The organism is Pseudomonas sp. NMI760_13, assembly GCF_021283245.1.
Lineage (GTDB): Bacteria > Pseudomonadota > Gammaproteobacteria > Pseudomonadales > Pseudomonadaceae > Aquipseudomonas > Aquipseudomonas peradeniyensis.
In genome coordinates, this window is the sequence record NZ_JAJSRC010000011.1 from 1 (window position 1) to 55,518 (window position 55,518).

53 protein-coding genes (1 of these 53 only partly in view) are annotated in these 55,518 nt (G+C 66.4%); 19 read left to right on the forward strand and 34 right to left on the reverse strand.

Annotated features, from left to right (window positions below; genetic code table 11):
• Positions 1-834: 834 nt before the first annotated feature.
• Both recJ and LU671_RS13565 read right to left on the reverse strand, forming a co-directional pair.
• A complete protein-coding gene (recJ, locus tag LU671_RS13560) occupies positions 835-2,544 on the reverse strand; it encodes a single-stranded-DNA-specific exonuclease RecJ (RefSeq protein WP_232855921.1) in 1,710 nt (569 codons plus the stop codon).
• Positions 2,545-2,574: 30 nt separating this feature from the next.
• A complete protein-coding gene (locus tag LU671_RS13565; protein WP_203651035.1) occupies positions 2,575-3,117 on the reverse strand; it encodes a YaeQ family protein in 543 nt (180 codons plus the stop codon).
• 142 nt (positions 3,118-3,259) lie between these two features.
• Between LU671_RS13565 and LU671_RS13570 the strand changes: the two genes are divergently transcribed.
• On the forward strand, positions 3,260-4,459 hold the full coding sequence (locus tag LU671_RS13570) for a CaiB/BaiF CoA transferase family protein (RefSeq protein ID WP_232855922.1): 1,200 nt from the start codon (positions 3,260-3,262) through the stop codon (positions 4,457-4,459).
• Positions 4,460-4,469: 10 nt separating this feature from the next.
• Positions 4,470-5,348, forward strand: a complete 879-nt coding sequence (locus tag LU671_RS13575) for a TIGR02285 family protein (RefSeq protein WP_203651033.1) — start codon at positions 4,470-4,472, stop codon at positions 5,346-5,348.
• Between the two features lie 173 nt (positions 5,349-5,521).
• On the opposite strand, the gene LU671_RS13580 is transcribed toward LU671_RS13575, so the two are convergent.
• From LU671_RS13580 to xerD, 6 genes are all read right to left on the reverse strand, one after another.
• Positions 5,522-5,803 (reverse strand): DUF3509 domain-containing protein, encoded by a 282-nt coding sequence (locus LU671_RS13580; RefSeq protein WP_203651032.1) that lies wholly within the window; start codon positions 5,801-5,803, stop codon positions 5,522-5,524.
• Between the two features lie 127 nt (positions 5,804-5,930).
• Positions 5,931-6,296: a hypothetical protein gene (locus LU671_RS13585; protein ID WP_050704208.1), complete on the reverse strand. Its 366-nt coding sequence runs from the start codon at positions 6,294-6,296 to the stop codon at positions 5,931-5,933.
• A 155-nt stretch (positions 6,297-6,451) separates the two neighbouring features.
• Positions 6,452-7,861 (reverse strand): threonine synthase, encoded by a 1,410-nt coding sequence (thrC, locus tag LU671_RS13590; protein WP_203651031.1) that lies wholly within the window; start codon positions 7,859-7,861, stop codon positions 6,452-6,454.
• 54 nt (positions 7,862-7,915) lie between these two features.
• Positions 7,916-9,220 (reverse strand): homoserine dehydrogenase, encoded by a 1,305-nt coding sequence (locus LU671_RS13595; RefSeq protein ID WP_023630110.1) that lies wholly within the window; start codon positions 9,218-9,220, stop codon positions 7,916-7,918.
• Between the two features lie 82 nt (positions 9,221-9,302).
• On the reverse strand, positions 9,303-10,052 hold the full coding sequence (locus LU671_RS13600) for a thioredoxin fold domain-containing protein (RefSeq protein WP_232855923.1): 750 nt from the start codon (positions 10,050-10,052) through the stop codon (positions 9,303-9,305).
• Positions 10,053-10,206: 154 nt separating this feature from the next.
• Positions 10,207-11,103 (reverse strand): site-specific tyrosine recombinase XerD, encoded by an 897-nt coding sequence (gene xerD / locus LU671_RS13605; protein WP_232855924.1) that lies wholly within the window; start codon positions 11,101-11,103, stop codon positions 10,207-10,209.
• A gap of 68 nt (positions 11,104-11,171) precedes the next feature.
• On the opposite strand from xerD, the gene LU671_RS13610 reads away from it, so the two are divergent.
• A complete protein-coding gene (locus LU671_RS13610) occupies positions 11,172-12,992 on the forward strand; it encodes a cation:proton antiporter (RefSeq protein ID WP_203651026.1) in 1,821 nt (606 codons plus the stop codon).
• Positions 12,993-13,011: 19 nt separating this feature from the next.
• Here LU671_RS13610 and LU671_RS13615 read toward each other — a convergent pair whose 3' ends face one another.
• The 6 genes from LU671_RS13615 to ffh form a co-directional block, all read right to left on the reverse strand.
• Positions 13,012-13,419, reverse strand: a complete 408-nt coding sequence (locus tag LU671_RS13615) for an acyl-CoA thioesterase (protein WP_023629813.1) — start codon at positions 13,417-13,419, stop codon at positions 13,012-13,014.
• A 100-nt stretch (positions 13,420-13,519) separates the two neighbouring features.
• A complete protein-coding gene (gene rplS / locus LU671_RS13620; RefSeq protein WP_011535315.1) occupies positions 13,520-13,870 on the reverse strand; it encodes a 50S ribosomal protein L19 in 351 nt (116 codons plus the stop codon).
• A gap of 42 nt (positions 13,871-13,912) precedes the next feature.
• Positions 13,913-14,665 carry a tRNA (guanosine(37)-N1)-methyltransferase TrmD gene (gene trmD / locus LU671_RS13625; RefSeq protein WP_028691588.1) on the reverse strand — a complete coding sequence of 251 codons (753 nt, stop codon included), beginning with the start codon at positions 14,663-14,665 and terminating at the stop codon, positions 13,913-13,915.
• A 3-nt stretch (positions 14,666-14,668) separates the two neighbouring features.
• Positions 14,669-15,205, reverse strand: coding sequence for a ribosome maturation factor RimM (gene rimM / locus LU671_RS13630; protein ID WP_232855925.1), 537 nt, complete (start codon positions 15,203-15,205; stop codon positions 14,669-14,671).
• A gap of 5 nt (positions 15,206-15,210) precedes the next feature.
• Positions 15,211-15,462, reverse strand: a complete 252-nt coding sequence (gene rpsP, locus LU671_RS13635; RefSeq protein ID WP_011535318.1) for a 30S ribosomal protein S16 — start codon at positions 15,460-15,462, stop codon at positions 15,211-15,213.
• 232 nt (positions 15,463-15,694) lie between these two features.
• The gene (gene ffh, locus LU671_RS13640; RefSeq protein WP_050704199.1) at positions 15,695-17,071 is read right to left on the reverse strand and encodes a signal recognition particle protein; all 1,377 of its coding nucleotides are present in this window, start codon (positions 17,069-17,071) and stop codon (positions 15,695-15,697) included.
• Between the two features lie 296 nt (positions 17,072-17,367).
• Between ffh and LU671_RS13645 the strand changes: the two genes are divergently transcribed.
• The 3 genes from LU671_RS13645 to LU671_RS13655 all read left to right on the forward strand — a co-directional run bounded on the left by LU671_RS13645 (position 17,368) and on the right by LU671_RS13655 (position 20,921).
• Positions 17,368-18,177 (forward strand): cytochrome C assembly family protein, encoded by an 810-nt coding sequence (locus LU671_RS13645; protein ID WP_232855926.1) that lies wholly within the window; start codon positions 17,368-17,370, stop codon positions 18,175-18,177.
• Between the two features lie 9 nt (positions 18,178-18,186).
• On the forward strand, positions 18,187-19,374 hold the full coding sequence (locus tag LU671_RS13650) for a transporter associated domain-containing protein (RefSeq protein ID WP_203651022.1): 1,188 nt from the start codon (positions 18,187-18,189) through the stop codon (positions 19,372-19,374).
• Positions 19,375-19,616: 242 nt separating this feature from the next.
• On the forward strand, positions 19,617-20,921 hold the full coding sequence (locus tag LU671_RS13655) for an MFS transporter (protein WP_062574980.1): 1,305 nt from the start codon (positions 19,617-19,619) through the stop codon (positions 20,919-20,921).
• A gap of 78 nt (positions 20,922-20,999) precedes the next feature.
• Here the strand turns inward: LU671_RS13655 and purT are convergent, their stop codons facing one another.
• From purT to LU671_RS13680, 5 genes are all read right to left on the reverse strand, one after another.
• Positions 21,000-22,181: a formate-dependent phosphoribosylglycinamide formyltransferase gene (purT, locus tag LU671_RS13660; protein WP_232855927.1), complete on the reverse strand. Its 1,182-nt coding sequence runs from the start codon at positions 22,179-22,181 to the stop codon at positions 21,000-21,002.
• Between the two features lie 119 nt (positions 22,182-22,300).
• The gene (locus LU671_RS13665; protein WP_050704194.1) at positions 22,301-22,768 is read right to left on the reverse strand and encodes a VUT family protein; all 468 of its coding nucleotides are present in this window, start codon (positions 22,766-22,768) and stop codon (positions 22,301-22,303) included.
• Between the two features lie 142 nt (positions 22,769-22,910).
• The gene (locus LU671_RS13670; RefSeq protein WP_110738362.1) at positions 22,911-23,108 is read right to left on the reverse strand and encodes a DUF1289 domain-containing protein; all 198 of its coding nucleotides are present in this window, start codon (positions 23,106-23,108) and stop codon (positions 22,911-22,913) included.
• Positions 23,098-23,622: a gamma carbonic anhydrase family protein gene (locus tag LU671_RS13675; RefSeq protein ID WP_203651020.1), complete on the reverse strand. Its 525-nt coding sequence runs from the start codon at positions 23,620-23,622 to the stop codon at positions 23,098-23,100. Before LU671_RS13675 ends, LU671_RS13670 begins: the two co-directional genes overlap by 11 nt.
• Positions 23,623-23,664: 42 nt before the next feature.
• Positions 23,665-24,264 (reverse strand): CoA pyrophosphatase, encoded by a 600-nt coding sequence (locus LU671_RS13680; RefSeq protein WP_203651018.1) that lies wholly within the window; start codon positions 24,262-24,264, stop codon positions 23,665-23,667.
• A 137-nt stretch (positions 24,265-24,401) separates the two neighbouring features.
• Between LU671_RS13680 and LU671_RS13685 the strand changes: the two genes are divergently transcribed.
• The 4 genes from LU671_RS13685 to LU671_RS13700 all read left to right on the forward strand — a co-directional run bounded on the left by LU671_RS13685 (position 24,402) and on the right by LU671_RS13700 (position 31,759).
• Complete coding sequence (locus tag LU671_RS13685) at positions 24,402-24,956, forward strand: NUDIX hydrolase (RefSeq protein ID WP_050704191.1); 555 nt, start codon at positions 24,402-24,404, stop codon at positions 24,954-24,956.
• 20 nt (positions 24,957-24,976) lie between these two features.
• A complete protein-coding gene (locus tag LU671_RS13690; protein ID WP_232855928.1) occupies positions 24,977-25,540 on the forward strand; it encodes a L,D-transpeptidase family protein in 564 nt (187 codons plus the stop codon).
• Between the two features lie 234 nt (positions 25,541-25,774).
• The gene (locus tag LU671_RS13695) at positions 25,775-29,824 is read left to right on the forward strand and encodes a hemagglutinin repeat-containing protein (RefSeq protein ID WP_232855929.1); all 4,050 of its coding nucleotides are present in this window, start codon (positions 25,775-25,777) and stop codon (positions 29,822-29,824) included.
• Positions 29,825-30,076: 252 nt separating this feature from the next.
• Positions 30,077-31,759, forward strand: coding sequence for a ShlB/FhaC/HecB family hemolysin secretion/activation protein (locus LU671_RS13700; protein ID WP_442964128.1), 1,683 nt, complete (start codon positions 30,077-30,079; stop codon positions 31,757-31,759).
• A 1-nt stretch (position 31,760) separates the two neighbouring features.
• Here the strand turns inward: LU671_RS13700 and LU671_RS13705 are convergent, their stop codons facing one another.
• The 12 genes from LU671_RS13705 to LU671_RS13760 are packed head-to-tail and all read right to left on the reverse strand — an operon-like array spanning position 31,761 to position 42,465.
• Entirely contained in the window at positions 31,761-32,420 is a 660-nt protein-coding gene (locus LU671_RS13705) for a type II secretion system protein N (protein ID WP_232855930.1), read from the reverse strand.
• On the reverse strand, positions 32,417-32,803 hold the full coding sequence (gene gspM, locus LU671_RS13710) for a type II secretion system protein GspM (RefSeq protein ID WP_232855931.1): 387 nt from the start codon (positions 32,801-32,803) through the stop codon (positions 32,417-32,419). The genes LU671_RS13705 and gspM overlap by 4 nt, the downstream gene beginning before the upstream one ends.
• On the reverse strand, positions 32,800-33,861 hold the full coding sequence (locus tag LU671_RS13715) for a GspL/Epsl periplasmic domain-containing protein (RefSeq protein WP_232855932.1): 1,062 nt from the start codon (positions 33,859-33,861) through the stop codon (positions 32,800-32,802). The genes gspM and LU671_RS13715 overlap by 4 nt, the downstream gene beginning before the upstream one ends.
• Positions 33,858-34,448 (reverse strand): prepilin-type N-terminal cleavage/methylation domain-containing protein, encoded by a 591-nt coding sequence (locus LU671_RS13720; protein WP_232855933.1) that lies wholly within the window; start codon positions 34,446-34,448, stop codon positions 33,858-33,860. The genes LU671_RS13715 and LU671_RS13720 overlap by 4 nt, the downstream gene beginning before the upstream one ends.
• Complete coding sequence (locus tag LU671_RS13725; RefSeq protein ID WP_203651006.1) at positions 34,445-34,813, reverse strand: type II secretion system protein; 369 nt, start codon at positions 34,811-34,813, stop codon at positions 34,445-34,447. Before LU671_RS13725 ends, LU671_RS13720 begins: the two co-directional genes overlap by 4 nt.
• The gene (gene gspH, locus LU671_RS13730) at positions 34,810-35,352 is read right to left on the reverse strand and encodes a type II secretion system minor pseudopilin GspH (RefSeq protein WP_232855934.1); all 543 of its coding nucleotides are present in this window, start codon (positions 35,350-35,352) and stop codon (positions 34,810-34,812) included. Before gspH ends, LU671_RS13725 begins: the two co-directional genes overlap by 4 nt.
• Before the next feature lies 1 nt (position 35,353).
• On the reverse strand, positions 35,354-35,788 hold the full coding sequence (gene gspG / locus LU671_RS13735; protein WP_028691608.1) for a type II secretion system major pseudopilin GspG: 435 nt from the start codon (positions 35,786-35,788) through the stop codon (positions 35,354-35,356).
• Between the two features lie 14 nt (positions 35,789-35,802).
• The gene (gene gspF, locus LU671_RS13740; RefSeq protein ID WP_232855935.1) at positions 35,803-36,999 is read right to left on the reverse strand and encodes a type II secretion system inner membrane protein GspF; all 1,197 of its coding nucleotides are present in this window, start codon (positions 36,997-36,999) and stop codon (positions 35,803-35,805) included.
• Positions 37,000-37,001: 2 nt separating this feature from the next.
• Complete coding sequence (locus LU671_RS13745) at positions 37,002-38,450, reverse strand: GspE/PulE family protein (protein ID WP_232855995.1); 1,449 nt, start codon at positions 38,448-38,450, stop codon at positions 37,002-37,004.
• Complete coding sequence (gene gspD / locus LU671_RS13750; RefSeq protein ID WP_203650996.1) at positions 38,450-40,402, reverse strand: type II secretion system secretin GspD; 1,953 nt, start codon at positions 40,400-40,402, stop codon at positions 38,450-38,452. The genes LU671_RS13745 and gspD overlap by 1 nt, the downstream gene beginning before the upstream one ends.
• A 3-nt stretch (positions 40,403-40,405) precedes the next feature.
• The gene (locus tag LU671_RS13755; RefSeq protein WP_203650992.1) at positions 40,406-40,825 is read right to left on the reverse strand and encodes a pilus assembly protein PilZ; all 420 of its coding nucleotides are present in this window, start codon (positions 40,823-40,825) and stop codon (positions 40,406-40,408) included.
• A complete protein-coding gene (locus LU671_RS13760; protein WP_232855936.1) occupies positions 40,822-42,465 on the reverse strand; it encodes a lipoprotein UxpA in 1,644 nt (547 codons plus the stop codon). Before LU671_RS13760 ends, LU671_RS13755 begins: the two co-directional genes overlap by 4 nt.
• Positions 42,466-42,684: 219 nt before the next feature.
• Between LU671_RS13760 and LU671_RS13765 the strand changes: the two genes are divergently transcribed.
• A complete protein-coding gene (locus tag LU671_RS13765) occupies positions 42,685-44,730 on the forward strand; it encodes a PhoX family protein (RefSeq protein WP_203650988.1) in 2,046 nt (681 codons plus the stop codon).
• 364 nt (positions 44,731-45,094) lie between these two features.
• Here LU671_RS13765 and gspK read toward each other — a convergent pair whose 3' ends face one another.
• Positions 45,095-46,060 carry a type II secretion system minor pseudopilin GspK gene (gene gspK / locus LU671_RS13770; protein WP_232855937.1) on the reverse strand — a complete coding sequence of 322 codons (966 nt, stop codon included), beginning with the start codon at positions 46,058-46,060 and terminating at the stop codon, positions 45,095-45,097.
• A 136-nt stretch (positions 46,061-46,196) separates the two neighbouring features.
• Between gspK and tatA the strand changes: the two genes are divergently transcribed.
• Genes tatA through tatC form a run of 3 tightly spaced genes read left to right on the forward strand, consistent with a single transcriptional unit; the run spans position 46,197 to position 47,436 of the window.
• Positions 46,197-46,415: a twin-arginine translocase TatA/TatE family subunit gene (gene tatA / locus LU671_RS13775; RefSeq protein WP_062574996.1), complete on the forward strand. Its 219-nt coding sequence runs from the start codon at positions 46,197-46,199 to the stop codon at positions 46,413-46,415.
• Positions 46,415-46,702, forward strand: a complete 288-nt coding sequence (gene tatB / locus LU671_RS13780) for a Sec-independent protein translocase protein TatB (RefSeq protein WP_232855938.1) — start codon at positions 46,415-46,417, stop codon at positions 46,700-46,702. The genes tatA and tatB overlap by 1 nt, the downstream gene beginning before the upstream one ends.
• On the forward strand, positions 46,702-47,436 hold the full coding sequence (tatC, locus tag LU671_RS13785; protein WP_232855939.1) for a twin-arginine translocase subunit TatC: 735 nt from the start codon (positions 46,702-46,704) through the stop codon (positions 47,434-47,436). The genes tatB and tatC overlap by 1 nt, the downstream gene beginning before the upstream one ends.
• 101 nt (positions 47,437-47,537) lie before the next feature.
• On the opposite strand, the gene LU671_RS13790 is transcribed toward tatC, so the two are convergent.
• Together LU671_RS13790 and LU671_RS13795 are read right to left on the reverse strand one after the other, a co-directional pair.
• Complete coding sequence (locus LU671_RS13790) at positions 47,538-47,777, reverse strand: DUF3077 domain-containing protein (protein ID WP_050704173.1); 240 nt, start codon at positions 47,775-47,777, stop codon at positions 47,538-47,540.
• Positions 47,774-48,013 (reverse strand): hypothetical protein, encoded by a 240-nt coding sequence (locus tag LU671_RS13795; protein ID WP_232855940.1) that lies wholly within the window; start codon positions 48,011-48,013, stop codon positions 47,774-47,776. The genes LU671_RS13790 and LU671_RS13795 overlap by 4 nt, the downstream gene beginning before the upstream one ends.
• Positions 48,014-48,549: 536 nt before the next feature.
• On the opposite strand from LU671_RS13795, the gene LU671_RS13800 reads away from it, so the two are divergent.
• The 5 genes in view from LU671_RS13800 to nagE are tightly spaced (at most 18 nt apart) and all read left to right on the forward strand, a layout consistent with a single transcriptional unit that may run on beyond the window.
• Entirely contained in the window at positions 48,550-49,281 is a 732-nt protein-coding gene (locus LU671_RS13800; protein ID WP_232855941.1) for a GntR family transcriptional regulator, read from the forward strand.
• Between the two features lie 11 nt (positions 49,282-49,292).
• Positions 49,293-50,381: an N-acetylglucosamine-6-phosphate deacetylase gene (gene nagA, locus LU671_RS13805; RefSeq protein WP_232855942.1), complete on the forward strand. Its 1,089-nt coding sequence runs from the start codon at positions 49,293-49,295 to the stop codon at positions 50,379-50,381.
• Positions 50,378-51,400 (forward strand): SIS domain-containing protein, encoded by a 1,023-nt coding sequence (locus LU671_RS13810; protein WP_232855943.1) that lies wholly within the window; start codon positions 50,378-50,380, stop codon positions 51,398-51,400. Before nagA ends, LU671_RS13810 begins: the two co-directional genes overlap by 4 nt.
• Positions 51,401-51,418: 18 nt before the next feature.
• Positions 51,419-53,962 (forward strand): phosphoenolpyruvate--protein phosphotransferase, encoded by a 2,544-nt coding sequence (gene ptsP, locus LU671_RS13815; protein WP_232855944.1) that lies wholly within the window; start codon positions 51,419-51,421, stop codon positions 53,960-53,962.
• Between the two features lie 12 nt (positions 53,963-53,974).
• Positions 53,975-55,518, forward strand: partial view of an N-acetylglucosamine-specific PTS transporter subunit IIBC gene (nagE, locus tag LU671_RS13820; RefSeq protein ID WP_232855945.1) — the 5' portion only. 118 nt of this gene lie beyond the right edge of the window; the window shows 1,544 of its 1,662 coding nt (coding positions 1-1,544); the start codon lies at positions 53,975-53,977; its stop codon lies off the right edge, out of view.

The following is a 55,518-nucleotide window of genomic DNA, read 5'->3' on the forward strand; positions in this document are numbered from 1 at the left end:
AATCCTGGCAAAGGGGGCTGCCAGGAAGTGTCAACCATGTCTCCGTACACGTGTCCACCATGTGTCCGGTCTCTACAGAAGGATCAAAAAGGAACCAAAAAATCCTCGCTCCATCATCCGGCCCCTACGCTTCGCTTCGGGGTTCCCTCGCTCCGTTCTTGCTCCCGGGAGGACCGCGCTGAACGCCCCATCCTGGGGCGCAGCGCTTGACGGGCATCCATGCCCGTCACCTCCCTCCGCAAGAACTCCGCTCGGCCTCCTGAAGTCGCAATTGGCGGCGCCTGGACTATTGCGCGCTTAGAAGCAAGAGCAAGAGCAAGAGCAAGAGCAAGAGCAAGAGCAAGAAATTCGAATTTAGTTGTTTGACAGCTATTTATGAATTGGCTGTTCCGGCCCTTTCGCGGGGCAAGCCCGCTCCTACAGGGTTATATATAACGGCGACTATTGCGTGGGAGCGGGCTTGCCCCGCGATACAGTCGAGAGATCAATTAATTTCCAACTAGCGACAGCTGCGCCAGTCCAGGCGCCGCTCGTAACTTCGCGACTTCAGGAGGCCGAACGGAGGTCTTGCGAAGGGAGGTGACGGGCATGGATGCCCGTCAAGCGCTGGGGCCCAGGATGGGCCCTGCAGCGCGGTCCTCCCGGGAGCAAGGCCGGAGTGAGGGGACCCGGAGCGAAGCGTAGGGCCGGATGAATGGAGCGAGGATTTTTTGGTGACTTTTTGATCCTTCAAAAAGTTACCCGCCGTAAGGGCGGAAAGGTGAATAAGCGTCGACATCACAAATGAATGCGCATACAACCCTCAAAACAACCAGTTAACCAATCAAAACAAAATCACCGAGCTTCCATGTGAGCAATCATCAACTGCACACTCTCATTCCCCCGAAACTCATTCACATCCAGCTTGTAAGCCAACTCCACCCACCGCACAGTAGGATTCGGCCAAACCTCCCGATCAACCCCAAAGGCAATCCCATCCAACCGCACCACCCCACACTCGCTCTTGAGCACCACTTTCAGATGCCGCTCCCCGACCACCCGCTGTTCGACCAGCTGAAATACCCCATGGAACAACGGCTCGGGAAAATGCTGCCCCCACGGCCCGGCATTGCGTAATGCCCGCGCCAGGTCCAGGTGAAACTCCTCGACCGCCAGGGTGCCATCGGACAACAGCCGACCGGTCAGGTCATCCTCACGCAGTTGCCGCCGCACCTCTTCATCGAACGCCTCGGCAAACGCCGGGAAGTGCTCGGCCGGCAGCGACAACCCCGCCGCCATCGCATGCCCGCCAAACTTGCTGATCAAAGCCGGATGCCGCGCCGCCACGGCATCCAGCGCATCGCGGATATGAAACCCCGCTACCGAACGCGCCGACCCCTTGAGCATCCCCTCCCCCGCATCAGCGAAAGCAATGGTCGGACGGTGGTAACGCTCCTTCAACCGTGAGGCGAGGATACCGATCACCCCCTGGTGCCAGTCGGCGTCGAACAGGCACAGGCCATAGGGCATGGACTCGACCGGCAGGTCCTTGAGCTGGGCCAGCGCCTCACGCTGCATGCCCTGCTCGATGGACTTGCGATCCTGGTTCAGGCCATCGAGCTGCTGGGCCATGTCCAGCGCCAGCGCCGCGTCATCGCACAACAGGCACTCGATGCCCAGGCTCATGTCGTCCAGACGCCCGGCGGCATTGAGCCGAGGGCCGAGGATGAAGCCCAGGTCGGTGGAGGTGATGCGTCGATGATCGCGCCGCGCCACCTCGAGGATGGCCTTGAGCCCGGGGCGGGCGCGGCCGGCGCGGATGCGCTCCAGCCCCTGGTGCACCAGGATGCGGTTGTTGGCATCCAGCGGCACCACGTCGGCGACGCTGCCCAGCGCCACCAGGTCGAGCAGCTCGCCGATGTTCGGCTGCGGCTGCGTCTCGTAGCGTCCCAGGCTGCGCAGGCGCGCGCGCAGGGCCATCAGCACGTAGAAGATCACCCCCACGCCGGCCAGGGACTTGCTCGGGAACCCGCAGCCCGGCTGGTTCGGGTTGACGATGGCATCGGCGGCGGGCAACTGTTCGCCAGGCAAGTGGTGGTCGGTGACCAGCACCTTGAGTCCGGCAGCCTTGGCCGCTGCGACGCCGTCGACGCTGGAGATACCGTTGTCCACGGTGATCAGCAACTGCGGCTGGCGCTGCAGGGCGACCTCGACAATCTCCGGGGTCAGGCCATAGCCATACTCGAAGCGATTGGGCACAAGGTAGTCGACATGCGCCGCGCCCAGCAGGCGCAGACCAAGCACACCGACAGTACTGGCGGTGGCGCCGTCGGCGTCGAAGTCGCCGACGATGAGAATGCGCTGGCGCTGGTCGAGCGCCTCGACCAGCAGGTCCACCGCCACTTCGATGCCCTTGAGCTGCTGGAACGGCAGCAGGCGCGCCAGGCTCTTGTCCAGTTCAGCCTCGGACTGCACGCCACGGGCGGCGTACAGGCGGGTCAACAGGGGTGGCAGGTTGCCCAGCAATGGCAGGGGCGACGGCAGGGGACGAGGTTCGATACGCATGGGGTCTTCGATAATCCAGTGTGAATCGGGTCAGCCGCGCTCGCCGAGCAGCCACTCCAGTTGCACTTCGTGCTGGCCACGGTCGTCGGTGACGAATACGGTACCTTCGCTGATCATCACGTCCCACTTGATGGCACGGGGCATATCGGTGGCCAGGGTTTCCAGCACTTCTTGCGGCACGGCGGCGACGTTCAGGTTCTTCAGCCCCTTCACCGCGCCCAGCACCTTGGTCGTCCAGACCCGCAGGCTGCCATAGGCCAGCAGGCTGGTGCGCTCGGTACGACGCGAGCACCAGGTCAAGCGATCGGCATCGGGCTGGCCAACCTCGATCCAATGCAGGATGCGGTCATCCAGGCTCTTTTCCCACACCGCCGCTTCATCGACATCCGACAGGCCCCGGCCGAAGGACAGGTTTTCGTTGTACCAGAGGGCATAGGCCAGCAGGCGCACGGCCATCCGCTCTTCGGTTTCCGAAGGGTGGCGGGCGATCGTCTGCTTGACGCTCTCGTACACGCCGCGGTCGAGGTCGGTCAGATTCAGTTCGAACTTGTAGGTGGTGGACGGCTGGGCCATGGGCGCTGGGCTTCTTGCGGGGGAAAAGTCGCACAGTCTAACCGATCCAGGCCATCTGCGCCGGATCAGACAACGCCGATATACCTGCCACCGCCGAGCTGTGATACAACCTGCGCTCACGCCCAGCCGCCACGGATGCCCCATGCCTACGCCCAGCAAACCCCTCGCCGGCCTGAAAGTCATCGAGCTCGGCACCCTGATCGCCGGCCCGTTTGCCTCGCGGATCTGCGCCGAGTTCGGCGCCGAGGTGATCAAGGTCGAATCCCCCGATGGCGGCGACCCGCTGCGCAAGTGGCGCAAGCTCTATGAAGGCACGTCGCTGTGGTGGTTCGTCCAGGCGCGAAACAAGCAGTCGCTGACCCTCAACCTCAAGCACCCGGAAGGCCGCGACGTGCTCAAGCGCCTGCTGGCCGACGCCGACATCCTCATCGAGAATTTCCGCCCCGGCGTGCTGGAGAAACTGGGGCTGGGCTGGGACGTGCTCCACGCCCTCAACCCGCGCCTGGTCATGGTGCGCCTGTCAGGCTTTGGTCAGACCGGGCCGATGAAGGACCAACCTGGCTTCGGCGCGGTCGGCGAGTCCATGGGCGGACTGCGCTATATCACCGGTTTCGAGGACCGTCCGCCGGTACGCACCGGGATCTCCATCGGCGACTCCATTGCCGCCCTGTGGGGCGTGATCGGCGCACTGATGGCCCTGCGTCACCGCGAGGTCAACGGTGGCGCGGGCCAGGTGGTGGACGTGGCACTGTATGAAGCGATCTTCGCCATGATGGAGAGCATGGTCCCGGAGTTCGACGTGTTCGGGTTCATCCGCGAACGCACCGGCAACATCATGCCGGGCATCACCCCCTCCTCCATCCACACCACCGCCGATGGCCGTCACGTGCAGATCGGCGCCAATGGCGACGCGATCTTCAAGCGTTTCATGCAGGCCATTGGCCGCGACGACCTGGCCAACGATGCGACCCTGGCCACCAACGACGGCCGCGATGCGCGCCGCGACGAGCTGTACGGGGTCATCGACCGCTGGGCCAACAGCCTGCCACTGGCCGAGGTAATGCAGGCGCTGAACGATGCCGAGGTGCCGGCCAGCCGGATCTACTCCGCCGAGGACATGCTGGGCGATCCGCAGTTCCTCGCCCGCGAGATGTTCCTCCAGGCCCGGCTGCCGGACGGCAAGCCATTCAAGATGCCGGGCATCGTGCCCAAGTTGTCCGACACACCGGGCTCCGCCGAGTGGGTCGGCCCCGCCCTGGGCGAACACACGGCCACGGTGCTGGCCAGCCTGGGCTACGACGCAACCACCATAGCCCGCCTGCGCGCGGCCGGTACGGTCTGACCCAGGCCCCATGCGTATCCGCCATCTGCCCATCGTGCTCTGCCTGTTGCTGACCGCACTCGCGGGGCAGGCGGTCGAGGCCAGGGAGCGCCTGCTATGGCTGGTGCGCGACCTGCCGCCGTTCACCATCTTCGAAGGGCCGGCCAAGGGCCAGGGGGTGATCGACCAGCTGTTGCCGATGCTGATCGCCCGGATGCCCGAGTACGACCACAGCATCGTCCGGGTCAACCGGGCCCGGGGTATCCAGATGCTCCAGGAGCCCAGTTTCACCTGCGACCCGACCCTGCTGTGGACCCCCGACCGCGCCAGATACGTGCATTTCTCCCAACCATCGCTCGGCGTACTGAGCAGTGGCCTGATCGTACGCAAGCAAGACCAGGCGCTGCTGGCGCCCTACCTGGAGGGCCAGCAGGTCGACCTGCAGCGCTTGCTGGCCGAGACCCGCCTGAAGCTGGGCATCGTCGCCGAGCGCAGCTACAGCGTGCAGGTCGATGAGGTCCTCAGGCAACTGCCTGATACCGCGTTCAGCCGACACTATGGCAACGATGCCACGGCCAGCCTGCTGCAGATGCAGCAATTGGGGCGCCTGCAACTGGTGCTCGGCTATTGGCCCGAGATGCGTTACCTGATCCAGCAGCAAAATGGCTCGCTGGACGACTACAGTTTCCACCCCATCCTTGGCGTGAACCGTTACCAGTTCCTGCATGTAGGCTGTTCGGATACTCCGCTGGGGCGCGAGGCGATCGCCCATATCGACCAACTGCTGCCGGCATTGCGTCGCGATACCTTGCCCGAGCTCTACGCCCACTGGCTGGACCCTGGGCTGCAGGAGGATTACCTGGAGCAGGCCAGGCACTTCTTCGAGCAGGGTGAACCGTCGCCGCGCTGAAGCGCCCTGAAGTCGATGGCACAGGGGCGTTTTGAAGTCGGGGCAAAAAGAAACCCCGGCCGCTGGGGAGGACGACCGGGGTCAAGCGAAAGCCCTTGGGACTTCCAGTGACAATCTGCACGGTACCGGAGCAAAGCACCATCAGACGGCCCTTGCTGAATCTGATGGGTCTGTCAGGCAAAGGTTCCTTGTATCTGCCGCTGATGTTGCAGGGCGGCGATCACACAGGGCTGCAGGCGGCCTTCGGCGATCTGCAAGTCACGGTGCAGGCCATCGACCAGATCAACCAGCAACTGCTGCTCCGCCAATTGACGAGTGCAGACCCCGCGCTGCAGGATCCGCACCCCGTGCTCGTCATAGAGTGTCAACTGGCGACTGCCAAGGCTGTCGGGCGTACCAAGCTCGGCCTGGTATGGGGAAAGGGCGTCGTTGAGCAGTCTGCAGATTCTTTCCATCCGGATCACTCGCTGGCTAAGGTTCGAGGAAACTGACCATCGGGCCCGACGGAAAGTTCGCCGTGGCCCGTTACCGCGAGCATGCGCGGACAACATGACAGTTTCGATGCGCCCACCCAGCGTCCGATCAGAGGCGCTCCAACACCTGTTCCAGGCCTACCATCGACATCGGCCATGGCAACTCTGCCAGCACATTCAAACCGTACTGGCGGGCCTCGAGCGCCAGATCCATTTCCCCCGCGCCAGCACACCCGACGAACAGCAATCCCCCCGCGCAGGAAGCCTGCACCAGGTACTTGAACAGGCGCCGGGCATAGCCCCTGGGCATGCGCTGGTCGAGCACCAGTACATCCACCGGGCGCTGCCGCGCCGTCGCGGTCGGCACGTCATCGGTGACCCGGACGCTGTAGACGCCCTGGGCATTGAAGGCCTGATGCAGCAGCATCTGGTGGTAGGGCCGAGCCTGGTGGATAAGAACATTGAGCTGACGCATGAGCTTCCCCCGGAACAGTGTGGCGTGTAGGTTGGAGCGACCACTTTAGTAGGGGTATGTATCGAACTACATGGGAAAAGTCTGAAAGATCCAAACCCTGTGTCGTGGACATGAAAAAGCCCGTCTAGGACGGGCTTTTTCGCGTAGTGCTCGGCTTACAGCGGCTTGCCGCGGTTGCCATGCTGGCTGACGAAGGCCTGCACCGTCTTCAGGTCGTTGGCCAGCACCGTGCAGCGCTCTTCGCGGCTGAACAGGTCGCTCAGGTGCGCCGGCAGTTCCAGGGCCTTGTCGACACCGGCCTTCTCCACCGCCTCGGGGAACTTGACCGGATGCGCGGTGCCCAGCACCACCATCGGCGTATCCAGGCTGCGACGGCACTCGCGGGCGGCCTTGACGCCGATCGCGGTGTGCGGATCGAGGACTTCACCGGTGGCCTTGAACACCTCGGCGATGGTCTCGCAGGTCTGCTCGTCGGTGACGGCCAGCGAATCGAACAGCTTGCGCGCCTCGGTCCAGCGATCCTGCTCGACGCTGAAGCCACCGCCTTGCTTGAAGGTGTCCATCAGCTGGGCAACCGCGGCGCCATTACGACCGTGCAGGTCGAACAGCAGGCGCTCGAAGTTGGACGAGACCATGATGTCCATCGACGGCGACAGGGTCGGATGCAGGGCATCCTTGACGTACTGGTTGCCGCTCATGAAGCGGTGCAGGATGTCGTTGCGGTTGGTCGCCACCACCAGCTGGCTGATCGGCAGGCCCATGTTGCGCGCCAGGTAACCGGCGAAGATGTCGCCGAAGTTGCCGGTCGGCACCGAGAACGCCACCGAACGGGCCGGGCCGCCGAGCTGCAGGGCGGCGTGGAAGTAGTAGACGATCTGGGCCATGATCCGCGCCCAGTTGATCGAGTTCACCGCCACCAGGCGGGTGCCCTTGAGGAACGACTGGTCGGCGAAGCTGGCCTTGACCATCTCCTGGCAGTCGTCGAAGTTGCCTTCGATGGCGATGTTGTGGATGTTGTCGCCGAGGATGGTGGTCATCTGCCGGCGCTGCACTTCCGACACACGCTGGTGCGGGTGCAGGATGAAGATGTCGACGTTGTCGCAACGGCGGCAGCCTTCGATGGCGGCGGAACCTGTGTCACCACTGGTGGCACCGACGATCACCACGCGCTCGCCGCGCTTGACCAGCACGTGGTCGAGCAGACGGCCGAGCAGTTGCAGGGCGAAGTCCTTGAAGGCCAGGGTCGGGCCGTGGAACAGCTCCATCACCCACTCGTTGCCGTTGAGCTGGCGCAGCGGCGCGACGGCGGCGTGGGCGAAGTTGCCGTAGGTCTCTTCGAGAATCTTCTTGAAGTCGGCGTCGGCGATGCTGCCTTCGACGAACGGGCGCATCACCCGGAAAGCCAGTTCGTGGTACGGCAGGCCCGCCCAGGAGGCGATTTCTTCCTGGGTGAAGCGCGGCAGGTTCTCGGGCACGTACAGGCCGCCGTCGCTGGCGAGGCCCGCCAGCAGGACGTCTTCGAAGTTCAGGGCCGGAGCCTGGCCGCGGGTACTGATATAGCGCATGGGTGCAAACCTTCGATGCTGGGCGCGGGCCGCCGTCGCGGCCCGCCGCCGAAATTAATTGAGCTGTTCGACGCGGATGCGCACGACCTTGCCGACCACGTCCTGAAGCGCTTCCAGGGCGACGATGGCGTCGTCGATGCGTTGCTCGACCACACGGTGGGTCAGCAGGATCATCGGTACCAGGCCGTCCTGCTCCTCGGCTTCCTTCTGCATGATCGACTCGATGTTGATGCCGCGCTCCGAAAGAATGCTGGCGACCTGGGCCAGCACGCCCGGGTGGTCCTTGGCCTGGATGCGCAGGTAGTAGGCACTTTCGCAGGCTTCGATCGGCAGGATCGGGTGGGCCGACAGCGCGTCCGGCTGGAACGCCAGGTGCGGCACGCGGTTCTCCGGGTCGGAAGTCATGGCGCGGACCACGTCGACCAGGTCGGCGACCACCGACGACGCGGTCGGCTCCATGCCGGCACCGGCGCCGTAGTACAGGGTGGAACCGGCGGCGTCGCCGTTGACCATCACCGCGTTCATCACGCCGTTGACGTTGGCGATCAGGCGATCGTTGGGGATCAGCGTCGGGTGCACGCGCAGCTCGATGCCGTCGGCGGTGCGACGGGCCACGCCCAGGTGCTTGATACGGTAGCCCAGGGCCTCGGCGTAGTTCACGTCGGCGGTGGTCAGCTGGGTGATGCCCTCGGTGTAGGCCTTGTCGAACTGCAGTGGGATACCGAAGGCGATGGACGCCAGGATGGTCAGCTTGTGCGCGGCATCGATGCCTTCGACGTCGAAGGTCGGGTCGGCCTCGGCATAACCCAGCGCCTGGGCTTCGGCCAGCACGTCGGGGAAGGCGCGGCCCTTGTCGCGCATCTCGGTGAGGATGAAGTTGCCGGTGCCGTTGATGATCCCGGCCAGCCAGTTGATGCGGTTGGCCGACAGGCCCTCGCGGATCGCCTTGATCACCGGGATGCCACCGGCCACGGCGGCTTCGAAGGCGACGATGACGCCCTTCTCGCGGGCCTTGGCGAAGATCTCGTTGCCGTGCACGGCGATCAGCGCCTTGTTGGCGGTGACCACGTGCTTGCCGTTTTCGATGGCCTTGAGCACCAGGTCGCGGGCGATGGTGTAGCCGCCGATCAGCTCGATGACAATATCGATCTCGGGGTTGCTCGCGACTTCGAACACATCAGCGGTAATGGGGGTACCGGTAATCTGGCAGTTCGGGTTCTGCGAGCGCATGGCAATCTGTGCCACTTCAATACCGCGCCCGGCACGGCGGGCGATCTCCTCGGCGTTGCGCTGAAGTACATTGAAGGTTCCGCCACCGACGGTCCCCAACCCACAGATGCCTACTTTGACCGGTTTCACTGTGAACTCCCCATAGAACGGCCGGCACCTGCGCCGACCGTGAAACATGCCGTCACCCCATGACGACGGCGTACTGAATTGATTACTTGCTTTCGGCCAGGGCCAGCTTGGCCACTTGCGGCGCCGGCTGGTAACCCGGAATCACCTGGCCATTCTGTAGAACGATCGCCGGCGTGCCATTTACACCAATCGATTGGCCCAGCTGGAACTGCTTGCTGACCGGGTTGGCGCACTTGGCGGCCTTGATCTCCTTGCCGTCGACCATCTTGTCCAGCGCCGCGCGGCGATCGCTGGAGCACCATACCGCCTGCAGCTGCTCGTCACCCGGCGAACCCAGGCCCTGGCGCGGGAAGGCGACGTAGCGCACTTCGATGCCACGGCGGTTGAGTTCCGGCACTTCGGCGTGCAGCTTGTGGCAGTACGGGCAGGTGGTGTCGGTGAACACGGTGATGTGCGACTTGGTTTCACCCTTGGCCGGGTAGACCACCATCTCGCCGGCCGGGATGCCGTTGATCAGCTTGGCAATGCCTTGGCGCTCGGTCTTCTCGGTGAGGTTGACCGGCTTGCCGTCCTGGATCTGGAACAGGTAGCCCTGCATGACGAACTGACCGTCGGCGCTGGCGTACAGCACGCGCCCGCCCTGCAGCTTGACTTCGTACAGGCCATTGAGCGGGCTGCTGCTGACGCTCTCGACCGGCACTTCCAGCGCGAGGTTCTGCAAGGATTTGCGGATCGCCTGCTCGGCACCGGTATTGGCATCGGTGGCCGCGGCGACGGCAAAGGTACTGGCCAACGCCAGGGCGGCGGCGGCGAAAATCTGGGTCACGCGCATGGGGTACTCCTGAAGGCGGACGGGGCCGTGGGGGCGTTGCTTGACCCTGGCGGGTAGCGAACATTCGGCCCTTGCAACAAACCGTCCAAGCCTACCACAACAAACTGGCGCAGTAGGGGTACTCAGGCACCGGTCGGCGGAACATGAAAAGCATTCATCCACGTGGGTGGTGTTCGGCGTGCAGCTGTTGCAGCCGGGCCTTGGCCACATGGGTATAGATCTGCGTAGTGGACAGATCGCTGTGGCCCAGCAGCATCTGCACCACGCGCAGGTCGGCGCCATGGTTGAGCAGGTGCGTGGCAAAGGCGTGGCGCAGCGTGTGCGGCGACAGCGGCTTGTCGATGCCGGCCACCCGCGCCTGGTGCTTGATGCGGTGCCAGAAGGTCTGCCGCGTCATCTGCTCACCGCGCTGGCTGGGGAACAGCACGTCGCTAGGGCGCCCGCCCAGCAGCTCGGCGCGACCATCGCGCAGGTAGCGCTCGATCCACACCACCGCCTCCTCGCCCATCGGCACCAGGCGCTCCTTGCTGCCCTTGCCCATAACCCGCAGCACGCCCTGGCGCAGGTTGACCTGGTCCAGGGTCAGGCTGACCAGCTCGGTCACGCGCAGGCCGCAGGCATAGAGCACCTCGAGCATGGCACGGTCGCGCTGGCCGATGGACTCGCCGAGGTCCGGTGCCTGCAGCAGGGCCTCGACATCGGCCTCCGACAGCGACTTGGGCAGCGGCCGGCCCAGTTGCGGCATGTCCACCTGCAGCGTCGGGTCGACTGCGACCAGCCGCTCGCGCAGCAGGTAACGGAAGAACCCGCGCACCCCGGAAAGAAAGCGCGCGGTCGAACGCGGCTTGTAGCCCTGGTCGAAACGCCAGGCCAGGTGGTCGAGGATCAGCTCACGCCCGGCATCGGGCAGTGCCACGCCATGCTCCTGCAGCCAGCCATTGAACAGCGCCAGGTCGCTGCGATACGAAGCGCGGGTGTTGTCGGACAGCCCCTTCTCCAGCCAGAGGGCATCGAGGAACTGGTCGATCAGGGGGTGGTCCAGTGCAGGCATGAAGACTCGGTGGCAAACGACGAAATGACGCTTAGTCTTTCATAACACGGCATGCAGAGGGAGCCCGCGTGAACGAACAACAGATTCTTTTGAGTGTCGGTGGCATCGGCGCTGCCGCCCTGCTCTGCCAATGGCTGGCCTGGCGCCTGAAGCTGCCGGCGATCCTGTTCCTGCTGCTGTGCGGCATCCTCGCGGGGCCCGTGCTGGGCTGGCTGCAGCCGCAGGCGCTGTTCGGCCCGCTGCTGATGCCGCTGGTGTCGCTGGCGGTGGCGCTGATCCTGTTCGAAGGCAGCCTGACCCTGCACCTGTCGCAATGGCGCGAGATCGGCAGCGTGGTGCATCGCCTGGTCACCGTCGGCGCGCTGAGCACCTGGCTGGTGATTGCCCTGGCCACCCACTGGCTGCTGGGTTTCGACTGGCCCCTGGCGATCCTGTTCGGCACCCTGACCCTGGTCACCGGCCCCACGGTGATCGTGCCCATGCTGCGGGTGGTGCGGCCAAAGGCGGCGATCGCCAACATCCTGCGCTGGGAAGGTATCGTCATCGACCCGATCGGCGCGCTGCTGGCGGTGGTGGTGTACAGCTTCATCATCGCCAGCGCCGCCGGTGAAGGCCTGAGCCACAGCCTGGCGACCTTTGCCGGGGTGATCTTCTGCGGCAGTGCGCTGGGCGTTGCCGGTGGCTGGCTGCTCGGGCAGGTCATGCGCGAGCAGTGGCTGCCGGAATACCTGCACAACCTGGCCTCGCTGGCGGCGGTGCTGGGCATCTTCATCGCCGCCAACCAGATCGTCCATGAATCGGGCCTGCTGGCAGTCACGGTCATGGGCATGTGGCTGGCCAACATGCCCGGCGTGGATGTGCGGCAGATCCTGCATTTCAAGGAGAACCTCAGCGTGCTGCTGATCTCCGGGCTGTTCATCCTCCTGGCCGCGCGGCTCGACCTGCACGCGCTGTTGGCCCTGGGGCCGGCGGTGCTGGCGCTGCTGCTGGTGATCCAGTTGCTGGCACGGCCGCTGAACGTCCTGCTGTCGACCCTGGGCTCGCCGCTGAGCTGGCGGGAGCGGGCATTGCTGGCCTGGATCGCGCCACGGGGCATCGTGGCCGCGGCCGTGTCGGCGATCTTCGCCATTCGCCTGGACCAGGCCGGGCACGACGGCGCGCTGCTGCTGGTGCCGCTGACCTTCGCCGTGATCATCGGCACCGTGGTGCTGCAAAGTGCCACCGCCAGGCCCCTGGCGCGCCTGCTGAAGGTGGCGGAACCGGCGCCGAGCGGGTTTCTCGTGGTCGGCGCCAACCCGCCTGCGCGGGTCATTGCCAAGGCCCTGCAGCAACTGGGCTGCCGGGTGCTGCTGACCGACTCGAGCTGGGAGAACATCCGCGCCGCGCGCATGGACAACCTGCCGACCTACTTCGGCAACCCCGCCTCGCAGCACGCCGACGCCCACCTCGACCTGGTCGGCCTGGGCCACCTGCTGGGGCTGTCACCGGCAGGCGAGCTCAATGCCCTGGCCTGCGCGCGTTTTCGTCATGACTTCGGCCAGGCCCGGCTGTTCGTGCTGGCCAGCGGCCTGGAAAAACAGCGCAGCGACAAGCACCGGGCCAGCGAGGAGCATCGCGGGCAATTGCTTGGGTCGAGCCCCATGACCTATGGGCAGCTGGCCAAGCTGCTGCACCAGGGTGCCGAGCTGTACAGCACCACGCTGACCGAGGCCTTCGGCTGGAGCGACTACCAGCAACTGCATGGTCCGCGGGCCACGCTGCTGTTCGCCCGGGACGGGCAAGGCTGGGTGCATGTGGCCAGCCCGGACAATCCGCTCAAGCCGCAGCCTGGGTGGACATTGGTGGCACTGGTGGAGCCGGAGCTGACCGAGCAGCCTGTGGCGCATTGATCCATGAATGGCCCTGGAATCAGGCCAACGGCAGCACCGGCACCGGGCGCTTGTCCTCGTCGATGGCGACGAAGCTGAACACGCCATGGATCGCCCGCTCGCGGCCATCGAGGTACATGTTCTCGACGAACACATCCACCTGCACCTGCAGGCTGGTGTTGCCGACCTTGATCACCGTGCCCACCAGCTCGACGATCGAACCGGCCGGGATCGGGTGCTTGAAATCGATACGATCGGTGGACACGGTCACCAGCGGCAACCGGCAGAACCGGGTGGCGGCGATGAACGACACTTCGTCCATCCACGCCAGGGCGGTGCCGCCGAACAGGGTGTTGTGGTGGTTGGTGGTGTTGGGGAACACCGCCTTGGTCACGCGGGTCACCGACAGCTCGGTGCGGCGCTGGATTTCCTGGTCTCGGGTGGTCATCTTCGGGTCACATCGCAAGGGCGGGTTTCAGAAAGCAAAAAAGCAGCCCGAAGGCTGCTTTTTTCTCGCAAGGCGGCCTAGGCCGCCAGGCAAACTGTACTCAGGACAGTTTTTCCTTGATGCGAGCGGCTTTGCCGGACAGGTCGCGCAGGTAGTACAGCTTGGCTTTACGCACGTCACCACGACGTTTCACGGCCAGGCTGTCGATCTGCGGGCTGTAGGTCTGGAAGGTACGCTCTACGCCAACGCCGCTGGAGATCTTGCGCACGGTGAAGGCGCTGTTCAGACCGCGGTTACGCTTGGCGATAACGACGCCTTCGAACGCCTGCAGACGCGAGCGGTCGCCTTCCTTCACTTTAACCTGGACGACAACAGTGTCGCCTGGTGCGAAGGTCGGGATCTCTTTGCTCATCTGCTCGGCTTCGAGCTGCTGGATGATCTTGTTGGTCATGCTGTGCTCCTAAGATGGATACTTGATCCACCATCGATACGTTTAACTATCGTCCCGCTCGCGGATGTATTCCTCGAGCAGCTTCTTCTCTTCTCCAGAAAGCGAGCGACTTTCCAGAAGATCGGCGCGTCGTTCGAAGGTCCTACCAAGGGACTGCTTCATCCGCCAACGCCGGATATGTGCATGGTTGCCACTTAGCAACACGTCGGGAACACGCTGATCCGCATACACCTCAGGTCGGGTGTAGTGCGGGCAATCCAGCAGACCGTCGGTGAAAGAGTCTTCCTCCGCCGAGTCCACATGCCCTAAAGCTCCGGGCAGCAGCCGTGTAACCGCATCGATCAGTACCATGGCCGGCAGCTCGCCACCGGAAAGCACATAGTCGCCAATCGACCACTCCTCATCGACATGAGCCTCGATAAAGCGCTCGTCGATGCCTTCATAACGACCGGCGATCAGGATCAACGATTCCTGTTCGGCCAGGCCTTTGACCGCCTGCTGGGTCAGCTTGCGGCCTTGTGGCGAAAGGTAGATCACCTTTGCCGATGCTCCGGTTGCCTGCCTGGCGCTAACCAGGGCGTCTTCCAGAGGCTTGATCTTCATCACCATGCCCGGACCACCGCCAAACGGCCGATCATCCACGGTGTGGTGGCGATCTGTGGTGTAGTCCCGCGGGTTCCAGCAGGTCACTTGCAGCAACCCCTGTTTCACCGCGCGGCTGGTAATGCCGTACTCCGTGATGGCCGAGAACATCTCGGGGAACAACGTGATGACGTCTACGCGAAGGTTACCCATCGTCTAGAAGTCCGCGTCCCACTCAACCCGCATCACGCCTGCGTCCAGGTCGATTGCCAGCACGCATTGCCCGGTATAGGGCAACAGACGCTCGCGATCATCCAGGCTGCCTGCGCAGGGCTTGACCACCATTACATCGTTCGCGCCGGTCTCCAACAGGTGATCGATCTTGCCGAACAGTTGTTCGTCCTGATTGATGACCTTCAGGCCCACCAACTGGTACCAGTAGTACTCGTCGGCTGCCAGGTTGGGCAAAAGGCTCCGCGCAATGCAGATTTCGTAACCGCTCAGAAGACGGGCTTCATCACGATCATCGAGGCCTTTGAGTTTCACGACCAGGCCCTTCTGGGAGCCACGACCGCTGACCAGCTCGACCTGTTTTACCTTGCCTTCGTGCTTGAGCGTCCAGCGCGGGTAATCCAACAGGTTTTCAATCGGATCGGTAAAGGAATACACCTTCACCTCGCCGCGAACGCCGTGAACCGAAAAAATCTTGCCAACGACGATGAGGTCATCAGCCTTTTCTGGCGTCGCGTTCATACTGCTCAGGCTGCAGCCTTGGCAGCTTCCTTCAGCAGCTGAGCAACGCGCTCAGACGGCTGTGCGCCCTGGCTCAGCCAGTAGGTGACGCGCTCTTGGTTGACCGACAGCTTGACTTCAGCGCCCGATGCGATCGGGTTGAAGAAGCCAACGCGCTCAACGAAACGGCCGTCACGGGCGTTACGCGAGTTGGTCACGGTCAGGTGGTAGAATGGGCGCTTTTTCGAGCCGCCACGGGCCAGACGAATGGTTACCATGTGAACATCGTTCCTATAGTCGGTGCTGCAAAACTGAATGCCCAATGGGCACACGGGTGCCCAAAAGGCCGCATATTCTCGGGGAATACACGGACATTTGCAAATGCCTTTTTCGGCAATGCCGGGGCCTGCCGCTCAGTTCTGCCGGTTTGGGCCTCCTCGCGGCGGCCATGATCCCGCCGTAGCGGGGGTCTGGCGGGCTTCCTCATATAAGGAAGCCCACCGGATTCTTTTACAGTTTCGGCATGCCGCCACCCGGCAGCATCCCGCCAAGACCACGCATCATCTTGGCCATGCCGCCCTTGGCGGAGAATTTCTTCATCATCTTCTGCATCTGCTTGTGCTGCTTGATCAAGCGGCCGATGTCCTGCACCTGGGTGCCGGAGCCGAGGGCGATGCGGCGCTTGCGCGAACCGCTGATCAGGTCGGGGTCGCGACGCTCGGCCGGGGTCATGGAGTTGATGATCGCCTCCATCTGCTTGAACTGCTTCTCGGCCGCGCCCTGGGCATTGCCCATCTGCGACAGGTTCACGCCACCAATGCTCGGCAGCTTGTCCATCAGACCGCCCAGGCCGCCCATGTTCTTCATCTGCTGCAGCTGGTCGCGGAAGTCCTCGAGGTCGAAGCCCTTGCCCTTCTTCAGCTTCTTGGCCAGCTTGTCGGCCTTGGCCTTGTCGATGTTCTGCTCGGCCTGCTCGATCAGGCTGAGCACATCGCCCATGCCGAGGATGCGCGAGGCGATACGATCCGGGTGGAACGGTTCCAGGGCCTCGGTCTTCTCGCCCATGCCGATGAACTTGATCGGCTTGCCGGTGATGGCGCGTACCGACAGCGCGGCACCGCCACGGGCGTCGCCGTCGACCTTGGTCAGCACCACGCCGGTCAGCGGCAGGGCGTCGCCGAAGGCCTTGGCGGTGTTGGCCGCGTCCTGGCCGGTCATGGCGTCGACCACGAACAGGGTCTCGATCGGCTTGACCGCGGCATGCAGCGCCTTGATCTCGTCCATCATGTCGGCGTCGACATGCAGGCGGCCGGCAGTGTCGACGATCACCACGTCGATGAACTTGAGCTTGGCTTCGCGGATCGCCGCCTCGGCGATGGCCACCGGTTTCTGGCTGATGTCCGACGGGAAGAAGGTCACGCCGATGTCGTTGGCCAGGGTTTCGAGCTGCTTGATCGCCGCCGGACGGTAGACGTCGGCCGACACCACCATCACGCTCTTCTTCTTGCGCTCTTTCAGGTGACGCGCCAGCTTGCCGGCGGTGGTGGTCTTACCGGCGCCCTGCAGGCCGGCCATCAGTACCACGGCGGGTGGCGCGGCGTTGAGGGTCAGCTCTTCGTTGGCCGCGCCCATCAGGCTTTCCAGCTCGGCCTGGACGATCTTCACGAAGGCCTGGCCCGGGGTCAGGCTGCGCGACACTTCGGTGCCGACCGCGCGTTCCTTGATGCTGTTGACGAAATCCTTGACCACCGGCAGGGCGACGTCGGCCTCGAGCAGGGCCATGCGCACTTCGCGCAGCGTGTCCTTGATGTTGTCTTCGGTCAGCTTGGCCTTGCCGGTGACATGGCGCAGCGTCTGTGACAGGCGGTCGGTCAGGTTTTCGAACATGGTGATCCTTTCAGGCCCAGTGGAGCCGAGGTTTTTCAGATGCCCAGGTGAACATGTACACGCGCCGGGCAGAGCAAGGCGGCGATTATAGCGGAGAGCGGCGGCGGCGCACACCTTGGAGCAGCCCCTCTGGATATTCGGTGACCATGCCGGCCTCTTCGCGGGTAAACCCGCGAAGAGGCCGGCATATGGGGTACAAGTCGCTCGCCAGGCACCGGAGCAAGGCTTGCTGGTCTTCCTTGCCCACCGCGATCTATGCCAAACTCCGTCCCTTTAGGGCTTGCCTGCCAGGACTTATGTTCTCTTCACCCAGCCTCATCCCCAATCTGCTCGCCGCCTTCCTTTATCTGGCCGCGACCGTCTACCAGGCCACCGGACTGGCCCGAGGCGCCCGTGCCGACAAACGGCTGCTGGGCCTGTTCGGCACCCTGGCGGTGGTCGCTCAGGGCGGCGCCCTGTTCTTCCAGCTGATCACGCCCCTGGGCCTGAGCCTGGACTTCTTCAGTGCCGCCAGCCTGATCGCCGTGGCGGTGATCGGCCTGACCCTGCTCGCCTGCCTGAGCATCCCGGTGGAGAACCTGCTGGTGCTGCTGTTCCCGCTCGGCGCGGTGACCGCGCTGCTGGCCCAGTTCGCCCCACCTGGCACGGTACCGCTGATCAACGAAGAGCCCGGCATCCTCGCGCATATCCTGCTGTCGATCCTGGCCTACGGCCTGTTCACCATCGCCGTGTTCCAGGCCCTGCTGCTGTTGCTGCAGGACCACCAGCTCAAGCACAAGCACCCGTCCGGGCTGATCCGCAACTTCCCGCCGCTGCAGACCATGGAAAGCCTGCTGTTCGGCTTCCTCTGGGCCGGCTGGGTGCTGCTGTCGCTGTCGCTGATCTCCGGCTGGCTGTTCCTCGACAACCTGTTCGCCCAGCACCTGGTGCACAAGACCCTGCTGGCCTGCGTGGCCTGGGTCGTGTTCAGCGTGCTGCTGTGGGGCCGCACACGCCTCGGCTGGCGCGGTCACAAGGCGATCCGCTGGACCCTGGCCGGCTTCTGCCTGCTGATGCTGGCCTATTTCGGCAGCAAGCTGGTCCGCGAATTCATCCTGCATATCTGACGGCCGCCCATGGACACCCTGCCGTACGCCCCGCTGCTCGGCATCATCGCACTGGCGCTGCTGTGGTCGGCGCTGTTCACCGCGGTCGACAGCGCCCGCCAGCAAGCCAACGGCCAGGGCGATTCCCCCCTCCCCGCCCAGGGCCTGGTGCTTGGCGCCAGCCTCGGCAAGCTGCTGGTACTGGGCCTGGCCTGCCTGATCGGCCAGCGCTACGACGGTGAACACGGTTTCTGGCTGGCCGGCCTTGGTGCCACCTTCACCCTGCTGGTGCTCGCCGACTACCTGCCGCGCCGCCTGGCCCGCCGCGACCCGCACGCCTTCCTGAGCCTGGGCGGCAACCTGCTGAAATGGCCGCTGGCGCTGCTGCAGCCGCTGGGCTGCCTGCTCGATGGCTGCGCCAGGCTGATCCTGCGCCCGTTCCGCGTGCAGCCCACTGCAGTGGCCCTGCACCCGCAGGCAGACGACGACTTCGACGAAGACGGCCCGGTCGACAGCGCCCGCCACGGCCTGCTGGAAGGCCTGCAGGCACTGGACAAGATCACCGTCAACGACATCCTGGTACCACGCAACGAAGTCGACGGCATCAACCTCGACGACCCCATCGAGCGCATCATCGAGCAACTGATCGTCAGCCGTCACACCCGCCTGCCGGTCTATCACAACGACATCAACCAGGTCGAAGCGGTACTCAACACCAAGCTGATCAGCCACCTGCTGCCACGGGCCGAACTTACCCCGGAGAAGCTTCAGGCAGCCTGCTACGAACCCTACTTCGTCCCCGAAAGCACACCGCTGCAGATGCAGCTGCTGAACTTCCACAAGCAGCAGCGGCGCATGGGCGTGGTGGTGGACGAATACGGCGAGGTGCTCGGCATCGTCACCCTGGAGGACATCCTCGAGGAGATCGTCGGCGAGTTCGAGGACGAGCAGAGCCTGGACAACCCTCATGTCCATCCCCAGCCCGATGGCCGCTTCGTCATCGAAGGCACGGCCTCGCTGCGCGAGATCAACCGCACCCTGGGCTGGCACCTGCCCTGCGACGGCGGGCCGAAAACCCTCAACGGCCTGGTCACCGAGGCCTTGGAAAGCATCCCGGCAAGCGCTGTATGCCTTAAAATTGGCAGATATCGGCTGGAAATCCTCGAAACCGAGGATAATTGCGCAAGCAAGGTACTGGTCTGGACACTGACTCGCTAGCTATACTCGGGTCACGCTTACCCAGCCCTGCCGTCTCGCCCGCTACCCGCACCCGGCGTCCGACGGCCAGTCCGCACCACTGACACGCCCCGCGGTCCTGCTTCAGCACCCCGAACAGCAACCGCTCACTGCCTATCCCCTGGGCTATCGTCAGTCGCGCGACCAACAACAATACGCTCCGGCTCCCGTGTGCCCGTCACATGGGCCGTGCCCCATGGAGCATGACTGTCAGGGACCTTCGCATGACTACCAGCAGCACCTACGCCGAACCTGCCTCGGCAACACCGGTCAATTCACCGGCCCGGGTGGCCACTGCCAGCTTCATCGGCACCGCCATCGAGTTCTACGATTTCTATGTCTACGCCACCGCCGCCGCGCTGGTGATCGGGCCGGTGTTCTTCCCGTCCGGCTCCGGCACCGCGCAGATGCTCGCGGCCTTCCTCACCTTCGGCATCGCCTTCCTTGCCCGCCCCTTGGGCTCGGCGCTGTTCGGCCACTTCGGCGACCGTATCGGGCGCAAGTCGACGCTGGTCGCCTCGCTGCTGCTGATGGGCGTGTCCACCACGCTGATCGGCGTGCTGCCCGGCTATGACAGCATCGGCGTCTGGGCGCCGATCATTCTCTGCCTGCTGCGCTTCGGCCAGGGCCTGGGGCTGGGCGGCGAATGGGGCGGCGCGGCGCTGCTGGCCACCGAGAACGCCCCGCAGGGCAAGCGTGCCTGGTTCGGCATGTTTCCGCAGTTGGGCCCGTCGATCGGCTTTCTCGCCGCCAACGGCTTGTTCCTCACCCTGGCCCTGGTGCTCAGCGACGAGCAGTTCCGCGAATGGGGCTGGCGCATTCCGTTCCTGCTCAGCGCGGCGCTGGTGCTGGTCGGCCTGTACGTGCGCCTGAAGCTGGAGGAAAGCCCGGTGTTCGCCAAGGCGGTGGCCCGTCATGAGCGGGTGAAGATGCCGGTGGTCGACCTGTTCGCCCGCTACTGGCTGCCGACCCTGCTGGGCGCCGCGGCCATGGTGGTGTGCTACGCGCTGTTCTACATCTCCACGGTGTTCTCGCTCAGCTATGGCGTGACCACCCTGGGCTACAGCCGCGAGACCTTCCTCGGCCTGCTGTGCTTCGCGGTGGTGTTCATGGCCCTGGCCACGCCCCTGTCGGCCTGGCTCAGCGACCGTTACGGGCGCAAGCCGGTGCTGGTGGTCGGCGGCCTGCTGGCGATCGCCTCGGGCTTCACCATGGAACCGCTGCTGACCTCGGGTTCGACCACCGGCGTGGCGCTGTTCCTGGCCATCGAGCTGTTCCTGATGGGGGTGACCTTCGCGCCGATGGGCGCGCTGCTGCCCGAGCTGTTCCCGACCCATGTGCGCTACACCGGCGCCTCGGCGGCCTACAACCTGGGCGGCATCGTCGGCGCCTCGGCGGCACCATTCTTTGCCCAGAAGCTGGTGAGCATGGGGGGATTGAGCTGGGTGGGGGGGTATGTGTCGGTGGCGGCGGTGATCAGTCTGATTGCCGTGTTGTGCCTGAAAGAGACACGTAATACCGAGCTTTGAATCAATCGCGGGGCAAGCCCGCTCCCACGCCAGACTGATACTGGCGTGGGAGCGGGCTTGCCCCGCGATCGTTTCAGATCAGAACTCGACCTTGACGGCTTGCGAAGCACGGGTCGCCTTGGCTCGCGCGGCCTCGACCGACTCGTCGCGCGCCAGGCACACCCCCATGCGCCGTGTACCGTTGATCTCTGGCTTGCCGAACAAGCGAATGGCGGTATCCGGCTCGCTCAAAGCCGCGCCGAGGTTGGCGAAGCTGGTCTGCTGCGACTGGCCTTCCGGCAGGATCACCGCCGACGCCGACGGGCCGAACTGGCGCACCACCGGAATAGGCAGGCCGAGAATGGCCCGGGCATGCAAGGCGAACTGCGACAGATCCTGGGAAATCAGGGTCACAAGGCCGGTGTCGTGCGGACGCGGCGAGACCTCGCTGAACCACACCTGGTCGCCCTTGACGAACAGCTCCACGCCGAACAGGCCACGCCCGCCCAGCGCATCGGTGACTGCCTGGGCCACGCGCTGCGACTCGGCCAGCGCCTTGGGGCTCATGGCCTGGGGCTGCCAGGACTCCTGGTAGTCGCCCTTCTCCTGACGGTGGCCGACCGGCGCGAGGAAGGTGGTGCCGCCCACATGGCGCACAGTCAGCAGGGTGATCTCGTACTCGAAGTCGATGAAGCCCTCGATGATCACCCGGCCCTTGCCGGCGCGCCCGCCTTCCTGGGCATAGTCCCAGGCCTTGCGCAGGTCATCGTCGCCGCGCAGCAGGCTCTGGCCCTTGCCCGAGGAACTCATCACCGGCTTGACCACGCACGGGTAGCCCAGGTCGGCCACGGCCTTGGCGTAGTCCTCGTAGGTGTCGGCGAAGTGGTACGGTGAAGTCGGCAGGTCGAGCTCTTCGGCCGCCAGGCGGCGGATGCCTTCGCGGTTCATGGTCAGCTGGGTGGCACGAGCGGTGGGCACCACGTTGAAGCCTTCGCTTTCCAGCTCGACCAGCGTGGCGGTGGCGATGGCCTCGATCTCGGGCACGATGTAGTGCGGCTTCTCGGCCTCGATCACCGCACGCAGGGCGACGCCGTCGAGCATGTTGATCACGTGGCTGCGGTGCGCGACCTGCATGGCCGGCGCATTGGCGTAACGGTCCACGGCAATCACCTCGACACCCAGGCGCTGCAGCTCGATCACCACTTCCTTGCCCAGCTCGCCGCAGCCGCACAGCAGTACACGGGTCGCGGTGGGCGACAATGGGGTTCCGATACGGGTCATTTCAGGTCCTCGAAGGCGTCCGGGGCCGCGCCACGCTGGCTGCCGCCCGCTGAAAAATGGACCGCTATTCTACAAGATTCCGTGGGAGCGGGCTTGCCCCGCGATAGCCGCGACGATGATCAGCCGGCCAGCGCCGCGCGCCGTGCCCGCCAGGCCATGATCAACCACACCGCCGTCACCCCGGCAAATTTCGAGGCCAGCGCCGTGCCGATCACCGCCGGGGTCAACGCACCGATCATGCCGAAGAAGATGAAGGTGTCCACCGGGATGCTCAGCGCCGAACTCAGCCACAGGCGGTCGCGCAGGGGCCGGCGGGTGACGCTGAACACCAGCCAGTCGATCAGCTCGGAGACGAAGAACGCGGTGGCGCTGGCCAGGGCGATGGCCGGCTCCGATGTCGCGTAGGACAGCACCAGCGCCACCAGCATGGCCAGCAGCGCGCCGTGGCCGTAGCGGGTCTGCACCATGTCGCGCAGGATGAACACCAGCCCGCCCCAGGCGGACCAGATCACGTCCAGGTGCGGCGCGCTGGAAAAGGCGTAGTTGATCAGCACCACGCTGCTGATGTAGGCGATGAGATAGAACATGGTCTGTGTGTTCGGTGGGCCAGCCGCACAGAGTACTTGAATTTAAAGTCAACGCCAGACTCTTCGCGGGTAAACCCGCTCCCACAGGAGGGGTGCGATCCCTGTGGGAGCGGGTTTACCCGCGAAGATGCCCGCGCAGATTCTACGATCCGATGATCAGCCCGGCCGCCAGCGCCCGCTCGTGGCACTTCTTCAGCACCTCCCGGCGCTGCTCGTTGTCCATCCGCCCCCAGCGGGTGATCTCGTCCACCGTGCGCTGGCACCCAGTGCAGATGTCCTGCTCGTCCAGCGCGCAGATGCTGACGCAGGGCGAGGCCACGGGCCGTTCGTCAGTCTTCATCGATCACCAGCTCGCGCGCATAGCGCTGGGCATTGTGCACGTAGTGCGCGGCGCTGGCCTCGAGCATGCGCTTCTGCTGCTCGGTGAGTTCACGCACCACCTTGCCCGGCGAGCCCATCACCAGCGAACCGTCGGGAATTTCCTTGCCTTCCGGGATCAGCGCGTTGGCGCCGATGATGCAGTGCCTGCCGATACGCGCCCCGTTGAGGATCACCGCGTTGATGCCGATCAGGCTGTAGTCGCCCACGTTGCAGCCATGCAGCATGGCGTTATGGCCGATGGTCACGCCCTTGCCGATGTTCAGCGGCGAACCCATGTCGGTATGCATCACCGTGCCGTCCTGGACATTGCTGTCCTCGCCGATGTCGATCAGCTCGTTGTCGCCGCGCAGCACCGCGCCGAACCACACGCTGGCGCGGGCCTGCAGGCGCACCTTGCCGATCAGCGTGGCGTTGGGCGCGGTCCAGCTCTCAGGATGGGTATCGACCCGCAGGTCGCCCAGGCGGAATTTCATGTATCGCTCCTCACGGTTTGAAGCCGGCGGGGTGTGCCCCACTCAGTTCTTGATGAAACGCTCGGGTGGGTGGTGCAGGCTGATGCCGGCATCGAACAGCAGGTTGACCAGCTCGACGATCATGATCGCCGACAGCCCCCAGATCTTGTAGTCGCCGTAACGGTAGCTGGGCACGTACCAGCTGCGCCCCTGGTAATCGATGCGGTGGGTGTGCTCGCGAGGATCCTGGCGGAAGAACGCCAGCGGCACGGTGAACACCGCGGCAATTTCGGCGTCGTTGGCGCGGTACTCGACATAGTCGGGGATCAAACCGACGAACGGTGTCACCTTCAGGCCGTGCAGCGAAATTACCGGGCTGAGCGGCCCGATCACCTCGACCAGCCCCGGCGGCAGGCCGATTTCTTCCTCGGCCTCGCGCAGGGCGGTGAACACCAGGTCGGGGTCTTCCGGATCGCGCCGCCCGCCAGGGAAGGCAACTTCGCCGCCGTGGGTCGACAGGCCCTTGGCGCGCAGGGTCAGTACCAGCTCCGGCTCTTCGCTGCGGGTAATGGGCAGCAGCACCGCCGCTTCGGGGAAACGACGATCCGTCTCCAGTGACGCGGGGGTATGGTTGCTCATTCGGCGAAGAAGCTCGTCCAGCATTACGCACTCTCGTGTCCAAGGCCTGCCGTGCATGATGCACCAAAGCCGCGAGGCACCCAAGCCCCGCCCGCAGGCCGCTTGCGGTGGGCGGGCCGGGCGCGCCAAGATAGTCCGACCCCATTGGAATGAATGTAAGCATGAAATTCTGCAGCGCGTGCGGCCAACCGGTCACCCAGCGGATACCCGAAGGCGACAGCCGCCTGCGGTATGTCTGCGACCATTGCCAGACCATCCACTACCAGAACCCCAACATCGTCGCCGGGGTGTTGCCCACCTGGGGCTCCCAGGTGCTGCTGTGCCGCCGCGCCATCGAGCCGCGCCGGGGCTTCTGGACCCTGCCCGCCGGGTTCATGGAGAACGGCGAGACCCTGGATGCCGCCGCCCGTCGCGAAACCGTCGAGGAAGCCTGCGCCCGGGTCGCCGAGATGAGCCTGTACCAGCTGTTCGACCTGCCGCACATCAATCAGGTGCATGTGTTCTTCCGCGCCGAACTGGCCGACCTGGACTTTGCCGTGGGGGTCGAGAGCCTGGAGGTGCGCCTGTTCGAGGAGCACGAGATCCCCTGGGGCGAGCTGGCTTTCCGCACCGTCACACGCACACTAGAATGCTATTATCGCGACCGCATCAGGCAGCACTACCCGATAGGCCATGAATACCTGCCGCCGATGAACGTTTCGTCGCCCACCACTTAAGTCTTCAGGGATACGGTTTCATGCGCTGGCTGCTTGCCCTCTTCTGCCTCAGTGTCGCCTCGGTGTCGCAAGCTGCCTTCACCGAGACCATCATCCGCAAGACGCCGTCGGCCGTGCCGTCGCCGGTCCAGCCCGCCGCTGGCGGCGTCCAGCAGGAACGGCTGATCGACAAGGTGCTGGTGATCAAGTCCGAACGCCGCCTGCAATTGATCAGCCGTGGCGAGCCGCTCAAGACCTACCGCATCTCCCTGGGCAAGCAGCCCAAGGGTGCCAAAGAGCGCGAGGGCGACAAGAAGACTCCCGAAGGCCTGTACTGGCTGGACTGGCGCAAGGTCAGCGACCGCTACAACCTGGCCATGCACATCTCCTACCCGAACATCACCGATGCCGCCAAGGCCCGCAACGAAGGCGTGGCCGCCGGCAGCATGATCATGATCCATGGCACGCCGATCAACGAGGAGTACCCAGAGTGGTACTTCCACACCCTCGACTGGACCGAGGGCTGCATCGCCATGCGCAACGACGACATGCGTGAGGTATGGAGCATGGTCAAGGACGGCACGCTGATTGAAATCCGGCCCTGAACCACCCTCGACAGCTTTCGATTACAACAAAGGCCTGCCCCGCTCTCGCGGGGCAGGCCTTTGTCTTTCACCGCCGATATTCCCTTTCGACGCATAACCGCTCACTTTTCCTACGCACACAATAGCCTTCCTTCCCACAAGGCGATGGCTTTGAGCCATACAAATGCCATCACCGGCATTCTTAAAATTCCCGCAAATGATTTCTCTGTTTCATACATCACTTGCGAGGTTCCCATGCAAATCCCTACACCCAAGACCAGGCCTGACACCCTACGCTGGGCCGTCTTTCTCGCCCTGCTGGGCAGCACCCAGGTCGAGGCGCAGGGCGCCCTGACGCCGACGCCCGGCCCGGGTGGCACGCCGATCATCGACAATGGCCACGGCGTGCCGGTGATCGACATCGTCGCGCCCAATGCCGGCGGCCTGTCGCACAACCAGTTCCTCGACTACAACGTTGGCAAGCAAGGGCTGGTACTGAACAACGCCCTGCAGGCCGGGCAATCGCAACTGGCCGGTCAATTGGGCGCCAACCCGCAGTTCCAGGGCCAGGCCGCCTCGACCATCCTCAACGAGGTGGTCAGCCAGAACGCCTCGCGGATCGAAGGCGCGCAGGAAATCTTCGGCCAGAAGGCCGACTACCTGCTCGCCAACCCCAATGGCATCACGCTTAACGGTGGCAGCTTCATCAACACCACCCGCGCCGGCTTCCTGGTCGGCAATGTCGACATCCAGGACGGCCAGCTCAAGCACCTCGACAGCCGCGAAGCCAGCGCCACCCTGCAGGTACTGGGAGGCGGCCAGAGCAACGCCAGGGGCGCCCTCGACCTGATCGCCCCACGCATTGACAGCAAGGGGCCACTCCTGGCCCAGGGCCAGTTGAACCTGACCGTTGGTCGTAACCGGATCGATGCCGGCAACCGCGAAGTGCTCGAGCACCTGCCCGCCGCCAGTGCCTCCATCGATGCCAAGCTACTCGGCGCCATGCAAGGCGGTCGCATCCGTATCGTCAGCACTGCCGAAGGCGCCGGTGTGCAGGTCGGTGACGCCAGCCTGCTGGCGGACCGTGACCTGATCATCCACTCCGCCGGAGACCTGCATGTGCACGGCAGCGACAGGCGCCAGGCCAGCCTCACCAGCAATACCGGCAAGCTCGACCTGAACGCCGCCGGCGACCTGCGGCTCACCGCCACCCAGGGCAAGGCCAGGCAGATCGAGGTCAATGCCGGCAAGAAACTGACCCTGGACACCGTCACCCGGGAGAAGGTGCTGGACGATCCTACCAGCTGGAAGAAAGAGTGGGCGTTCATCACTACCGAAGCGTTCGACGGCAATACCAAAACGACCCGCCGCGAGCAACTGGGCAGTCGGCTGCGCGCCGAAGACAGCATCAACCTGCAAGCTGGCAGCGACCTGCACCTGACCGCCGTGCAGTTGAATGCAGATAACGGGCTAAAGCTGCGCAGTGGCGGCACGATGACCATTGATGCCGGCGTGGACAGCGAGCAGGTCGATGAGCGGCTCAACCATCGCGTCTACCTGAACAATACGGGCATCGACAGCAAGTCCTACTCCGAGAAAGTAAAATCCAGCACGCTCAAGGCCGACACCCTGGTTGCCAGTGCCGGCGGCGACCTGCAACTGCGCGCAGCCAGGCTCGAGGCCGAGAAGACAATCGCGCTCGACGCCAACGGTGACTTGACCATCGAAAGCGCCGAGGAAAACGCCCGTACCGAGCGGTCCACTGGCAAGCGCCATTTCACCGCCAGCGCCGGGCGGACCCAGCCCGGGCAGGATGGCCAGCCAAGCTCGGGCCAGTACACGGCGAGCGTGGGCTACGAAGCCCTGCACAGCGACGAGCAGACCTCGGAGACGCACCAGGTTGCCAGCAGCATCAGTGGCGCCGGCGTAACCGTGCGCACAGGGCAGAAACTGACGGTGAGTGGCTCCGAGATAAAGGCGAACGCCGGGAGCCTTGAGGTTTCGGCCAGCGAAATCGAACTCGCCGCCGCCCACGACAGCGTGGCCCGACAAACCATCGACACCCGTACCGGCGCCGCGCTGGCCGTCACCGGCGGCATGGACCGCCTGGGCCTGGGTATCGATGCCTACCGTGGCCCAGCCGGCCTGATCGAACGTGAAAACAACGTGCGCCGCAGCACCCTGCAGGCCAGCGGCGACTTGCGACTTGATACCCGGCAACTGACCACCGAGGCGGCGAATGTGCAAGCGAGCCGTACGTTGCACGTAAACGCCGAGCGTATCGACAACCGCGCGGTCGCCAATATCCGGGAAACCGAAACCAGCCTGAACCAATGGGACGGTAGCCTCGGCATCAGCACCGACTACCAGCGCATCACCCGCCCTATCGAACGGCTGTTCACCGGCAAGCAAGCCGAAAGTGCACGTCCCTCTACGGTGATCGACAAACTGGCCCTGCCCAAGACCGGCGCCGAACTGGCCATCGGGCACCAGACCCGCCTGCAGAAAGACATCGACAGTACCGCGCAGGTCAGCACCTTCAACGGCGCCGATGTCCGGGTCAAGGCCGACCACATCAAGGACGAGGGCACCGACTACAACGCCAGGACCGGCAGCCTGCGAATCGAGGCCGGAGAGCACCAGGCACTGGCCGCCAACGACCGCAAGACCCGTGAGGTCAAGTACATCACCGGGGGCGGCAGCCTGCGGGTGGACACCACCCTGGCCACGGACATCAACGCCAGGCTCGAAGGCAAAGGCTCCAACCTGACACAAAAAGAGGAAGCATCGCTCGCCCGTGTCGGCAGCCTGCGTGGCAAGAGCGGCATCGAGGTGCAGCTTGAACGCGCAGGCCACTACCAAGGCACCTACATCGCCAGTGAAGAGGGTGCGGTCAGCCTGGAAAGCAGCGGCGACCTGACCCTTGCCGCAGCCCAGGATCACACCTCCAGCAGCAGCACCAAATTCGAGGCCGGTCTGGCAGCCAAAGGTGGTACCGGTCTGCTCGGCCCCAACGGCGGGCTGGACGGCAACCTCAAGCACAGCACACTCACGCAACACACCGAAAAGGCAAGGGTGGCGCAGATCGACGGCAAGGGCACGATCGAGCTGTCCAGCACAGGCGACATGCACCTGCAAGGCACCCGTATCGACAGCCGTGAAGGCGATATCCGCTTGCACAGCGACGGCGTGCTGAAAGTGACCGCTGCCCACGACACCCGCAAAAGCGAGGGCAAGACCTGGGGTGGCGGCCTGGATGTCACAGGTAGCGCCACCGGTGGTGCCCTGGGTGGCCACGGCACCTTTGGCTGGGTCAACGAACAGGCCAGCATGGCTGTTGGCGCGCAGTTCACCGGCAAGGGCGCGGTGCAGCTCACCAGCCTTGCCCGCGAAGATGTCGCCTTGCAGGTGCAAGGGCTGCAGACCAGTGCCGAGCGGATTGGCCTGGATGCCCAGAATGGTGGCCTGCTGATCGAGGCGGCCAGGAACACCGAGCATCACGACAATCTCGCCGTCACAGTCGGCGGCGGCCTCAAATTGGCGGCCCTGGATCTGGGCGGCATCAATGGCCAGGTCGACCTGAAGCTGGACAAGCGCAACAACACCACCTGGCACGACAGCAACCTGCGCGCCGACCTGGTAGACCTGCGCAGCCAGGGCGATACCCGCGTCGAAGGTGCTCAGGTGCAGGCCAAGCGGATCGAAGGCAAGGTCGGCGGTGACCTGCTGGTCGCCAGCCGCCAGGATCAGGTCGACAGCCTGGTCCTCGACATCGACGCCAGCCTGACCCAGAAGGCATCCACGCAAGGCACTGACGAGTCGAGCAGCCCATTGGAGACGCTCGCAAGCGGCAACCTCGGGGAAATTGCTGGTGCGCTCTGGAGCAAGATCACCGCGAAGTTCACACCGTCCCTCAAGGCCGAGTACGCCCAGCGCAAGAACGACACCGTCAACCAGCAGACCACGCTGTCCGCAACGCACGGCATCGACCTGGAAGTCGGCGGCGAAACCCGCCTGGTCGGCGCCACGCTGCGCGCCAGCGAAGGCCAGGTCGAGCTTGGCGAAAGTAGCGTTTCGCGCAAGACCTTGAACGGTCGTGACCATGAGCGAAAGGTGAAGGTCGATGCCTCGTTCTCGCCCGTCGACCTGGCAGGCACCCTGTTCTCGTTCATCAAGGACAAGGTCACGGGCAATGACGGTGCCGACAACGGTGACAAGCCACTCGATCTCGGTCTGGTCCGCACCAGCGGGCATGACCGCAGCGTCGAGTACGTCTCGAAGATCGAGGAGGGTCGCAGGCACTGAGCCAGCCCCTATGGAAAAACGCATAACCCATTGATTTAGCTTGATCCTGTGGGAGCGGGTTTACCCGCGAAGAATCCAACGCGGTGCCTGGCACCGGCTCCGCCGGTGTTCGCGGGTAAACCCGCTCCCACAGAGATAACAGTTCCTTGCGCGACAGCGTATCCCAAGGGCTGGGCGATCTCCCACAGGGCACGCGGACTACCTGCGAACTCCGATTCCTGCACAACGGCTCCGTGACCAGACCAGATGCCAATGACCAGACAAAGACTCCACTCAACCGTCGGAACACGACGCATCATTCACCTGCTGCTCGCCTGCCTCGCACTGGCAATGCCCCTGGCCCAGGCCGATCCGGCCAGTCAGCAACTGCGCAACGAGCAGCAGAAGCTGCGGCAGTTGGAACAGCAACAGCGCCTCGATCGCTGGCAACGTCCCCAGGCCTCCACCGCCCTGGAGGCCACCGACTCAACCTTCACTGCGCCCGATCAGCACTGCTGGGCAATCAGCGGCGTGCGCCTGGCTGGCAACCGCACACTCGATACCCGGCAGCTGGAATCGAGCGTGCGCGCAGTGTCTTCCTCATGCATGGGCGTCGCCGATATCGACCGATTGCTCAAGCACCTGACCCAGCACTACGTCGAGGCCGGCTACCCCACCAGCCGCCCCTATGTGGCCAGCCCGCCCGAGCACGGCGCGCCACTGGACATCGTCATTGTCGAAGGCTTCATCGAGTCGATCGAGCTCGCTGGCGCCGACCTGCCACTCTCGCTGCACGGCGCGTTCCCCGGCCAGCTTGGCCAGCCGCTGTATCTGCCGGACCTCGAACAGGGTCTGGACCAGCTCAACCGGCTGCGCGCCTATGACCTGGAGATGGCCCTGCTGCCAGGTGAGTTGCGCGGTGGCACCCGTGTCATGATCGAACCACGACGGGCCGCCTCGCCCGTGCATCTGGATGCCCTCCTCGACAACCGCGGCGGTGAGCTCACCGGCCGCCACCGCCTCAACCTGGGCCTTGGCCTGGACAGCCCGCTGGGGCTGAACGACGACCTGCGCCTGTCGCTTAGCTCGGTGGTGTTCGGCGCGCCCGGGCAAAGCAAAGGGACCAACCTGTACTACAGCCTGCCCCATGGCCGCTGGACCTTCACCCTCAACGTCAGCCGCATGCGCTACCGCGCGCCGATCCCGAACACTCGTTATGCCAGCAACGGCCGCAGCGAGTTCTTCGGCCTCGGCGCCGAACGCGTGCTGTGGCGCAATCACCAGGGCATGCTCAGCGCCAGCGCCCGGCTCGACCGCAAGCAACTGGTCAACCGTTTCGGCCCCGCCGTGCTGGCCCTGCAGAGCCCGACCCTGGCCACCGTCGAGGCCGGGCTCAACCTGCTGTGGCTCGAAGGCGGGCTGTGGAACGCCTACCTGGGGCTGAGCCAGGGCATGCACTGGCTCGGCGCCGACCGCCCATTCGCCCACAAGCAGGCGCCACGACCGGATTTCACCAAGTACCGCGCCAACCTGCTGCACCTGCGCCAGGGCCCCGCCCAATGGCCGTGGCGCTGGCAGAGCGAACTGGCGCTGCAATACAGCACCCATGTGCTGCCTGCCGTCGAACAGATGTCACTCAGCGACCATTCGGCCGTGCGTGGTTTCCGCCAGCACAACGTCTCCGGCGCCAGTGCCGGCGCCTGGCGCAATACCTTCAGCCAGCCACTGCCGCTGCCGGTACAGGTGCGCCCCACCGCAGGCCTGGACCTGGGCTGGGCCCGCTACGCACGCACCAGCCCATCGCAGCGCCTGGTCGGTGCCTCGGCAGGCGTCGAACTGAGCCTGCCGCACAGCCAGCTGCGCCTGGACTACCAGCGCGGGCTGTATGCCAGCGATCGACCACGCAAGGCGCTGGAGCAAGGCTTCTGGGTCGCGCAGTGGTCCCTGAACCTCTGAGCTACCAGCTCAGCCGGCGCTGCCCGACACGGTCTTGCGGCCCCAACCATTGCAGGCCGCGCAGCACCGGTGTCAGGCCGGCGTCAGCCGACATTGCGAAGTCGAGCTGCGCCCGCCGTGCCACCAGGTCGGCCTCCAGGCCAAGCTGGTGCTGACCTTGGCGAACCAGCCCCGCAGCCAGCCGCCAGCCCTGGCGGCAGTCCATTTCCAGCGTCCCCTGCCCCAATCCCAGGGACCACGGGGCGCTCAAGGCCAGATCGGCCACCGTGATCCGCCCTTCAGCGGCCAGGCAACGCTGCCCCGAGCCTTGCAGGCTGATGCCCCCTTGCCACTGCCCAGTCAGGCGGTATCCCAGGGCAGCGCTGGGCTGCGAGCCCACTGCCTGCAGCCCGGCCTGCCAACGCCACGGCCAGCCGCTCAGGCGCCCTTGCCAACCCTGGCCTTGAAAACCCAACCGCACCTGCAGGTCGCGCTGCCACGGTCGCCACGTCCATTGCACCGGGCCTGCCGCACCCAGCCGAACGGCCTGCCCTTGCCACAGGCTGCCGCTCACGCCCTCGGCCGGTAGCCCAACCCCCGCGACCAGCCAGCGTGCCGGCAGCTCGGTCAACAGTGTCAGGCAGAACACCAGGGCCACCCACAGCCCAGCCCGCCGGTTCATGGCCGCAGCCGCACGGTAAAGCGCAGCCCCTCGGTGTCTCGCTCCAGCCCCCACTGCAAAGGCTGCGCGCCATCATCGCGCAGGGCCTGCAACCAGCCTTGCAGCACCTGGGCATCGGCCACCTTGCCACGCGCCAGCCAACCTTCGTCCTCGGGCTGCACCTCGGCCAGCTCGATGCGTCGCGCCTGGGCCGACTGGTGCAACTCTTCCAGGGTCAATGCGGGTTGCTGTGCTGGCGCCGTCAGCGATTCGGCCAGCGCCCGCCACTGCGCCTGTTCGCGCCAGTAGGCGTTACCCTCGCGCAGCGCCAGCAGCACAACCAACAGCGCGACGGCGCCCCAGGCCAGCGATAACCGATGCTGCTGCAACCATTCGCGGTTCATGCTGCGCTCCCCAGGTCGAACACCACGCGACGCGCCTCGTCTTCCACCTGGACCTGCACGCCGATCGCCGTGGCCATGTCGTGCCAGGGCGCGACGTCGCCCTCGCCTTCCAGCTCCAGGTGCCAGCGCTGGCCGTCGTACCGCACCGCCCGCACCTGCCAGCCAGGGTGATCGCTCAACCAGGCATGGACCTGCGCCTGCACCGCGTCGAGCAGACGCAGGCGCACCTGGCTTTCACCGGCGTCGTCCCACAGGCGCTTGAGCGCCACCGCCGCCTGGCGTGGTGTCGCCTGGGGACCGGTCACCGCCAGCACCTGGGCGCGATAGACCTGGGCCTGTCGCCACTGTTGCGCGCACCACAGCCCGCCCCATGCCAAGGCAAGCGCCAGGCAGGCGACGGCCAGGCGCGATTGCCCGCCCTGCAAACGCGGGCGTGAGCGGGCACGTCGCGCCTCGAACACTCCCGGCAGGCCATCGAGCGGCGCCAGCACCTCTGGCCATGGGGCCTCGATGCATTCGGCGTCATCGGCCAGCCCGTCCAACGCCGGCGGCAGGCCGAGCGCCTGTGGCCAGGCCAACCAACGCGCCTGGCTTTTGTACAGGCTCGTCGTCCCTCGTCGCCAATGCCAACCCGCCGCGCCCACGCTGTCGGGCAGCAGCTGGAACTCAGCCCAGCAACGCTCCACCGGCAATGCCCAAGTGGCGCACTGAGCACGCCATTCGTCCAGCCTCGCCCGCGCCACCACCAGCAATTGCACCTGCCCCGCGTGACGCCCGATACAGGCACACAGCACCTCATCGACGCCTTGCAGCAAGCGGTCCTCGACCAGCAACGGCCACTCTTCGCGCTTGAGCCCGGGTGGCGCGGCCAGCTGGAAGTGGCTGCAATGCTCGCCGGGGACGATCAGGGCGACGCGCGCCTCGAGCCCTGGCGGTGGTTCCCCCAGTCCCTCGCGCACGGGGCGTCCCTGGATTACCAGCAGCCACTCCCAGACCTCGCCTGGGCGCAGCAGCAGCCAGGGTTGTGCCGGCGCCCGGCGGCGCCATTCAAGCTTCATGAGCGCCCCCAGGGCAGAACGAAGGTGCAGGTAAACGGTGCTCCATCACGCACTAGCTCCACGCGCACACCCCGCCCGGGGTGCGCCGGTTGTTCGGAAGGCCAGGCCAGCCAGCGGCCGGACTGGTGGTAGAGGATGTTCATCGCGCTGACCCGCTCCAGCCGTTCGCGCATCACCCACTGCGGGGCCGCGGCGGCATACAGGTCGGCCGAGGTTTCCAGCAGCAGGCGTTGTTCGCGGGGCTCGAAACGCAGGCGCTGGCGTTGCAGACGCGAGCCGCCCTCGGCCTGGGGCCAGGCTGCGGCGGCCACCCACAGCAACTGCTGGCGGTCGGGTTGCCAGTCGAGCCAGCGCGGCGCCAGCGGCAGGCGCTGTTCATACACACGGCGCAACACCGGGCTGTCGAAGCGCCGCTCCAGGGCCAGGCAGAAATCCAGCAAGCCGGTTTCGCGTACCTGTTCGTCGAGCCGCTCGCGCACCTTCAGCCAACCGTTGACCAGCGCCGACAGCATCACCCCGAGCAAGGCGGTGAGAGCCAGGGCCACCAGCAGCTCGATCAGGGTCATGCCCGCCTGGCGCCGCTTCATGGTCGCTCCAGGAACACGGTGTACTGCCCAAGCGGCAGGCGCTGGTCGCGGTCGGCATGCAGCAGCAACTCACCACGGCGCAGGTCGCGTACGCCGGTACGGCGCAGCTGCAGCTGCCAATGGCAGGCCTGCCCGCCCTCGACCAGCACGCCGCTGTCCTGGTTGGCCACCGGCCAGTACTGCTCGACCGCGAAACGTGCCTGCAGCTCGCGGGCGCACAGCAGGCCCAGGCGATGCTGCTGCACGGTGTCCTGCACAGCCAGGCGCTGGCGCAGGACCTGACTGGTGATCACCGCCAGGACCGCGGCGATGCCCAGGGCCACGCTCACTTCGAGCAAGGTGAACCCCCGTTGCCCGCGTTTCATGGCATCACGCTCACGCGCAACTGGCCACTGCGGTCCCAGTCCCAGCGCCGGCCGCCCTCGGCCCAGCGCCAGCGCACGGTGCCCGGGCGAGCCCAGCCATCGGGGGTGAACAGCAGCGCGGGCGTCTGGCTGGCCGGCCAGTCCGGGCGCAGGCCCTTGGGCCAATCGCCCAAGGCCACGGTTTCCACCTGCCATTGATCACCTTGGCGGCGCACGAACTCAGGTCGCTGGCCGTTCCAGCGAATCCCCCGCAGTTGCCCGGCATGACGTGCCAGGTCGGCCTGGGCCACGGTGGCGGCGGCCAGGCGGTCGAGGGTCTGGTCGACGCTGCTCCTTCCGCTGTCGAGCCAGGCCACCGCAAGGCTGGTCATCAGCGCGGCGATGGCCAGCACCACCAGCAGTTCGAGCAGGCTGAAGCCGCGCTGTTGGATCGCGACAGCGTGGGAGCGGGCTTGCCCCGCGATGGCGGTGGCATGGCCAACATTGCCATCGCGGGGCAAGCCCGCTCCCACGCAGTTGCGCTCATTTCGGGCAGGCATTTCAGAGCGCCCAATTGCCCAGGTCGGCATCGAGCCCTTCGCCGCCCGGCACGCCGTCGGCCCCCAGCGAATAGACATCGACCCGGCCATGCTCACCGGGCATGCGGTACTGGTACGGCGTGCCCCACGGATCCTCCGGCAGGCGACGGATATAGCCGTCGCTACGCCAGCTGCGCGGCAGCGGTTCCTGGGTCGGTTTCTTCGCCAGCGCCGCCAGGCCCTGCTCGTTGCTGGGGAAACGCAGGTTGTCCAGGCGGTACATGTCCAGCGCCTGCTCCAGGGTCGCAAGGTCGGCCATGACCTTCTGCTTCATAGCCTTGTCCTGGTTGCCCAGCACGCTGGGCGCGACCACGGCGATCAGCAGGCCGATGATGAAGATCACCACCATGATTTCCATCAGCGTGAAGCCACCTTGGCGGTTGCGTCGTTGTTGCATGAAAGGTCTCCTTGTCACAGTTGCAATCCCTGGTTGAGCTGCATGATCGGCAGCAGCACCGCCAGCACGATGAACAGCACCACCGCGCCCATCACCAGAATCATCAGAGGTTCGAACAGCGCCATGGCGGTGTCTACCTGGCGGGCGAAGCCACGTTCCTGGTCATCGGCCACCCGCTCGAGCATGTCGGCCAGGGTGCCGCTGGCCTCGCCGCTGCCAACCATGTTCACCAGCAGCGGCGGAAACTGGCCGGCGCCGTCCAGCGCGCGGTGCAGGCTGGTACCACCCTGCACCTGCTGGCGGACCTGCTCCATGGCGGCACGAATACGCAGGTTGCCGACCGTCTCGGTGGCCACCTGCAGGGCTTCGAGCAGGGCCACGCCACTGCCGGAGAGAATCGCCAGGCTGCGCGCCAGGCGCGCGCTTTCCAGCACCTGCAGCAGCGCGCCGACACGCGGCAGGCGCAGCAGCAGGTCGTCGCGACGCAGGCGCCAGTGCGGCTTGCGCAGCAGCCAGCCGCCAGCCACGGTCAGGCCGATCGCCAGCGCCAGCAGGTACGGCCCGGCATGGACCAGCCCCTGGCTGATGCCGATCAGCAGCGAGGTAATCAACGGCAGGCTCTGCCCGGAATGGGCGAACTGCTCGGTGAGCTTGGGCACCACGAAGGTCATCAGGCCGACCACCACCGCCAGCGACACGCCCATCAGCACCGCCGGGTAGATCAGCGCAGTGCGGGCCTTGTGACGCTGGCGCTGGACCTGCTCCAGGTGATCGGCCAGGCGCGCCAGCACCTGGCCCAGGCGCCCGGAGCGCTCGCCGGCCTCGACCAGCGCGCAGTAAAGCCCGGTGAACGGCGCGCCCTGGCGAGCCAGACTGCGGGCCAGTCCCAGGCCTTCGGCGAGGGAACCACGCAGGGTCACCAGCACCGCATGCAGGGCCGGCTGGCGCAGCTGCCGCTCCAGGGTGGCCAGGGCATCGACCAGTGGAATGCCGGCACCGACCAAGGTCGCCAGCTGCCGGGTCAGCTCGCACAGCTGGGCGCGGGTCAGGCGCTGGCGGCGGGGTTGTGCGCTGTCGTGGCGCTGCAGCTGCCGGGCGAACAGGCCCTGCTCACGCAGCAACTGGCGCGCATGCCGCTCGCTATCGGCCTGCACGCTGGCCTTGTGCGCCTTGCCGGCAAGATCCACGGCCTGGTAGCGATAGGTCGGCATGCTCAGCCCTGCACCACGCGCAGCACTTCGGCCAAGCTGGTCTCGCCACGGGCCAGGCAGTCGCGGGCCTCAGCCACCAGGCTCTGCCGGCGGCCATCCAGGTAGGCCTGCATGGCCAGTTCACTCTCGCCGTCATAGAGCAAGGCGACCAGCCCGGCATCCAGTTCGATGAACTCGTACAGCCCCAGCCGGCCGACATAGCCGCTGCCCTGGCAGTGCTCGCAGCCGACCGGGTGATAGCTCTCGCGCAGGCTGCCCAGCTCCGGCCACAGTTCGCGCTCGGCGCCTTGCAGCGGCTGGGCCACCGCGCAGGCACACAGCCGCCGCACCAGGCGCTGGGCCAGTACGCCGCGCAGGCACGAGGCGATCAGGAAGGGTTCGATGCCCATGTCGCGCAGGCGGGTCACCGCGCCCACGGCGCTGTTGGTGTGCAGGGTGGACAGCACCAGGTGACCGGTGAGGCTGGCCTGCACGGCAATCTGCGCGGTTTCCTGGTCGCGGATTTCGCCGAGCATGATCACGTCCGGGTCCTGGCGCAGGATTGCGCGCAGGCCGCTGGCGAAGGTCAGCCCGGCGCGGGGGTTGATGGCGGTCTGGCCGATGCCGGCGATGGCGTACTCGACCGGATCCTCGACGGTGAGGATGTTGCGGCTGCCGTCGTTCAGACTGTTGAGGCTGGCGTACAGCGTGGTGGTCTTGCCCGAGCCGGTCGGGCCGGTGGACAGCACGATGCCGTTGGACCGCGCCAGGCATGAGCGCAAGCCGCGCAGCACGGCGGCGGGCATGCCCAGGTTGTCCAGCGCCAGCAGGCTGGCCTGCTTGTCGAGCACGCGCATCACCACCCGCTCGCCATGGATCCCGGGCAGGGTCGAGACCCGCACATCCACCTCGCGCCCGGCCGCGCGCAGGGTGATGCGGCCGTCCTGGGGCTGGCGCTTCTCGGCGATGTCCAGCCGGGCCATGACCTTGATCCGCGACACCAGCATCGCCGACAGCGCCCGGGGCGGGCGCAGCACTTCGCGCAGGTGGCCGTCGACGCGCAGGCGCACCACCAGGCTCTGCTCGAAGGTCTCGATATGGATGTCCGAGGCGCGCAGGCGCAGGGCCTGGCCGAACAGGCCGTTGATCAGGCGGATCACCGGGGCTTCGTCATCGCTTTCCAACAGGTCCTCGATGCGCGGCATCTCGCTCATCAGGCTGTCCAGGTCGACCTGCTCGCCGATGCCTTCGATCAAGGCCTCGTTCGCCGCCTCGCCGGCCTGGTAGAGCTGGCCGAGCCGCTCGTCGAAGTTCGCGCTGTCGAGGTGCTCGACGCCCACCGGCTGGCCATGCACGCGCAGCAGCTCCTGCAACTGGTCGCTGTCGGCGTCGCTGCGCAGCCACAGCTGCCAGCCGCCTTCGGTCGGCGCCATGGCCACGCCGCTCTGGCGCGCCAGGCGATAGGGCAGCATCACCAGTCACCGCCTTCGAGGCGTGCCCGGCTGGAGGGAAACACCTGCAGCAGCGGCAGGCCTTCGGCCAGAGCCGGCAGCTTGAGCGGGGTGTTCTGTTGCAGGCTCTGGTACTTCTGCTGGCTCAGCCCGGCCAGGCTCTCGCCGTCGCGCAGGATGCGCGGGCGGATGAACACCATCAGGTTCTGCTTGGTGTTCTTGCTGGCGTCGGAGCGGAACAGCCGGCCCAGGTAGGGAATGTCGCCGAGCAGCGGCACGCGCTGGTTGCTGGTGGAGAGCTCGTCGCTGATCAACCCCCCGAGGATCACCAGGCCGTTGTCCTCGACCATCACCTTGGTCTTGATCTCGCGCTTGTTGGTGATCACGTCGCTGGCGGCGCTGGAGTCGGCGATCGACGACACCTCCTGGACGATGTCCAGGCGCACGCTGTTGTCGACATTGACCTGCGGCTTGATGCGCAGCTTCACCCCCACCTCCTTGCGCTCGATGGTCTGGTAGGGGTTGGCGTTGTTCTGGGTGACGGAACCGGTGACGAACGGCACTTCCTGGCCGACCAGGATCGACGCCTCGGCGTTGTCCAGGGTCAGCAGGGTCGGCGTGGACAGCAGGTTGAAGCCGCTCTTGCCCTTGAGCGCGTTGACCAGCATGGCGAAGTTGAAGCCGCCGCCGATATGGCCGATGCCGGCGGTGGCGCCGGTGGTGGCCGACAGCAGCTTGCCGAGTTTTTCGTTGTCGCCGCTGCTGGCAGCCCCGGCGATGCTGGCGATGTTCACCCCGTTGCCGCCGAAGTTGACGATGCCGGCGCCGAACTTCTCGTCGGCGAACAACCACTGCACGCCCAGCTCCTGGGCGCTGCTGTCGGACACCTCGGCGATGATCGCCTCGACCACCACCTGCGCCCGGCGGATGTCCAGCTGCTCGACGATGCTGCGGAAGGCGGCCAGCTCGCTGTCCGGGCCGACCATGACCACGGCGTTGGTGCCCTCCTCGTATTCCAGGCGGATCCCCGAATCGCTGGCCGCCGGCACCGGCGCCGCGTCCTTGCCCTCGCCTTCGGCGGCCGGTACCGCGCCGGCCTGGCTCAGGCCGCGCAACACCTTGACCACCTCGGCGGCGTTGGCATGGCGCAGGTACATGACCTGGGTATTGCTGCTGCGCAGGTTGTCGCCGGGCCGGTCGAGCTGGGCCAGCAAGGCCCGCACCCGCTCGCGGCTGTCGGCGCTGCCGCGTACCAGCAAGGCGTTGCTGCGCGGATCGGCGACCACCTGGGCGGCATCGCCGCCCTGCTCGCGGGCCAGCAGGCGGGTCACCAGGCCCGCGGTGTCGGCGGCGCTGGCGTGCTTGAGCGGGATGACCTGCAACGGCTCGTCGCTGACCTGGTCGAGCTGGCGCAGCAGGCTGTCGATGCGCTCCAGGTTGCTGCGCCAGTCGGTGACCACCAGCAGGTTGGCGGCCGGGTACGGCGTGATCACGCCGACCCGTGGGTCGATCAGCGGCTTGAGGATGCCGAGCATCTGCTCACTGGCGGCGTTGCGTACGTTGAACACGCGGGTGGCGACGCCATCGCTGCCCTCGGACTTCTTGCCGGCGCTCTCCACCGGCACCGGCTCCAGGCGCGCGGCCTGGTCGGGGACGATTTTCACGCTGCCATTGGGCAGGTCCACGGCGGCGAAGCCCTGGGCCCGCAGCTGGGCCAGGAAGATATCGTAGATGGCGTCGGCGTCATGCCGATCGACCGTGCGCACGGTGACCTTGCCCTGCACCCGCGGGTCGACGATGAAGGTGGTGCCGGTGATGCGTGACACACTGTTGATGAACTCACCGAGCTCGGTGTCGACGAAATTGACCTCGTACAGCGGCGTGCCGTCGTCGGCGAACACTTCCGGCTCTTCGGCCCGGGCCAGGGACATGCCGAGCATCAGCAGCCCGGCCAGACAGTACCTTGCGATCATCATTCATCCTTGGCGCTTGAAGCCGGTCACGGCGGGGCGTGGCGGCCAGGGCAGGCGCTCGCGCCGGCCGTTGTTGTCGAAGATCAGGCCATCGACGTCGATGTCCTGCAGCACGATGCCCGGCGCCAGGCGCTGGCCACGGCCGAGGGTGCGCACCTGCTGGCCGTGGCGCAGCACCACCACGCTGGCCGATAGCGGCTGGGCCTTGAGCCCGCCCAGGTAAGCCAGGGGCAGGCGGGTGATGGGAATACTTCCGTCATCGACGGGGGCTTGCCAGTGCTCCACCAGCAGGCCCGGCAGCGCGACATCCGCCTGAACCGGTGCGCTGGCCGGCAGCGGCTGGCGGCTGAGCAGCAGCACGCATTGCGCCGCCAGCCAGCCGGCCAGGCTCAGCAAGGCGAAGGTGGCCAGGCGCGAAGTCACGCCGCCACCTGGTGCGGGTGCCAGCCCGGATGGCCCTGGACGTAGCGCACCGCCGGCAATTGCAGTGTTGCCAGCGCCCAGCCCGGCGTCTGCCGGGTCAGCCAGGCTTCCAGGGTCTGCCACAGCGGTACACCGGCCTGGGCGTCGAAGTGCAGGCCGAAGGTGCGGCACAGGCCCTCGACCGGTTGCAGGCCGATGATGCGCTTGCCGTTGGGGCTGTAGCTCACCTGCCAGCCCTGGCTTTGCCAACGCGGCAGGTCCTGGCTGTTGTCCAGCAGCAGCGGGTCGCCGAACAGTTGCTCGGCGGCGTTCTCCAGCACCTGTTCGACCTGACGCGCCGGGGCTTCGACTACCGGCGCGGGGTAGCCGCCGGTGAGGCTGATCAGGTGTTCGCGGGTAATCGGCTCGCCCGCTTGCAGCGGGTAGTCGTAACGCAGGCCGGGCAGCAGCACCGGCATGCTCGAATCGTCGGCCAGGGCCTGGTGCAGCAATCGGTCCCAGCTGCCGCCACGGGTATCGCGGCGCCACAGCGCCTCGGGGGCACGGGCCAGGGGCTGGTCGAGCCAGGCGGCATGGCCGCTGCGCTGGCGTTGCAGCTCGCCGCGCAGCTGGCTGGCGCGGGCCTGGGCTTGCGGCCCGAGGCTGTGCTCGAAGGCCGGGAAGAACCGCGCCTCGAACTGCCACTGGCCACCGGCCTGGCGGCACCGCAGGCGAAACGCGCCGCTGGCCCGGCAGCCGGCGAACAGCACCGGCACCCGCCGGCCACTGGCCTGGCTCGCCAGTACCGGCGCGGGCCACAGGTCCTGGCCGCGGGCGCACAGCAGCACATCCACTTCCGGCACCCGCTCGGCCAGCCACAGTCCGGGGCCGGTACCGACATCCGCCAGCGCCACCACCAGGTCGGCCTCGCGCCGGGCCTGCTGGAAGCTTGGTTGCAGCGACTGGTACCACTGTTTCAGCGAGGCTTTCTGGTCCTGGGCGTAAGGGTCGGTGACACCCACCACCGCAATGCGCACGCCGCCGCGCTGGAACACCTTGACGCCTTCGACGCCCAGCGCCTTGGCCTGGGTGTCGGCAAGGCCGGCGCCGAGGGTAATAGAGGAAGACTGGCGATAGAGCCCGGCGCTGCGCTGCGGCCACAGCACCCGCTCGTCGCTGCTGACCCGCACCTCGCTGCCGAGCAACTGGCTGCCCTGCACGCCGCTCTCGCCCTGGGTGAGGTAGGCCAGGCCGCTGCCGTTCCAGCACTGGCCGTTCTCCAGGGTCAGGCACTGCTCGCTGCCGGCTTCGACGCGCAATTGCTCGAGCAACGCCGCGAGTACCGCGTAACCACCGGTACGGGCTTGCCCGCTGAGGCCGGCGTCGAGCAACGGCGCCAGTTCCGGCTGCCCGGCACTGGCATTGGGCCCACTCATCCACGGCGCGCGGCCCAGGTGGCTCACCGGCCCCAGGCGGGTGGCCGGCACCACGGCCTGGCCCGGCTGGCGGGCATCGAGGGTGTCGGCCACATACAGCAGGTCCAGCGCCCGGTCGCTGCCGCCACGCGGCCCCGGTAGCGCGGAACAGGCGCCGAGCAACGGCGCCAGCGCACCGACGCCCATCCACCCGATCACCTCGCGCCTGCCCACACTGCTTGCCATCGACTCCGCCATCCCTGTTCACGTTGGGCTCCGGATATTGCGGCGTTGGCGTGACAGTTTGATGGCAGAAATCCGCTGCTAATTCCAAAACAGACTTGATTAGGCCTTTAGTAATAGCAGCGCGTTTTAAACGCCCTTTAACATTTCTGCCAATCAATCGACATACTTGCCGTCTACAGTCGCGGTTTCCTTCAACTCAGCTAATAAAAGGACACCCTGATGAGTCGAGATACCGGCGATAACCTGGACCGGAACCTGAGCGGCAACCTGCCGATGGCCAGTGTCATGGACACCTACCTGAGCCGTCGCGCCGTGGTGCGCGGCAGCCTCGGCGCCGCCATCGCCATGATCGCCGGCACCGGCCTGACCGGTTGCTTCGACGGCGGCGGCGGTTCCGACAACGACGATCCGGCGCCCCAGCCGGAGAAACCGAAACTCAAGCTGGGCTTCAATTCAATCCCAGGCTCGCGCACCGATGCCTGCGTGGTCGCCGCCGGCTACAGCGCCTATGTGCTGGCGCCCTGGGGCACGCCGCTGAACGCCACCGCCAACCCATGGAAGGCCGACGGCAGCAACACCTCCACCGACCAGGCCAACGCCATGGGCATGCACCATGACGGCATGCACTTCTTCCCCATCAACGGCAGCTCCAGCGATGGCCTGCTGGCGATCAACTTCGAGTACATCGACACCGCCGCCCTGCACCCGGCCGGCCCTACCACCGTCGCCGGCAAGCGCCCGGTCGAGGAGGTGCGCAAGGAGATCAACGCCCATGGCGCGGGCGTGGTGCGTATCAGCAAGGTCGCCGGGCGCTGGCAGGTGGTCGACAACGACCCGCTCAACCGCCGCTTCACCACCGTCTCGCTGATGGACATTGCCGGCCCCCTGCGCGGCACCGACCACGTCAAGACCAAGTTCTCGCCCACCGGCACCCAGTGCCGCGGCACCAACAACAACTGCGGCAACGGCTACACCCCGTGGGGCACCTACCTGACCTGCGAAGAGAACTGGCCCGGCATCTTCGTCAACAAGGGCACGCGCCCGGCCAACCAGGTGCGTATCGGCGTCGCCACCAGCAGCGGCCAGTACAAATGGGAAACCGCGGCCGGTGACGCCAGCGAAGTGGCCGGCGAGTTCGCCCGCTTCGACATCACCCCCACCGGCGCCAGCGCCACCGACGACTTCCGCAACGAAGCCAGCACCTACGGCTACATCGTCGAGATCGACCCGTACACCAGCAACACCCTGGCAGTGAAACGCACCGCTCTGGGCCGTTTCCGCCACGAAGGCTGCTGCCCGGGCCTGCCGGTGGCCGGCAAGCCGCTGGTCTGGTACACCGGCGACGATTCCAACAACGAGTACCTGTACAAGTTCGTCTCCGACGCGCTATGGGACCCGGCTGACGCCAACCCGGCCGACCGCCTGGCCACCGGCGCCAAGTACCTGGACAAGGGCAAGCTCTACGTGGCCCGCTTCGACGCCAACGGCACCGGCGCCTGGCTGCTGCTCGACGTCGCCACCCCGACCACCGGCGGCAGCACCCTCGGCGCGCTGTTCACCGATTTGCCAGGCATCATCCTCAACACCCGTGGCGCCGCCGACGCCGTGGGCGCCACGCCCATGGACCGCCCGGAGTGGACCGCCGTCAACCCGCTCAACGGCGACGTCTACCTGACCCTGACCAACAACAGCGCGCGCACCGCCGCCAAGGTCGACGCGGCCAACCCGCGCGGCCCGAACCGCCATGGCCACATCATCCGTTGGCACGACAGCGACGACCACAAGACCTTCACCTGGGACATCTTCGTGTTCGGCGCCAACGCCGCCGGCGCCCCGGACATCAACCGCTCGGGCCTGACCGAACTGAACCAGTTCGCCAGCCCCGACGGCATGAGCTTCGATAGCCGCGGCGTGCTGTGGTTCGAGACCGACAACGGCGAGGCTACCCTGACCAGCTACACCAACGACCAGCTGCTGGCGGTGATCCCCACCGACCTTGTGGACGCCAACGGCAAGCAGATCCCGGTCAACGCCACCAACCAGGCGGCCCTGCGCCGCTTCTTCGTCGGGCCGAACGGTTGCGAGGTGACGGGCATCGCCTTCACCCCGGACAACAAGACGATGTTCGTCAACATCCAGCACCCGGACAACTGGCCGACCACCGACAAGGCCACCGATGTCACGCCGACCGGCACCTCGGTGCGGCCACGGGCTTCGACGGTGGTGATCCAGCGTAACGATGGCGGGGAGATCGGTACGGCCTGATCGATCAGCTTTAGCCTCACGCCGCTCCCACAAGGACTTGCATACTCCTTGTAGGAGCGGCCTTGTGCCGCGAATGGGCTGCGCAGCAGCCCCGACGAATGCAGCGTCAACACCGAACCCTGGGGCCGCTGCGCGCCCCATTCGCGGCACAAGGCCGCTCTCATGGCACAAAACATAATTCTTTGATTTGACTGGAGCAGCGTGGGAGCGGGCTTGCCCCGCGATGCGGCGTTTGGCACCGGCTTCGCCTGTGATCGCGGGGCAAGCCCGCTCCCACGCTGGAACCCTGTTCCCTGCGCGACAGCGCAGCCAGGAAGGGCTGCGTAATCTCCTACAGAGGTTGCTTATAGCCTGTGATTGTCTGCTACCAGGCCACCGCCTCCCGCCCCCTGACCCGCACCTGCTGCGCCGGCACCCGCGCGTGCCATTGCACCACGCCCAGCGCCTCGATCTGGAACTGGCTGCGCAGCGTGCGCCCTTCTTCCTCGAACGACAACTGCAGCACGAAATGGCCGCTGTTGAGCAACAACCCTTCGCTTAACCGGGCGAAGGTCTCGTCATCCACCGCCCCCAGCGCCTGGCGCAATGCCGCGGCATCCACGTACCCCGCCGCCGGGCGGCCGCTGATGATGCGGCTGAGCATCGAACGGGAAAACTGCCCCTCGTACAAGGCCTCCAGCAACGGCAGGTGCTCCAGCCCCAGGGCGTTGGCATTGAGTCGCCAGCCGCCGGTCGATGGCAGTGCGCAGAGCATTCGGTAGCGGCCTTGCCGGCCACTGTCGGGCTCCAGCAGCAGGTTGAGTTCACTGGTGTCGAGCATCGGCTGGTTGGCCGCCAACCGGGGTGGCTGCTGGCGCAGATACTGGGCACTCTCGGCCCCTTGCAAGCGGGCATCGCTGTCGGCGTCCAACCAGTCGGCCAGGGCATCGACCAACCGCTCGGCGGCCATGTCGTCACCCAGCAGGTGGCGCAACTGGCGTTCGGCCCGTGGGCCGTCCTCACCCAACAGGGCATTGACGTTGAAGCAACCGTGCTGGTCGATCACCCGCAGTTGCGCCTTGCCGGCGCCGAAGTCGTAGGCCAGCGGCTGCCCGCGCAGGGCCTGCCAGAACAGCGGGCTGGCCCGCCAGGCCGGATCGCGCAGGGCCTGGGAGGCATAGGCCAGCCCAGCCTGCTCCATGGCCCGTACCTGCACCCGCTGGTGCAGCAGGCGCACCTCATCCACCTGGCGCCGGCCATCCTCCACCAGCCAGGCCAGCCCCGCCGCGAGCATCGCCAGTACCACCAACACCATCAGCAGTGCCGCGCCCTGTTGTCGCCTGCGCCCCATCCCTGTCTTCCTGTGGCCGCTGAAAAGCGCCAGTCAACACGCCCGTTGTTGCAGTCAGATGGCAGTCATGTGCCCGTCATCTGCGCAGGGCAGGATTGGCCTTCCTTTTTCTTTGACCTGACAGGAGTGGTCTTACATGGGTGGCATCGGAATCTGGCAATTGGTGATCGTGCTGTTGATCGTCTTCCTGCTGTTCGGCACCAAGCGTCTCAAGGGGCTCGGCAGCGATGTCGGTGAAGCGATCCAGGGCTTTCGCAAGTCCATGGGCGGTACTGCCGACAATGGCGTCGAGCAGCAACCCCAGGTGCTGAACAATCAGCCGGTACAGCAGGCGCAGACGGATCGCCAGGCCTGATGTTCGAGATAGGCTTCACCGAACTGCTGCTGGTCGGCATCGTCGCCCTGCTGGTGCTCGGCCCCGAGCGCCTGCCGGTGGCGGCGCGTACCCTCGGCCGTGGGCTGGGCCAGGCGCGGCGGGCGTTGAATGCGCTGAAGGCGCAGGTGGAGCGGGAGATCGACATACCCGCCCTGGATGCCGTGCCGTTGCAGCGCCTGGAACAAGAGATCCGCCAGGGTATCCAGCTCGACGCGACGCCGGCCAATGATGCGACTCCGGTCGCCCACGCCAAGGAGAGCGCCTGATGTCCCTCGCCCTCGAACAGGCGGCGCGCATGCCGCTGACCGACCACCTGCGCGACCTGCGCAAGCGCCTGGTGCGTTGCCTGCTGGTGGTCGCGCTGGTGTTCTGCGGCTTGTTCCCCTTCGCCCAGACGCTGTACACGCAGATCTCCGAACCGCTGCGCCGCTACCTGCCCGAAGGCGCCAGCATGATCGCCACCAGCGTCACCTCGCCGTTCCTCACGCCGTTCAAGCTGACGGCGATGTGCGCGCTGTTCGTCGCCATGCCGCTGTTGCTGCATCAGGCCTGGGGTTTCATCGCCCCGGGGCTGTACCGCCGCGAGCGACGCATCGCCCTGCCGCTGCTGGTGTCGAGCATCGTGCTGTTCTATGGCGGCATGGCGTTCGCGTTCTTCCTGGTGTTCCCGATGATGTTCGGCTTCTTCGCCAGCGTGACCCCCGACGGGGTAGCGATGATGACCGACATCGGCTTGTACCTGGACTTCATCATGGCGCTGTTCCTGGCGTTCGGCCTGGCCTTCGAGATCCCGGTGGCGACCTTCATCGTGGTCTGGGCAGGGTTGACCGACGTGGCCACGCTGCGGCGCAGCCGGCCCTATGTGATCGTCGGGTGTTTCGTGGTGGGGATGATCCTGACGCCGCCGGATGTGTTTTCCCAGACCATGCTGGCAGTGCCGATGTGGGTGCTGTTCGAGGTGGGGTTGCTGGCGTGTGGGTTGGTGCGCCGGGCGGTCTAACACTGTACCGGCCCTATCGCGGGGCAAGCCCGCTCCCACGCCAATCGCACATTTGCACACTCTGCGTGGGAGCGGGCTTGCCCCGCGATAGGGCCATCGGCTCAACCGGAACGGTTCAACCCCACCTCCATGTCATCGATCAACGCCTTGGCCATGGCACTGAGGATCCGCGCCGAGCTGCCGGCCAACAGGTCACCCTCCATTTCCGCCTCGCAGGTCAGGTGGCGGATGCAGCCGAGCAGCACCGACAACTCGCTGAAGGCGTCCTCGAAGGAAACACCCGGCTCGACCTTGAACAGGTCCAGGCAGACCGTACGGCCTGCGGTATGGCCACGAGTCATGGTCGGGCCTCCGGTTTGTGTTCGAGCAGGGCGCAGGCCAGTTGGCCTAGGTAGTCGCTGGCGGTGAACAGGCGGTCCTGAACTTCACCGGGTTCGGTCTGGAAGTAGATATCGAGCACATCGGAGATGGCGGTGGCTACCTCGACAGCAGCGGCCATCGCCTCCTCGCGGGTGAGCGTGGAACGGATACTGATGAAGGGTGCGAGACGGGGTGGATCGGGGACGATTTTTTTCATAGGTCCAACTCTTGTGCGTTCCAAGGAAGCGCCATCCCATGGCAATTCTCACAAGACAAAGGGTGGCAGCCGTGAACGGGGTGAGAATCCGGGGCACAAGAAACCCGGTCAGACCGAAGTCTGCCCGTGCACGGCTGCCATGAAGGGACTGCCGAAAAACTTGTACTCCAGGATTCTCACACCCTGGTCACCAAATCTGGCGACCCGATGAAGTTATCCCTGGGGTATTTCCCCGACAACGCGGCGGCTTCCGGCAAGCGCGTAGGATAGTTCCCAAGCTTTGTTGGCTGAAGCATTTGGTTTCAGATTCGGAAATATCTGACAGTTCTTGAGATCGCTGGGGCTGTTTCACAGCCCTTTCGCGGCACAAGGCCGCTCCTACACAGGAGTACGCGCATCCCTGTAGGAGCGGCCTTGTGCCGCGAAAGGGGCGCAAAGCGCCCCCAGGGATTACGACAGATAACCTGACCAGTGGTATTGACCTGGTATTAAAGTGGTATTAATTTTCCACCCAACAACAATATCGGACACCGCCCATGCGTCCTCTATCGGCCCTGCGCCCCGACGACACCAGCGCCACCCCGCTCTACCTGCAGCTGGCGCGCAACCTTGAGCAGGCCATCCACGCCGGCCAATGGACCGCCGACCAGGCGCTGCCCTCGGAGCGCACCCTCAGCGAAACCCTGGACATCTCCCGGGTCACCGCGCGCAAGGCCCTCGAGGTCCTGCTCGAACAAGGCCTGATCCATCGCATCCAGGGCTCCGGCACCTTCATCACCCCACGCCTCGAACAACCCCTGTCACGCCTGTCGAGCTTCAGCGAAATGCTGCGCATGAAAGGCTTCGTGCCCAGCTCCCAGTGGCTTGAGCGCAGCATCGGCACCCCGAGCAACGACGAACTGATCCGCCTCGGCCTGTCGCCCACCGACCAGGTGGTCCACCTCAAGCGCCTGCGCAAGGCCGACGATATCGTCATGGCGGTGGAGGTCAGCACCCTGCCCGCCCGCCTGCTCGGCGACCCGCAGGCCATCGGCGACTCGCTCTACCAGCACCTCGACCGGCTCGGCCGTCCGGTGGTCCGCGCCCTGCAACACATCCGCGCAATCAACGCCAGCGAAGAGCTGGCCGCCCAGGTGGGCATCGCCCCCGGCACCGCCATGCTGCTGATGACCCGCATCGGCTACCTCGACGACAACACCGCCATCGAGCTGACCGACACCTACTGCCGCAACGACTACTACGACTTCGTCGCCGAACTGCGACGCTGACCGGAGCCCCCATGGACATCGCCAATATCCTCACCCCCGACGGCTGGGTGCGCGGACAACTGCACCTGGAAAACGGCCGCATCCGGGCCATCGACGGCACGCCGTGCGACCCGCAGGCCAACGACCTGCCGTACCTGCTGCCCGGGTTCATCGACCTGCACGTGCACGGCGGTGGCGGCAGCGACATCATGCAGGGCGGCGACGCCTTCGCCACCATCGCCCGCACCCATCGGCGCTTCGGCACCACCTCGCTGCTGGCCACCACCATGACCGCGCCCCGCGAGGAGCTGACCCGCGTGCTCGCCGAACTGGGCGAACACCTCAGGCAACCGCGCCAGGGCGCGCGCATCCTCGGCGTGCACCTGGAAGGCCCGTACATCAACCCCGGCAAGCTCGGCGCGCAGCCGAACTTCGCCCACCAGGCGCTGCTCGACGAGGTCGAGCAATACCTGGCCCTGGCGCCGATCAGGGTCATCACCATCGCCCCGGAAGTCGCTGGTCACCTGCCGCTGATCCAGGCCCTGAGCCAGCGCGGCATCCGCCTGCAGATCGGCCACACCCTGGGCAGCTACGAAGAAGGCGTGGCGGCCCTGGAGGCCGGCGCCACCAGCTTCACCCACCTGTACAACGCCATGAGCCCGCTGCACCACCGCGAGCCGGGCATCGTCGGCGCGGCCCTGGCCCACGCCCGCTACGCCGAACTGATTCCCGACCTGCTGCACGTGCACCCCGGCGCCATGCGCGTGGCCCTGCGCTCGATCCCCTGCCTGTACTGCGTGACCGACTCCACCGCCGCCGCCGGCATGCCCGATGGCGAATACCGCCTGGGCAGCCACACCGTGACCAAGTGCCTGGGCGGCGTGCGCCTGCCCGACGGCACCCTGGCCGGCAGTACCCTGACCATGGACCAAGCGCTACGCAATCTGGTGAAGATCGGCCTGCCGCTGGCCGAAGCGTCCGAGCGCCTGTCACTCCATCCCGCCGATTATCTCGGCATCGCCGACCGTGGCCGCCTGCAAGCGGGCGCCTGGGCCGATGCGGTGCTGCTGGACCGCCAACTGAACCTGACCGCCGTGATGATCGAAGGAGAAACCGCATGAGTTCAAGGATGCTCGAAGAAGCCCGCGCCTGCGCCGAGGTCGTCGAACGTCAGACGCAGACGCTGGACCCACGCCTGCAAACCCTGGCCGAACAGCTGCGCCGGCTCGATCCGCAAGTGGCGCTGACCGTGGCCCGGGGCAGCTCGGACCACGCCGCCAGCTACTTCGCCTACATCGCCATGCAGCAGCTGGGTCTGCCGGTGGCTTCGCTGCCGATGTCGGTGGTGACCCTGCAGCAGGCGCCGCTGCGGGTGCGTGGCCAGGTGGCGCTGGGCTTCTCGCAGTCGGGCCAGAGCCCGGACCTGGTCGACAGCCTGCGGCGCCTGGGCCAGTGCGGGGCGACCACGGTCTCGCTGGTCAACGCCGAAGGCTCGCCCCTGGAGCAGGCCTGCCAGCACCACTTGCCGCTGTGCGCAGGCCCTGAGCTGTCGGTGGCGGCGACCAAAAGCTTCGTCGCCACCCTGGCTGCCAGCGCCCGCCTGGTCGCCCACTGGGGCCAGGACCGCGCCCTGCTGGAAGCCGGCCTGGCCCTGCCCGCGCAGCTGCGCGAGGCCGCGGCGCAGGACTGGAGCCCGGTCATCGACACCCTGCGTGACAGCGAGCGCCTGATGGTGATCGGCCGTGGCGCGGGCTTTGCCATCGCCCAGGAAGCCGCGCTCAAACTCAAGGAAACCTCGGTGATCCAGGCCGAGGCCTTCAGCAGCGCCGAAGTGCGCCATGGCCCGATGGCCCTGATCGATGCCCAGTACCCGCTGCTGGTGTTCGCCCCCCGTGGCGTCGAGCAGGCCGGGCTGCTGCAACTGGCCGCCGACATGCGCCAGCGCGGCGCCCGCGTGCTGCTGGCGGCGCCGGCCGATATCGCCGGGCGCGACCTCACCCTGAGCTGCGCCGAACACCCGGCCCTGGACCCGCTGCTGGCGATCCAGAGCTTCTACATCATGGCCGCGGCCCTGGCCGAGGCCCGCGGCCTCGACCCCGACCAACCGCGTCACCTGAGCAAAGTGACCTGCACGCAGTGAAGCCGCGAGGAACAGCGCATGCCCGACAATAACAAGATTATCCTCCATGCCCCGCTCGCCGGACCGCAGGTACCGCTGGACCAGGTACCGGATCCGGTGTTCAGCAGCGGCACTTTGGGCGACGGCGTCGCCATCGACCCGTTGAACGACGTGCTGCACGCGCCCTGCGCCGGCGAAGTGGTGCAACTGGCGCGCACCGGCCATGCGCTGACCCTGCGCGCGGCCAATGGTGCGGAAGTCCTTTTGCATATCGGTGTCGACACCGTGCAGTTGCAGGGGCGCGGCTTCTCGCCGCTGGTGGCGCTGGGCGACCAGGTGACCCTGGGACAACCGCTGGTGCGCTTCGACATGGACCTGGTGGCCCAGCACTGCGTCAGCCTGGTCACCGTGATGCTGGTCAGCAATGGCCCGGGCTTTGGCCTGATGCGGCTGGAGACAGGCACTGCGCGCCTTGGCGCGGCGCTGCTGGAGGTCGAGGCCACGGACAGCGAAGCTGATATACGACCGGTCAGCCATGAGCGTGCAAGTGGTCATGCCCGGGTTGCTCATCACGGTGGCCTGCACGCCCGCCCCGCCGCCCTGCTGCGCCAGACCGCGCAAGGCTTCCAGAGCCATGCGGTGCTGCGTTTCGCCGAGCGCGAGGCCGACCTCACCAGCCTGGTGGCAGTCATGGGCCTGGGCGTTGGCGAGGGCGCAGAGGTCGAGCTTATCTGCACTGGGCCGGACAGCCAGGCCGCGCTGCAGGCGTTGATCGTCGCCGTGCAGACCGCCTCGGTCGGTGAGCGCCATGCCACCCACGTGCCCACCAGCGTCGCCACGCCCACACCCAATGCCGAGCCCGGCGTGCTCAACGGCGTCTGCGCCGCCCCAGGCCTCGCCCTCGGGCCACTGGCGCGCCTGGACGGCATCAGCCTGCCGGCGGACAGCGGCGACAACGATCCCGCCGAGCAGCACCAGGCGTTGAACACTGCCCTGGCCGAAGTCCGCCACGCCATCGACCGCGACTGGCGGCACCTGCCTCGCGGCCAGGAGGACGCGGCGGCGATACTCGAGGCCCACCTGGCCCTGCTCGACGACCCGGCCCTGCTCGGTGACGCCCGCCAGCATATCGCCGGCGGCGTCGCCGCCAGCCATGCCTGGAGCCGCGCCATCGAGACCCAGTGCCAGGTCCTGCGCAGCCTCGGCAACCCGTTGCTGGCCGAGCGCGCCAACGACCTGTACGACCTGCAGCAGCGGGTGCTGCGCGCCCTGCTCGGCGAAACCCGGCAACTGCGCCTGCCGCCGGCGGCCATCGTCGTCGCCCACGAACTGACCCCCTCCGACCTGCTGCTGCTCGCCCGCCATGATGTCGCCGGGCTTTGCATGGCCGCCGGTGGCGCCACCTCGCACGTCGCCATCCTCGCCCGCGCCCGCGGCCTGCCATGCCTGGTGGCCGTGGGCGAAGCGCTGCTCGACCTGCCCGCCGGCACGCCGCTGGTGCTGGACGCCGACCAGGGTCGCCTGGAAACCCAGGCCGCCCCACAACGCCTGGCCGAGGTCCACTGCCACCTGCAGCAACGCCGCGAAATCCGCCAGCGCCAGCAGGCTGCCGCGCAGCAAGGCGCGCGTACCCGCGATGGCCAGCTGATCGAGGTCGCGGCCAACGTCGCCAGCGCCGAAGAGGCCGCCCAGGCCCTGGCCCAGGGCGCCGACGGCATCGGCCTGCTGCGCAGCGAGTTCCTGTTCATCGACCGCCCCACCGCACCGGACGAGGCCGAGCAGCGCAACGCCTACCAGGCGGTGCTCGACGCCATGGCCGAGCGCCCGGTGATCATCCGCACCATCGACGTCGGCGGCGACAAGCAGCTCGACTACCTGCCCTTGCCGGCCGAGGCCAACCCGGTACTGGGCCTGCGCGGCATCCGCCTGGGCCAGGTGCGCCCGGAGCTGCTCGACCAGCAACTGCGCGCCCTGCTCCAGGTCAGCCCGCAGCGGCGCTGCCGAATCATGCTGCCGATGGTCACCGAGGTCGACGAGCTGATCGCCATCCGCCAGCGCCTCGACCGGCTGGCCGCCGAGCTGGGCGTGACGACTCGCGCCGAACTGGGGGTGATGATCGAGGTGCCGGCCGCGGCGCTGCTCGCCGAGCGTCTGGCCGAGCACGCAGACTTCTTTTCCATCGGTACCAACGACCTGTCCCAGTACACCCTGGCCATGGACCGTGACCATGCCGGGCTGGCCGCGCGGGTCGATGCCCTGCACCCGGCACTGCTGCGCCTGATCGGGCTGACCTGCCAGGGTGCGGCGAAACACGGGCGCTGGGTCGGCGTGTGCGGCGCGCTGGCCTCCGATCCGCTGGCCACGCCCGTGCTGGTCGGCCTGGGCGTGGCCGAGCTGTCGGTCAGCGCGCCGCAGATCGGCGAGATCAAGGCTCTGGTCCGCCAGCTCGATGCCAGTGCCTGCCGCCGCTTCAGCCAGGGCCTGCTGGGCCTGGCCAGCGCCGGTGCGGTACGCCAGGCCTGCCGTGACTTCGCCGCGCAACCCAACGCCCAACCAGCGGCCCCCGTGGCCCTACAACAATAATCGGAGCGCACCATGTACCAGCACTTCATCCAGGGCCTGCAGCGGCTCGGCCGCGCCTTGATGCTGCCCATCGCCATCCTGCCCATCGCCGGCCTGTTGCTGCGCCTGGGCGACACTGACCTGCTCGACATCGCCCTGGTGCATGACGCCGGGCAAGCGATCTTCGCCAACCTGGCGCTGATCTTTGCCATCGGCATCGCCGTCGGCTTCGCCCGCGACAACAACGGCACCGCGGGCCTGGCCGGCGCCATCGGCTACCTGGTGCTGGTGGCGACGCTGAAGGTGATCGATCCGAAGATCGACATGGGCATGCTCGCCGGCATCATCTGCGGCCTGCTCGGCGGCGGCTTGTACAACCGCTTCAAGGACATCCAGCTGCCGGACTACCTGGCGTTCTTCGGCGGCCGGCGCTTCGTGCCGATCGCCACCGGGGTATCGGCGGTGTTTCTCGGGCTGCTGTTCGGCCTGATCTGGCCGCCGATCCAGCACGGCATCAACGAACTCGGCCAGCTGATGCTGGAGAGCGGCAGCATCGGCGCGTTTTTCTTCGGCGTGCTCAACCGGCTGCTGATCATCACCGGCCTGCACCATATCCTCAACAACCTGGTGTGGTTCGTCTTCGGCAGCTTCCAGGCGGCCAGCGGCCAGGTGGTCACCGGCGATCTGGCGCGCTTCTTCGCCGGCGACCCTGACGCCGGGCAGTTCATGACCGGCATGTTCCCGGTGATGATCTTCGGCCTGCCCGCCGCCTGCCTGGCCATGTACCGCCACGCCCTGCCACAGCGGCGCAAGCTGATCGGCGGGGTGCTGCTGTCGATGGCACTGACCTCGGCGCTGACCGGAGTGACCGAGCCGATCGAATTCGCCTTCATGTTCCTGGCGCCGCTGCTGTACATGATCCATGCACTGCTGACCGGGTTGTCCATGGCCATCTGCGACCTGTTGGGGATCCGCCTGGGCTTCACCTTCTCCGGCGGCGGCATCGACATGGCCCTGGGCTGGGGACGCTCGAGCAACGGCTGGCTGGTGTTCCCGGTGGGCGTGCTCTATGGGTTGGTCTACTACTTCGTGTTCGACTACTGCATCCGCCGTTTCGACCTGAAGACACCCGGCCGCGAAGAACAGGCGGCCAGCCAGGCCGAGGGCAGCGATGCGCCACGGGCCCGACGCTACATCGACGCCCTCGGCGGCGCGGCCAACCTGCAGGGCGTCGATGCCTGCACCACGCGCCTGCGCCTGGTACTGGCCGACCGCAACCTGGCCCGCGACCAGGACCTGAAAGCCCTCGGCGCCCTCGCGGTGGTGCGTCCCGGTACCGGTGGCAGCCTGCAGGTGGTGGTGGGGCCGATGGCCGATGCGCTGGCCGACGAGATTCGCGCAGAACTGCCCCATGCGCGGGTGGCGGCACCGGTTGCCGAGAAGGCCGCCGTGGTCACCGAGACGGTCGTTGCGGATGAATGGCTGCAGGCCCTGGGCGGGCGCGAGAATGTGCTGGAGGCGCAGTGCGTGGCCTCGAGCCGGCTGCGGGTAAGGGTCAGGGATGAGGGCAAGGTAGA

What these genes read in the sequence shown, in the direction of transcription:
- LU671_RS13575 (WP_203651033.1), top strand. Translation starts at nt 4,470, where the DNA reads ATGCGTATCCGCCATCTGCCCATCGTGCTCTGCCTGTTGCTGACCGCA.
- ptsP (WP_232855944.1), top strand. Translation starts at nt 51,419, where the DNA reads ATGCCCGACAATAACAAGATTATCCTCCATGCCCCGCTCGCCGGACCG.
- LU671_RS13615 (WP_023629813.1), bottom strand. Translation starts at nt 13,419, where the DNA reads ATGACCACCCGAGACCAGGAAATCCAGCGCCGCACCGAGCTGTCGGTG.
- xerD (WP_232855924.1), bottom strand. Translation starts at nt 11,103, where the DNA reads ATGCCTGCACTGGACCACCCCCTGATCGACCAGTTCCTCGATGCCCTC.
- tatB (WP_232855938.1), top strand. Translation starts at nt 46,415, where the DNA reads ATGTTCGAGATAGGCTTCACCGAACTGCTGCTGGTCGGCATCGTCGCC.
- LU671_RS13655 (WP_062574980.1), top strand. Translation starts at nt 19,617, where the DNA reads ATGACTACCAGCAGCACCTACGCCGAACCTGCCTCGGCAACACCGGTC.
- LU671_RS13795 (WP_232855940.1), bottom strand. Translation starts at nt 48,013, where the DNA reads ATGAAAAAAATCGTCCCCGATCCACCCCGTCTCGCACCCTTCATCAGT.
- tatC (WP_232855939.1), top strand. Translation starts at nt 46,702, where the DNA reads ATGTCCCTCGCCCTCGAACAGGCGGCGCGCATGCCGCTGACCGACCAC.
- LU671_RS13720 (WP_232855933.1), bottom strand. Translation starts at nt 34,448, where the DNA reads ATGAAGCGGCGCCAGGCGGGCATGACCCTGATCGAGCTGCTGGTGGCC.
- LU671_RS13645 (WP_232855926.1), top strand. Translation starts at nt 17,368, where the DNA reads ATGTTCTCTTCACCCAGCCTCATCCCCAATCTGCTCGCCGCCTTCCTT.
- ffh (WP_050704199.1), bottom strand. Translation starts at nt 17,071, where the DNA reads ATGTTCGAAAACCTGACCGACCGCCTGTCACAGACGCTGCGCCATGTC.
- LU671_RS13695 (WP_232855929.1), top strand. Translation starts at nt 25,775, where the DNA reads ATGCAAATCCCTACACCCAAGACCAGGCCTGACACCCTACGCTGGGCC.
- thrC (WP_203651031.1), bottom strand. Translation starts at nt 7,861, where the DNA reads ATGCGCTATATCAGTACCCGCGGCCAGGCTCCGGCCCTGAACTTCGAA.
- gspH (WP_232855934.1), bottom strand. Translation starts at nt 35,352, where the DNA reads ATGCCTGCCCGAAATGAGCGCAACTGCGTGGGAGCGGGCTTGCCCCGC.
- LU671_RS13670 (WP_110738362.1), bottom strand. Translation starts at nt 23,108, where the DNA reads ATGAAGACTGACGAACGGCCCGTGGCCTCGCCCTGCGTCAGCATCTGC.
- LU671_RS13800 (WP_232855941.1), top strand. Translation starts at nt 48,550, where the DNA reads ATGCGTCCTCTATCGGCCCTGCGCCCCGACGACACCAGCGCCACCCCG.
- LU671_RS13700 (WP_442964128.1), top strand. Translation starts at nt 30,077, where the DNA reads ATGACCAGACAAAGACTCCACTCAACCGTCGGAACACGACGCATCATT.
- LU671_RS13685 (WP_050704191.1), top strand. Translation starts at nt 24,402, where the DNA reads ATGAAATTCTGCAGCGCGTGCGGCCAACCGGTCACCCAGCGGATACCC.
- LU671_RS13715 (WP_232855932.1), bottom strand. Translation starts at nt 33,861, where the DNA reads ATGAAGCTTGAATGGCGCCGCCGGGCGCCGGCACAACCCTGGCTGCTG.
- LU671_RS13600 (WP_232855923.1), bottom strand. Translation starts at nt 10,052, where the DNA reads ATGCGCGTGACCCAGATTTTCGCCGCCGCCGCCCTGGCGTTGGCCAGT.
- LU671_RS13765 (WP_203650988.1), top strand. Translation starts at nt 42,685, where the DNA reads ATGAGTCGAGATACCGGCGATAACCTGGACCGGAACCTGAGCGGCAAC.
- purT (WP_232855927.1), bottom strand. Translation starts at nt 22,181, where the DNA reads ATGACCCGTATCGGAACCCCATTGTCGCCCACCGCGACCCGTGTACTG.
- LU671_RS13790 (WP_050704173.1), bottom strand. Translation starts at nt 47,777, where the DNA reads ATGACTCGTGGCCATACCGCAGGCCGTACGGTCTGCCTGGACCTGTTC.
- rplS (WP_011535315.1), bottom strand. Translation starts at nt 13,870, where the DNA reads ATGACCAACAAGATCATCCAGCAGCTCGAAGCCGAGCAGATGAGCAAA.
- gspM (WP_232855931.1), bottom strand. Translation starts at nt 32,803, where the DNA reads ATGAACCGCGAATGGTTGCAGCAGCATCGGTTATCGCTGGCCTGGGGC.
- nagA (WP_232855942.1), top strand. Translation starts at nt 49,293, where the DNA reads ATGGACATCGCCAATATCCTCACCCCCGACGGCTGGGTGCGCGGACAA.
- rimM (WP_232855925.1), bottom strand. Translation starts at nt 15,205, where the DNA reads ATGAACGCGACGCCAGAAAAGGCTGATGACCTCATCGTCGTTGGCAAG.
- LU671_RS13725 (WP_203651006.1), bottom strand. Translation starts at nt 34,813, where the DNA reads ATGAAACGCGGGCAACGGGGGTTCACCTTGCTCGAAGTGAGCGTGGCC.
- LU671_RS13760 (WP_232855936.1), bottom strand. Translation starts at nt 42,465, where the DNA reads ATGGCAAGCAGTGTGGGCAGGCGCGAGGTGATCGGGTGGATGGGCGTC.
- LU671_RS13665 (WP_050704194.1), bottom strand. Translation starts at nt 22,768, where the DNA reads ATGTTCTATCTCATCGCCTACATCAGCAGCGTGGTGCTGATCAACTAC.
- gspK (WP_232855937.1), bottom strand. Translation starts at nt 46,060, where the DNA reads ATGGGGCGCAGGCGACAACAGGGCGCGGCACTGCTGATGGTGTTGGTG.
- LU671_RS13570 (WP_232855922.1), top strand. Translation starts at nt 3,260, where the DNA reads ATGCCTACGCCCAGCAAACCCCTCGCCGGCCTGAAAGTCATCGAGCTC.
- gspF (WP_232855935.1), bottom strand. Translation starts at nt 36,999, where the DNA reads ATGCCGACCTATCGCTACCAGGCCGTGGATCTTGCCGGCAAGGCGCAC.
- gspG (WP_028691608.1), bottom strand. Translation starts at nt 35,788, where the DNA reads ATGCAACAACGACGCAACCGCCAAGGTGGCTTCACGCTGATGGAAATC.
- LU671_RS13705 (WP_232855930.1), bottom strand. Translation starts at nt 32,420, where the DNA reads ATGAACCGGCGGGCTGGGCTGTGGGTGGCCCTGGTGTTCTGCCTGACA.
- LU671_RS13675 (WP_203651020.1), bottom strand. Translation starts at nt 23,622, where the DNA reads ATGAAATTCCGCCTGGGCGACCTGCGGGTCGATACCCATCCTGAGAGC.
- LU671_RS13650 (WP_203651022.1), top strand. Translation starts at nt 18,187, where the DNA reads ATGGACACCCTGCCGTACGCCCCGCTGCTCGGCATCATCGCACTGGCG.
- LU671_RS13680 (WP_203651018.1), bottom strand. Translation starts at nt 24,264, where the DNA reads ATGCTGGACGAGCTTCTTCGCCGAATGAGCAACCATACCCCCGCGTCA.
- LU671_RS13690 (WP_232855928.1), top strand. Translation starts at nt 24,977, where the DNA reads ATGCGCTGGCTGCTTGCCCTCTTCTGCCTCAGTGTCGCCTCGGTGTCG.
- LU671_RS13580 (WP_203651032.1), bottom strand. Translation starts at nt 5,803, where the DNA reads ATGGAAAGAATCTGCAGACTGCTCAACGACGCCCTTTCCCCATACCAG.
- LU671_RS13810 (WP_232855943.1), top strand. Translation starts at nt 50,378, where the DNA reads ATGAGTTCAAGGATGCTCGAAGAAGCCCGCGCCTGCGCCGAGGTCGTC.
- LU671_RS13745 (WP_232855995.1), bottom strand. Translation starts at nt 38,450, where the DNA reads ATGCTGCCCTATCGCCTGGCGCGCCAGAGCGGCGTGGCCATGGCGCCG.
- rpsP (WP_011535318.1), bottom strand. Translation starts at nt 15,462, where the DNA reads ATGGTAACCATTCGTCTGGCCCGTGGCGGCTCGAAAAAGCGCCCATTC.
- tatA (WP_062574996.1), top strand. Translation starts at nt 46,197, where the DNA reads ATGGGTGGCATCGGAATCTGGCAATTGGTGATCGTGCTGTTGATCGTC.
- LU671_RS13565 (WP_203651035.1), bottom strand. Translation starts at nt 3,117, where the DNA reads ATGGCCCAGCCGTCCACCACCTACAAGTTCGAACTGAATCTGACCGAC.
- gspD (WP_203650996.1), bottom strand. Translation starts at nt 40,402, where the DNA reads ATGATCGCAAGGTACTGTCTGGCCGGGCTGCTGATGCTCGGCATGTCC.
- trmD (WP_028691588.1), bottom strand. Translation starts at nt 14,665, where the DNA reads ATGGGTAACCTTCGCGTAGACGTCATCACGTTGTTCCCCGAGATGTTC.
- LU671_RS13585 (WP_050704208.1), bottom strand. Translation starts at nt 6,296, where the DNA reads ATGCGTCAGCTCAATGTTCTTATCCACCAGGCTCGGCCCTACCACCAG.
- recJ (WP_232855921.1), bottom strand. Translation starts at nt 2,544, where the DNA reads ATGCGTATCGAACCTCGTCCCCTGCCGTCGCCCCTGCCATTGCTGGGC.